The sequence below is a fragment of the Streptomyces sp. NPDC051907 genome, assembly GCF_040681075.1.
In the GTDB taxonomy this organism is placed as follows: domain Bacteria; phylum Actinomycetota; class Actinomycetes; order Streptomycetales; family Streptomycetaceae; genus Streptomyces.
The window spans coordinates 1-56,760 of sequence record NZ_JBFAYB010000003.1 but is presented as its reverse complement, the minus strand read 5'-3'; the positions used below and the strand labels follow the sequence as shown (position 1 = coordinate 56,760).

Annotated in this window: 49 protein-coding genes and 1 tRNA gene (1 of these 50 only partly in view); 31 read left to right on the top strand and 19 right to left on the bottom strand. The window is 72.8% G+C overall.

What is annotated here, in order from left to right; genetic code table 11:
* The 6 genes from AB0M39_RS02825 to AB0M39_RS02800 form a co-directional block, all read left to right on the top strand.
* On the top strand, positions 1-1,030 hold the 3' portion of the coding sequence (locus AB0M39_RS02825; protein WP_365359410.1) for a prenyltransferase/squalene oxidase repeat-containing protein. The gene continues 230 nt to the left of window position 1, outside the view; only the last 1,030 of its 1,260 coding nucleotides appear in the window; its start codon lies off the left edge, out of view; the stop codon is at positions 1,028-1,030.
* Positions 1,030-1,689 (top strand): SCO2322 family protein, encoded by a 660-nt coding sequence (locus AB0M39_RS02820; protein WP_365359408.1) that lies wholly within the window; start codon positions 1,030-1,032, stop codon positions 1,687-1,689. Before AB0M39_RS02825 ends, AB0M39_RS02820 begins: the two co-directional genes overlap by 1 nt.
* 620 nt (positions 1,690-2,309) lie before the next feature.
* Complete coding sequence (locus tag AB0M39_RS02815) at positions 2,310-3,368, top strand: energy-coupling factor transporter transmembrane protein EcfT (RefSeq protein WP_365359754.1); 1,059 nt, start codon at positions 2,310-2,312, stop codon at positions 3,366-3,368.
* Complete coding sequence (locus AB0M39_RS02810; protein ID WP_365359406.1) at positions 3,365-5,053, top strand: ATP-binding cassette domain-containing protein; 1,689 nt, start codon at positions 3,365-3,367, stop codon at positions 5,051-5,053. Before AB0M39_RS02815 ends, AB0M39_RS02810 begins: the two co-directional genes overlap by 4 nt.
* Positions 5,054-5,067: 14 nt before the next feature.
* Entirely contained in the window at positions 5,068-5,910 is an 843-nt protein-coding gene (locus AB0M39_RS02805) for an ECF transporter S component (RefSeq protein WP_365359752.1), read from the top strand.
* Positions 5,911-6,259: 349 nt separating this feature from the next.
* On the top strand, positions 6,260-6,682 hold the full coding sequence (locus tag AB0M39_RS02800) for a transglycosylase SLT domain-containing protein (protein WP_365359404.1): 423 nt from the start codon (positions 6,260-6,262) through the stop codon (positions 6,680-6,682).
* Positions 6,683-6,732: 50 nt separating this feature from the next.
* Here AB0M39_RS02800 and AB0M39_RS02795 read toward each other — a convergent pair whose 3' ends face one another.
* Together AB0M39_RS02795 and AB0M39_RS02790 are read right to left on the bottom strand one after the other, a co-directional pair.
* Entirely contained in the window at positions 6,733-8,067 is a 1,335-nt protein-coding gene (locus AB0M39_RS02795) for an alpha/beta hydrolase (RefSeq protein WP_365359402.1), read from the bottom strand.
* 101 nt (positions 8,068-8,168) lie between these two features.
* The gene (locus AB0M39_RS02790; RefSeq protein ID WP_365359400.1) at positions 8,169-9,338 is read right to left on the bottom strand and encodes a steroid 3-ketoacyl-CoA thiolase; all 1,170 of its coding nucleotides are present in this window, start codon (positions 9,336-9,338) and stop codon (positions 8,169-8,171) included.
* Between the two features lie 389 nt (positions 9,339-9,727).
* Here AB0M39_RS02790 and AB0M39_RS02785 point away from each other — a divergent pair, with 389 nt between their 5' ends.
* The gene (locus AB0M39_RS02785; protein WP_365359398.1) at positions 9,728-10,993 is read left to right on the top strand and encodes a cytochrome P450; all 1,266 of its coding nucleotides are present in this window, start codon (positions 9,728-9,730) and stop codon (positions 10,991-10,993) included.
* A gap of 312 nt (positions 10,994-11,305) precedes the next feature.
* On the opposite strand, the gene AB0M39_RS02780 is transcribed toward AB0M39_RS02785, so the two are convergent.
* A complete protein-coding gene (locus tag AB0M39_RS02780) occupies positions 11,306-13,396 on the bottom strand; it encodes a bifunctional glycosyltransferase 87/phosphatase PAP2 family protein (protein ID WP_365359396.1) in 2,091 nt (696 codons plus the stop codon).
* A gap of 209 nt (positions 13,397-13,605) precedes the next feature.
* Here AB0M39_RS02780 and AB0M39_RS02775 point away from each other — a divergent pair, with 209 nt between their 5' ends.
* Together AB0M39_RS02775 and AB0M39_RS02770 are read left to right on the top strand one after the other, a co-directional pair.
* The gene (locus AB0M39_RS02775; protein ID WP_365359394.1) at positions 13,606-14,694 is read left to right on the top strand and encodes a DUF2330 domain-containing protein; all 1,089 of its coding nucleotides are present in this window, start codon (positions 13,606-13,608) and stop codon (positions 14,692-14,694) included.
* Positions 14,695-14,708: 14 nt separating this feature from the next.
* The gene (locus AB0M39_RS02770; protein WP_365359392.1) at positions 14,709-15,380 is read left to right on the top strand and encodes an O-methyltransferase; all 672 of its coding nucleotides are present in this window, start codon (positions 14,709-14,711) and stop codon (positions 15,378-15,380) included.
* Positions 15,381-15,852: 472 nt separating this feature from the next.
* Here AB0M39_RS02770 and AB0M39_RS02765 read toward each other — a convergent pair whose 3' ends face one another.
* On the bottom strand, positions 15,853-16,563 hold the full coding sequence (locus AB0M39_RS02765) for a hypothetical protein (RefSeq protein WP_365359389.1): 711 nt from the start codon (positions 16,561-16,563) through the stop codon (positions 15,853-15,855).
* Between the two features lie 66 nt (positions 16,564-16,629).
* On the opposite strand from AB0M39_RS02765, the gene AB0M39_RS02760 reads away from it, so the two are divergent.
* Positions 16,630-16,896, top strand: a complete 267-nt coding sequence (locus AB0M39_RS02760) for a hypothetical protein (RefSeq protein ID WP_365359387.1) — start codon at positions 16,630-16,632, stop codon at positions 16,894-16,896.
* A 150-nt stretch (positions 16,897-17,046) separates the two neighbouring features.
* Here the strand turns inward: AB0M39_RS02760 and AB0M39_RS02755 are convergent, their stop codons facing one another.
* Complete coding sequence (locus tag AB0M39_RS02755) at positions 17,047-18,321, bottom strand: glycosyltransferase (RefSeq protein WP_365359385.1); 1,275 nt, start codon at positions 18,319-18,321, stop codon at positions 17,047-17,049.
* A 417-nt stretch (positions 18,322-18,738) separates the two neighbouring features.
* Here AB0M39_RS02755 and AB0M39_RS02750 point away from each other — a divergent pair, with 417 nt between their 5' ends.
* Together AB0M39_RS02750 and AB0M39_RS02745 are read left to right on the top strand one after the other, a co-directional pair.
* The gene (locus AB0M39_RS02750; RefSeq protein WP_365359383.1) at positions 18,739-19,071 is read left to right on the top strand and encodes an antibiotic biosynthesis monooxygenase; all 333 of its coding nucleotides are present in this window, start codon (positions 18,739-18,741) and stop codon (positions 19,069-19,071) included.
* A 66-nt stretch (positions 19,072-19,137) separates the two neighbouring features.
* Positions 19,138-19,635 carry a GNAT family N-acetyltransferase gene (locus AB0M39_RS02745; protein WP_365359381.1) on the top strand — a complete coding sequence of 166 codons (498 nt, stop codon included), beginning with the start codon at positions 19,138-19,140 and terminating at the stop codon, positions 19,633-19,635.
* 42 nt (positions 19,636-19,677) lie between these two features.
* Here the strand turns inward: AB0M39_RS02745 and AB0M39_RS02740 are convergent, their stop codons facing one another.
* Positions 19,678-21,726: an MDR family MFS transporter gene (locus AB0M39_RS02740; protein ID WP_365359379.1), complete on the bottom strand. Its 2,049-nt coding sequence runs from the start codon at positions 21,724-21,726 to the stop codon at positions 19,678-19,680.
* Positions 21,727-21,881: 155 nt separating this feature from the next.
* Here AB0M39_RS02740 and AB0M39_RS02735 point away from each other — a divergent pair, with 155 nt between their 5' ends.
* Both AB0M39_RS02735 and AB0M39_RS02730 read left to right on the top strand, forming a co-directional pair.
* On the top strand, positions 21,882-22,847 hold the full coding sequence (locus AB0M39_RS02735) for a peptidoglycan-binding protein (RefSeq protein ID WP_365359377.1): 966 nt from the start codon (positions 21,882-21,884) through the stop codon (positions 22,845-22,847).
* A 999-nt stretch (positions 22,848-23,846) separates the two neighbouring features.
* The gene (locus AB0M39_RS02730; protein WP_365359375.1) at positions 23,847-24,521 is read left to right on the top strand and encodes an HAD-IA family hydrolase; all 675 of its coding nucleotides are present in this window, start codon (positions 23,847-23,849) and stop codon (positions 24,519-24,521) included.
* An 85-nt stretch (positions 24,522-24,606) separates the two neighbouring features.
* On the opposite strand, the gene AB0M39_RS02725 is transcribed toward AB0M39_RS02730, so the two are convergent.
* Both AB0M39_RS02725 and AB0M39_RS02720 read right to left on the bottom strand, forming a co-directional pair.
* A complete protein-coding gene (locus AB0M39_RS02725) occupies positions 24,607-25,188 on the bottom strand; it encodes a TMEM165/GDT1 family protein (RefSeq protein ID WP_365359373.1) in 582 nt (193 codons plus the stop codon).
* Positions 25,189-25,438: 250 nt separating this feature from the next.
* On the bottom strand, positions 25,439-26,173 hold the full coding sequence (locus AB0M39_RS02720) for an ABC transporter permease (RefSeq protein ID WP_365359371.1): 735 nt from the start codon (positions 26,171-26,173) through the stop codon (positions 25,439-25,441).
* A gap of 165 nt (positions 26,174-26,338) precedes the next feature.
* Between AB0M39_RS02720 and AB0M39_RS02715 the strand changes: the two genes are divergently transcribed.
* The 5 genes from AB0M39_RS02715 (at position 26,339) to AB0M39_RS02695 (ending at position 32,453) form a co-directional block, all read left to right on the top strand.
* The gene (locus AB0M39_RS02715) at positions 26,339-26,992 is read left to right on the top strand and encodes an HNH endonuclease family protein (RefSeq protein WP_365359369.1); all 654 of its coding nucleotides are present in this window, start codon (positions 26,339-26,341) and stop codon (positions 26,990-26,992) included.
* A 205-nt stretch (positions 26,993-27,197) separates the two neighbouring features.
* A complete protein-coding gene (locus AB0M39_RS02710) occupies positions 27,198-28,889 on the top strand; it encodes an alkaline phosphatase D family protein (protein ID WP_365359367.1) in 1,692 nt (563 codons plus the stop codon).
* A 97-nt stretch (positions 28,890-28,986) separates the two neighbouring features.
* Positions 28,987-31,011 (top strand): FAD/NAD(P)-binding protein, encoded by a 2,025-nt coding sequence (locus AB0M39_RS02705; RefSeq protein WP_365359365.1) that lies wholly within the window; start codon positions 28,987-28,989, stop codon positions 31,009-31,011.
* 96 nt (positions 31,012-31,107) lie between these two features.
* Positions 31,108-31,554, top strand: coding sequence for a DoxX family protein (locus AB0M39_RS02700; RefSeq protein WP_365359750.1), 447 nt, complete (start codon positions 31,108-31,110; stop codon positions 31,552-31,554).
* A 260-nt stretch (positions 31,555-31,814) separates the two neighbouring features.
* Entirely contained in the window at positions 31,815-32,453 is a 639-nt protein-coding gene (locus AB0M39_RS02695) for a VTT domain-containing protein (RefSeq protein ID WP_365359363.1), read from the top strand.
* Here the strand turns inward: AB0M39_RS02695 and AB0M39_RS02690 are convergent.
* From AB0M39_RS02690 to AB0M39_RS02670, 5 genes are all read right to left on the bottom strand, one after another.
* Positions 32,413-32,673 carry a DUF2277 domain-containing protein gene (locus AB0M39_RS02690; protein WP_365359361.1) on the bottom strand — a complete coding sequence of 87 codons (261 nt, stop codon included), beginning with the start codon at positions 32,671-32,673 and terminating at the stop codon, positions 32,413-32,415. The two genes, AB0M39_RS02695 and AB0M39_RS02690, sit on opposite strands and share 41 nt — an antisense overlap.
* Positions 32,674-32,698: 25 nt before the next feature.
* Positions 32,699-33,826, bottom strand: a complete 1,128-nt coding sequence (locus tag AB0M39_RS02685) for a hypothetical protein (RefSeq protein WP_365359359.1) — start codon at positions 33,824-33,826, stop codon at positions 32,699-32,701.
* Entirely contained in the window at positions 33,823-35,106 is a 1,284-nt protein-coding gene (locus AB0M39_RS02680) for a CHAT domain-containing protein (RefSeq protein ID WP_365359357.1), read from the bottom strand. Before AB0M39_RS02680 ends, AB0M39_RS02685 begins: the two co-directional genes overlap by 4 nt.
* Before the next feature lie 4 nt (positions 35,107-35,110).
* The gene (locus tag AB0M39_RS02675; protein WP_365359355.1) at positions 35,111-41,236 is read right to left on the bottom strand and encodes a tetratricopeptide repeat protein; all 6,126 of its coding nucleotides are present in this window, start codon (positions 41,234-41,236) and stop codon (positions 35,111-35,113) included.
* Between the two features lie 346 nt (positions 41,237-41,582).
* Positions 41,583-42,023: a hypothetical protein gene (locus tag AB0M39_RS02670; protein WP_365359748.1), complete on the bottom strand. Its 441-nt coding sequence runs from the start codon at positions 42,021-42,023 to the stop codon at positions 41,583-41,585.
* Between the two features lie 424 nt (positions 42,024-42,447).
* On the opposite strand from AB0M39_RS02670, the gene AB0M39_RS02665 reads away from it, so the two are divergent.
* Positions 42,448-42,897 (top strand): DUF6224 family protein, encoded by a 450-nt coding sequence (locus tag AB0M39_RS02665; protein ID WP_365359353.1) that lies wholly within the window; start codon positions 42,448-42,450, stop codon positions 42,895-42,897.
* Between the two features lie 67 nt (positions 42,898-42,964).
* Positions 42,965-43,174, top strand: coding sequence for a hypothetical protein (locus AB0M39_RS02660; protein ID WP_365359351.1), 210 nt, complete (start codon positions 42,965-42,967; stop codon positions 43,172-43,174).
* A 161-nt stretch (positions 43,175-43,335) separates the two neighbouring features.
* Here the strand turns inward: AB0M39_RS02660 and AB0M39_RS02655 are convergent, their stop codons facing one another.
* The 3 genes from AB0M39_RS02655 to AB0M39_RS02645 form a co-directional block, all read right to left on the bottom strand.
* Positions 43,336-45,741, bottom strand: coding sequence for an excinuclease ABC subunit UvrA (locus AB0M39_RS02655; RefSeq protein WP_365359349.1), 2,406 nt, complete (start codon positions 45,739-45,741; stop codon positions 43,336-43,338).
* Between the two features lie 332 nt (positions 45,742-46,073).
* Positions 46,074-46,490 carry a VOC family protein gene (locus AB0M39_RS02650; protein WP_365359347.1) on the bottom strand — a complete coding sequence of 139 codons (417 nt, stop codon included), beginning with the start codon at positions 46,488-46,490 and terminating at the stop codon, positions 46,074-46,076.
* A gap of 10 nt (positions 46,491-46,500) precedes the next feature.
* Positions 46,501-46,920, bottom strand: coding sequence for a helix-turn-helix transcriptional regulator (locus AB0M39_RS02645; protein WP_365359345.1), 420 nt, complete (start codon positions 46,918-46,920; stop codon positions 46,501-46,503).
* Positions 46,921-47,089: 169 nt separating this feature from the next.
* Here AB0M39_RS02645 and AB0M39_RS02640 point away from each other — a divergent pair, with 169 nt between their 5' ends.
* From AB0M39_RS02640 to AB0M39_RS02620, 5 genes are all read left to right on the top strand, one after another.
* Entirely contained in the window at positions 47,090-48,340 is a 1,251-nt protein-coding gene (locus tag AB0M39_RS02640; protein WP_365359746.1) for a helix-turn-helix transcriptional regulator, read from the top strand.
* 56 nt (positions 48,341-48,396) lie between these two features.
* Positions 48,397-48,606, top strand: coding sequence for a hypothetical protein (locus AB0M39_RS02635; protein WP_365359343.1), 210 nt, complete (start codon positions 48,397-48,399; stop codon positions 48,604-48,606).
* A 157-nt stretch (positions 48,607-48,763) separates the two neighbouring features.
* Entirely contained in the window at positions 48,764-49,051 is a 288-nt protein-coding gene (locus tag AB0M39_RS02630) for a hypothetical protein (protein WP_365359341.1), read from the top strand.
* Between the two features lie 66 nt (positions 49,052-49,117).
* Positions 49,118-49,354, top strand: a complete 237-nt coding sequence (locus AB0M39_RS02625; RefSeq protein ID WP_365359339.1) for a hypothetical protein — start codon at positions 49,118-49,120, stop codon at positions 49,352-49,354.
* A 117-nt stretch (positions 49,355-49,471) separates the two neighbouring features.
* Positions 49,472-50,059: an alpha/beta hydrolase gene (locus AB0M39_RS02620; RefSeq protein ID WP_365359337.1), complete on the top strand. Its 588-nt coding sequence runs from the start codon at positions 49,472-49,474 to the stop codon at positions 50,057-50,059.
* Positions 50,060-50,158: 99 nt separating this feature from the next.
* Here AB0M39_RS02620 and AB0M39_RS02615 read toward each other — a convergent pair.
* Positions 50,159-50,233, bottom strand: a tRNA-Val gene (locus AB0M39_RS02615).
* A 210-nt stretch (positions 50,234-50,443) separates the two neighbouring features.
* Between AB0M39_RS02615 and AB0M39_RS02610 the strand changes: the two genes are divergently transcribed.
* The 4 genes from AB0M39_RS02610 (at position 50,444) to AB0M39_RS02595 (ending at position 53,813) form a co-directional block, all read left to right on the top strand.
* Positions 50,444-51,229, top strand: coding sequence for a DUF4097 family beta strand repeat-containing protein (locus AB0M39_RS02610; protein ID WP_365359335.1), 786 nt, complete (start codon positions 50,444-50,446; stop codon positions 51,227-51,229).
* Positions 51,230-51,301: 72 nt separating this feature from the next.
* Positions 51,302-52,669 (top strand): hypothetical protein, encoded by a 1,368-nt coding sequence (locus AB0M39_RS02605; protein WP_365359333.1) that lies wholly within the window; start codon positions 51,302-51,304, stop codon positions 52,667-52,669.
* Positions 52,670-52,892: 223 nt separating this feature from the next.
* On the top strand, positions 52,893-53,486 hold the full coding sequence (locus AB0M39_RS02600) for a DUF4383 domain-containing protein (protein ID WP_365359331.1): 594 nt from the start codon (positions 52,893-52,895) through the stop codon (positions 53,484-53,486).
* Positions 53,487-53,591: 105 nt separating this feature from the next.
* Complete coding sequence (locus AB0M39_RS02595; protein ID WP_365359329.1) at positions 53,592-53,813, top strand: zinc ribbon domain-containing protein; 222 nt, start codon at positions 53,592-53,594, stop codon at positions 53,811-53,813.
* 54 nt (positions 53,814-53,867) lie between these two features.
* Here AB0M39_RS02595 and AB0M39_RS02590 read toward each other — a convergent pair whose 3' ends face one another.
* The gene (locus AB0M39_RS02590) at positions 53,868-54,512 is read right to left on the bottom strand and encodes a response regulator transcription factor (RefSeq protein ID WP_365359327.1); all 645 of its coding nucleotides are present in this window, start codon (positions 54,510-54,512) and stop codon (positions 53,868-53,870) included.
* On the bottom strand, positions 54,503-55,786 hold the full coding sequence (locus AB0M39_RS02585) for a histidine kinase (RefSeq protein WP_365359325.1): 1,284 nt from the start codon (positions 55,784-55,786) through the stop codon (positions 54,503-54,505). Before AB0M39_RS02585 ends, AB0M39_RS02590 begins: the two co-directional genes overlap by 10 nt.
* 110 nt (positions 55,787-55,896) lie before the next feature.
* Here AB0M39_RS02585 and AB0M39_RS02580 point away from each other — a divergent pair, with 110 nt between their 5' ends.
* Positions 55,897-56,559: a DedA family protein gene (locus AB0M39_RS02580; RefSeq protein WP_365359323.1), complete on the top strand. Its 663-nt coding sequence runs from the start codon at positions 55,897-55,899 to the stop codon at positions 56,557-56,559.
* Positions 56,560-56,760 lie beyond the last annotated feature (201 nt).

Below are 56,760 nucleotides of genomic sequence, written 5' to 3'. Positions count from 1 at the left end.
GAAGGCCGTGGACTGGCTGAAGGCCCAGCAGTGCGACGGCGGCGGCTTCTCGTCGTACCGCGCCGACGCGACGAAGGCGTGCGACGCCAAGGTGTCGCTGGACTCCAACGCCTCCGCCGCGGCCGTGCAGGCGCTCGCCGCGCTCGGCGGGCAGGACGCCGCGGTGGACAAGACGGTCGCCTGGCTGAAGTCCGTGCAGAACGAGGACGGCGGCTGGGGCTACAACCCCGGCGGGGCCAGCGACGCCAACTCCACCTCGATCGTGATCGGCGCGCTCGCCGCGGCGGGCGAGAAGCCCGGCGAGCTGAAGTCGAAGGGCGGCAAGACGCCGTACGACTCGCTGCTGACCTTCGCCAAGCCGTGCGGCGGCAAGGACGGCGGGGTTTTCGTGTTCCAGGAGAAGGTGCCCGGCATCGTCGCCGACTCCACCGCCGCCGCGGTGCTCGGCGCGCACGGCAAGGGATTGGTCGTGACCGCCGGCGCGGCCGACCCGAAGGGGACGGCCTGCGAGAAGGCCACGACGATCGAGGGCGCCGCGCACAACGGCGCGGCCTACCTGGCGACGGCGCTCGCCAAGACCGGGCACCTGGTGACGCCTCCGATGCCGGGCGCCGAGGACCCGACCGAGAAGCCGGACTACGGGAACACGGCCGACGCCGTGGTCGCGCTGTCCGCGCAGGGGCTGCCGGACCAGGCGAAGAAGCCGCTCGCGTGGCTGCAGAAGCACTCGCAGGCGTGGGCGAAGGAGCAGGGACCGGCCGCGTACGCGCAGCTGATCCTCGCCGCGCACGCGGCGGGCGCGGACCCGCGCAGCTTCGGCGGCGCCGACCTGGTGGTGGGGCTGAACGCGACCGGCCCGGCGCCGGAGTCGACGCCCGACCCGACGAAGGACAAGCCCGCGGAGAAGGACTCCTCCGACGAGGACTCGGGCTCGGGGGCCGGCGTGTGGTGGATCGTCGGCGCGTTCTTCGCGGCGAGCGTCGGCGCGGGATTCCTGTTCAGCGGCCGCAAGAAGAACCAGCAGAAGTGATGCGCGGGCGACTGACCGCGCTGGTCCTCGCGCTCGGCGTGGCGCTGACCGTGCTGGGCGCGGGACCGGCGCAGGCGGCGGGCTACCGCTACTGGTCGTTCTGGCAGTCCAGCGGCGACGCGTGGACGTACGCCACCGAGGGCCCGGCGACCGCCCGTCCGGCCGACGGCTCGGTCAACGGCTACCGCTTCTCGGTGAGCGAGGACAGCGGGGACGCGGCGCGACCGCGCACGGCCCCCGACTTCGAGGCGATCTGCGGCGGGACCCCGGCGAAGGACGGCACGAAGCGGATCGGCGTGGTGGTCGACCCGGGCACGGCCGCGGACGCGCCCGAGGGCGAGACTCCGCCGGCGCAGCTCTCGCGCTGCGCGCAGGTGGACGAGGACGCGACGAGCGCGGAGGCGCTGGCGGCGGTGGCGAAGCCGCTGCGCTACAACAGCGGGGCGCTGCTGTGCGCGATCTCGGGCTACCCGAAGTCGGGCTGCGGCGAACAGGTCTCGGGCGAGAAGAAGCCGGCGGACGAGCCCTCGGCCACGAAGACGACCGACGCGGCCGACGGCGACGACGGCGGCCCGTCGTTGGGCGTCGTCGCGGGCATCGGAGCGGTCCTGGCACTGGCGGCGGCGGCCGTATGGCAGTCGCGCCGCCGCCGGGGATGACCGGCATGCCCAACGGCCCTGCGGCCCACCCGCCGGACGACCAGCCCCCGTCCCGGGGCGACGACGCGGCGGCGGCGGACGGCCGGGGCCGGGACGGCCGCATGACCGGCGACAGGCTGGCCGGGGGCGGGGGCGCCTCAGCCTCGGGCGACCGGGGCCGGGACGGCCGCACCACCGGCGACACGCCCCACAAGGCCAGCCAGGCCCCGGGCACGACCGGAGACAAGCCGGCCGCGACCGGCGACACCCCCGCCTTGGGCGACCAGGCCCGGGGCACGACCGGCGGCTGCCAGGCCGCAACCAGCGACACCCCGGCGGCGTACGGGCGGGGCCGGGACGACCGCACGACCGGCGACGGCCTGGCCGGGGGCGGGGGCGCCTCGGGCGACCGGGGCCAAGACGGCCACGCGACCGGCGACAGCCTGGCCGCGACCAGCGACACCCCGGCCTCGGGCGACCGGGGCCGGGACGGCCGCACCACCGGCGACGCACACCGCAAGGCCAGCCAAGCCCGAGACACCCGCACCCCCATCACCCCACCCCACAACCCCACCCCCACCACCCCCCTATCCCGCTTCCTCGCCCCCCTCCGCGCGCCCGTTGCCAGTCGGAGCAATGCGTTGCATGCCGGGGCCTGGTGGCTGTGGGCCCTCGGGCTTGCCGCGGCCTCCTCTCGGACCACCAATCCGCTGCTCCTCGGGATGCTCGTCGGCGTCGCGGGGTACGTCGTCGCCGCGCGCCGCACCGACGCGCCGTGGGCTCGGTCCTACGGAGCGTTCGTCAAGCTCGGGCTCGTCGTCATCGGCATCCGCGTCCTCTTCTCCGTCGTGCTCGGCTCCCCCATCCCCGGCACGCACGTCCTGTTCGCCCTCCCCGAGGTCCCGCTGCCCGACTGGGCGCGCGGGGTGCGGATCGGGGGGCGGGTCTCCGGGGAGCAGCTGCTCTTCGCGCTGTACGACGGGATGAAGCTCGCCGCCCTCCTCATCTGCGTGGGCGCGGCCAACGCGCTCGCCAACCCGGCCCGGCTGCTCAAGTCCCTGCCGGCCGCGCTGTACGAGGTGGGCGTCGCCGTCGTCGTGGCGATGACGTTCGCGCCGAACATGGTCGCCGACGTCGTACGCCTGCGCACCGCCCGCCGTCTGCGCGGGCGCCCCACCGGCGGCGTCCGGGCGATCGTCCAGATCGGGCTGCCCGTCCTGGAGGGCGCGCTGGAGCGGTCCGTGGCCGTCGCCGCGTCGATGGACGCCCGCGGCTACGGCCGCACCGCCGACGTCCCGCGCGCCGTGCGCCGCACCACCGCCGCGCTCACCCTCGGCGGTCTCCTCGGCGTGTGCGCCGGGTCGTACGGACTGCTCGCCGCGGACGGCGCGTCCTACGGGCTGCCGCTGCTGGGCGCCGGGCTGCTCGCCGCGACGGCCGGGCTGCGGCTCGGCGGCCGGCGGTCGGTGCGCACCCGCTACCGCCCCGACCGGTGGGGACCGCGCGCCTGGCTGGTGGCCGGGTCCGGCGCGGCGGTCGCGGTGCTGATGATCCGCGCGGGCGTCGCCGACCCCGAGGCCCTGCACCCCGGCGTCGTACCGCCGACCGCGCCGACGCTGCCGCTGTGGCCGGCGGCGGGCATTCTGATCGGCCTGCTGCCCGCGTTCGTGGCGCCCGTACCCAAGGAGTCGACCTCGTGATCCGCTTCGAGAACGTCTCGGTGACCTACGGCGACGCCCCGGCGCCCGCGCTCGACGGCGTCGATCTGACCGTCCCCGAGGGCGAGCTGACGGTTCTCGTCGGCCCGTCCGGGGTCGGCAAGTCGACGCTGCTGAACGCCGTGTCCGGGCTCGTCCCGCACTTCACCGGCGGCACGCTGCGCGGCCGCGTCACCGTGGACGGCCGCGACACGCGTACCCACAAGCCGCGCGAACTCGCCGATCTCGTCGGCACGGTGGGCCAGGACCCGCTCGCCCACTTCGTCACGGACACGGTGGAGGACGAGCTGGCGTACGGGATGGAGTCGCTGGGCCTGGCTCCCGAGGTGATGCGCCGGCGCGTCGAGGAGACGCTGGACCTGCTCGGGATGGCCGAGCTGCGGGACCGGCCGATCGCCACGCTGTCGGGCGGGCAGCAGCAGCGGGTCGCGATCGGCTCGGTGCTCACCCCGCATCCCAAGGTGCTGGTGCTGGACGAGCCGACGTCCGCGCTGGACCCGGCGGCGGCGGAAGAGGTGCTCGCGGTGCTCCAGCGCCTGGTCCACGACCTCGGTACGACGGTGCTGATGGCGGAGCACCGCCTGGAGCGGGTGGTGCAGTACGCGGACCGGGTCGTCCTGCTGCCGGGGCCCGGCGAGGCGCCGGTCGTCGGGGAGCCGGCGGAGATCATGGCGATCTCGCCGGTGCATCCGCCGGTGGTCGGGCTGGGGCGGCTCGCGGGCTGGGACCCGCTGCCGCTGTCGGTGCGCGACGCGCGGCGGAAGGCGGGCGGGCTGCGGGAGCGGCTGGCGGGCGCCTCGCCGGCCCCGGCCCCTGCCCCTTCCCCTGCGCTCGACGAACCGGGGCCCGCGGCCGCTCGTAAGGCCTTCGGGCGCGTCCTCGGCCGCAGGACGGGCTCGGACCAGCCCGCCGCGGCCGCCGCCGTCGCCGAGGTCTCCGCGCTCTCGGTCCGGCGCGGGCGGATCGAGGCCCTCCGCCGCGTCGACCTGGCCGTCTCCCCCGGCGAGACCATCGCGCTCATGGGGCGCAACGGCGCCGGGAAGTCCACCCTCCTCAACACGCTCGTCGGGATGGTCGAGCCGTCATCGGGCAGCGTCCTGGTCGGCGGGCGCGCGCCGGCCCGCACGGACCCCCGGGAGCTGATCCGGCAGGTCGGGCTGGTGCCGCAGGAGCCGCGGGATCTGCTGTACGCGGACACGGTGGCGGTGGAGTGCGCAGCCGCCGACGCGGACGCGGGCGCGGAGTCCGGCGCCTGCCGCGCGCTGGTGAGCGAGCTGCTGCCCGGCGTGGCGGACGAGACGCATCCGCGGGACCTTTCCGAGGGGCAGCGCCTGGCCCTGGCCCTGGCGATCGTCCTCACGGGACGGCCGCCGCTGCTGCTGCTCGACGAGCCGACGCGCGGACTGGACTACGCGGCCAAGGCCCGGCTCGTCTCCGTGCTCAAGGCTCTCGCCGCCGACGGCCACGCCATCGTTCTGGCCACCCATGACGTGGAGCTCGCCGCTGAGCTGGCGCACCGTGTGGTGATCCTCGCCGACGGCGAGATCGTCGCGGACGGCCCGACCCCCGAGGTCGTGGTCTCCTCCCCCGCCTTCGCGCCGCAGGTGGCCAAGATCCTGGCCCCGCAGAAGTGGCTGACCGTCTCCCAGGTCAGGGAGGCGCTGTGAAGCCCGAGAAGCCTGTGACCCCTCAGGGACCTCCGACGAAGCCCGTGAGCGCGCGCCCGCTGCGCCTGGGCCCCCGTTCCGTCGCCGCGCTCGTGCTGGTCTCCGGGATCGGGGTGATCGCCTTCGGCTGGCCGCTGCTCGCGGACGCCGACTCCGGGCTCGCCCACTCCGCCGACGCCCCCTGGCTCTTCGCCGCGCTGCTGCCGCTGCTGGTGGCGGTCGTGGTCGCAACGGTCGCCGACACGGGGATGGACGCGAAGGCGGTGGCGATGCTGGGGGTGCTCGCGGCCGTCGGGGCGGCGCTGCGGCCGCTGGGGGCGGGCACGGCGGGCCTGGAGCCCATGTTCTTCCTGATGGTGCTGAGCGGCCGGGTCCTCGGGCCGGGCTTCGGCTTCGTGCTGGGCGCGGTCACGATGTTCGCGTCCGCCCTGCTGACCGGGGGCGTCGGCCCCTGGATGCCGTTCCAGATGCTGGCGATGGGCTGGTTCACCATGGGCGCGGGGCTGCTGCCGGGACCGGACCGGCTGCGCGGGCGCGCCGAGCTGCTGATGCTCGCGCTGTACGGGGCGGTGGCGGCGTTCGCGTACGGGACGGTCATGAACCTCCAGGGCTGGACGTACATCGGCGGGCTCTCCTCCGGCGTCTCCTTCCACCCCGGCGACCCGGTCCACGAGAACCTGGTGCGCTTCCTCGCCTACTGCACGGCCACCTCGCTGGGCTGGGACCTGGGGCGCGCGGTCCTGACCGTGGTGCTGACGCTGACGGTCGGCTCGACCCTGCTGAAGGCGCTGCGGCGGGCCACGCGGCGGGCCTCCTTCGAGGCGCAGGTCACATTCGAGACTCCCGACGGGCGCTGACAGGTCCTGACAGGGGGTGCTCGCGGGTGAGCCGCCCCACAGGGCCTCAGTCCCGTACGAGCCTTATTAGTACGCCATGGGCGTTATGTCCGAAGTCTCCCTTCGCGGGTGCGACCTGCGGAGACGCCCCCGTCAACCCCCTTGGGCATATCGGGGCACATGCGACCTCGACTAGTAACAAGGGTCGTTGCGACGCCCTGGACGGGTCGGTAGAAAGGTTCTCGTCGCAAGGCGCCGCAGAGCCCGTCAGCTGGGCCGCATCGCGTCACTCAGCGGCCGAATCCCACCCCCGCAGGTGGCTTCGGCGTGCCTGTGAGCGGCCGCCCCGTCCCCGACGTTAGGTCTCCTCTTGTCTCGCACGCTCGTCCGCAGCATCATCGCCCGCCCGAAGTCCGCTCTCGTCGGCTCCGCCCTGGTTCTGGGCGTCGCCGGCACGGTGGTCGGCATGAACCCGGCCACGGCCTCCGCCGCGCCGAGCGCGTCCGGCTCCGCCAAGGCGGTAGCGCAGAAGATGATCGCCGACGACGCGCAGTTCCAGTGCTTCAGCAAGATCGTGTCGCACGAGAGCAACTGGGACCCGAAGGCCTCGAACCCGTCTTCCGGCGCGTACGGCCTGGTCCAGGCGCTGCCGGGCGACAAGATGGCCTCCGCCGGCTCCGACTGGCAGACCAACCCGGCCACCCAGATCGAGTGGGGCCTGGACTACATGGAGGAGCGCTACGGCAGCCCGTGCGGCGCCTGGTCCTCCTGGCAGGCCAAGGGCTGGTACTGAGCCCAACCCCAGCCCAGCCCAGCCCAGCCCCGCCCCGCCCTAGGCGATCCCTACAGCACCCGCCCGTCGTCCCGGTCGAGCGCGTTGAACCAACGCGCGATCTTGGGCGACGCGCTCTTGAAGGCCCCGACGTGGTCGACCGAGCCCTGGTCGAGCACCGGGGCCTTCGTGCCGTTGCGGGCCAGATCGCGGGCGCAGCTGCGGGAGTTGGAGATCGACACGTCGGTGTCCGCGGCCGCGGTGTAGAGCCGCACCGGGGACTTCGGCTTCCAGTCGCAGTTGCCGTCCTGGGCGCGCAGCGCGGCCAGGAGCGCGCCCCGGGGGTGCTTGACCCGCTGGTAGTACGCGGGCGTGAGCAGCTCCTTCAGGGTCCCGGGCAGCGCCTTGGCGATGTCCTCCTCCTGGTGCCGGCCGTCGAAGAGCCGCTCGACCCGGGAGGCGTACGGCGCGCGGAAGGCCTCCGCCGGACTCCGGTACAGCGGGCGGAGCCGGTTCTGCGCGGTGAGGAAGTACGACAGGTAGAAGACGCCGCTCGCGGGGCTGACCCGGCCGTCGAAGAGCGCGGGCAGCTCGGCGTGCTGGAGGTCGTACGGCCCCGAGATCGGCGCGAGCGCCCGCAGCCGAAAGCGCCGGTCGGCGCCGGCGTCCAGGGCCCGGCCGAGCGCCATGGCGACCTGGGCGCCCTGGGAGAAGCCGGTGACGTACACGTCGCCGGTCAGCGGGCGCCCCATCAGCCGGGCCGCCGTCCGCGCGGCGCGCAGCATGTCGACGGAGGCGGTGACGGAGGACGCGGTGTCCATGTACGGGTGCCGGCCGGGGCCCTTGCCGAGGCCGAGGTAGTCGGGGGCGGCGACGGCGCGGCCCGCGGAGGCGTGCAGATAGGGGGCGAGCCGGCCGGGACCGGTGGTGACCGAGGGGGCGTTCGCGCGGTGGGCCATGGTGCCGTGGGTGTCGGAGACGAGGTCGAGCCGGCGGTCGCCGCCGCGGGGCAGCACGAGCAGTCCGGTGGCGTGCGTGGGGCGGCCCTCGGGGGTGATGGTGCGGTAGGCGAGCCGGTAGGCCCGTACGCCGTGCTCGACGGTCCGGGCGTCCATCCCGGCCCGCGAGACGAAGCGGGCGACCTGGGCGCGGTCGAGCACGGCGACGGGCTTGAGGCTCACTAACGCGCCCCGCCCGTATGTCTGTTGGGAGTGCGAGGCGCCGTGCTTCGAGGCCGGCCGCTCCGCCGCGACCGCGGTCGCGGTCGCGGTCGCAGCGGTGGCCGTGGTCGCCGTGGTCACCAGGGCGACCACCGCGGCGGTCGCGCCCGCGAGCCGCCGACGCGCGGTGCCGTGAGCCGAGTCGGCCGTGCCGGAGTGAGTCGAGGTGCTCGTCTGTGAGGTCATGTACTCGAAGGTAGGAAACCGCCGCCCTCTTGGACATACGAGCAGCACCCGGAACAGGGTGCACTCGACGACACCCCCGCCGACTCGCCCCAGCACCCGCCTCAGAGGCGCTGGATGATCGTCCCCGTCGCCAGCGCCCCGCCCGCGCACATCGTGATGAGCGCGAACTCCTTGTCTCTGCGCTCCAGTTCGTGCAGCGCGGTGGTGATCAGCCGCGCGCCCGTCGCGCCCACCGGGTGGCCCAGCGCGATGGCGCCGCCGTTCACATTGACCTTCTCCAGGTCCTGGTCGAAGACCCGCGCCCAGCTCAGCACCACCGACGCGAACGCCTCGTTGACCTCGACCAGGTCGATGTCCCTGAGCGACATGCCCGCCTTGCCCAGCACCGCGCGCGTCGCGTCGATCGGGCCGTCGAGGTGGAAGTGCGGGTCCGCGCCGACCAGCGCCTGGGCGACGATCCGGGCGCGCGGCTTGAGCTTGAGGGCCCGCGCCATGCGCTTGGAGGCCCACATGATCGCGGCGGCTCCGTCGGAGATCTGCGAGGAGTTGCCCGCCGTGTGCACGGCGGTCGGCATGACCGGCTTCAGCGTGGCCAGCGCCTCCATGCTGGTGTCGCGCAGCCCCTCGTCCCGGTCGACGAGGCGCCACATGCCCTGACCCGCGGCCTGCTCCTCCTCGGTGGTGGGCACCTGCACGGCGAACGTCTCGCGTTTGAAGCGCTCCTCGGACCAGGCGGCGGCCGCCCGCTCCTGCGAGAGGAGCCCGAGGGAGTCGACGTTCTCGCGGGTCAGCCCGCGGTTGCGGGCGATGCGCTCGGCGGCCTCGAACTGGTTCGGCAGGTCCACGTTCCACTCGTCGGGGAAGGGCTTGCCGGGGCCGTGCTTGGAGCCGCTGCCCAGCGGTACCCTCGACATGGCCTCGACGCCGCAGCTGATGCCGACGTCGACGACGCCGCCGGCGATCATGTTGGCGACCATGTGGCTGGCCTGCTGCGAGGAGCCGCACTGGCAGTCCACGGTGGTGGCCGCGGTCTCGTACGGCAGTCCCATCGCGAGCCAGGCGTTGCGCGCGGGGTTCATGGACTGCTCGCCGGCGTGGGTGACGGTGCCGCCGACGATCTGCTCGACGCAGTCGGCGTGGATGCCGGTGCGGCCCAGCAGCTCGCGGTAGGTCTCGCCCAGGAGGTAGGCGGGATGGAGGTTGGCGAGCGCGCCCTGGCGCTTGCCGATGGGAGTGCGTACGGCTTCGACGATGACGGGTTCCGCGGCCATGAGCTCGTCCTCTCCTCGCACGGCCGCCGGGCGTCCCGGCGCCTCGCGGCCGACTCTGTCCCTCCGGGGGCGACCCCGGATCCCGGAAGTAGTACGCGTTCTAGTTCTCCACGCAGTCTTATGAGTGCTACCCCCGGTACGCAAGGGTCTTGCACGCCCCCGCTCCAGCGTTCCGCGAGCAACAGGCGCCGCCGCAGGCCTTGCTACTTGTAGAACTCGTTACTACCTTTCGGTCAAATTCTGATGGGTCGTCAGACAAATTGCTCGACCGTGTCCACCCAGCCACCGCCGCGCCCCAGCCGCCACGCCCCGACCCGCCGACCGCCCGCCCGCTCGCCACGCCGTCGCGGCGCCGCGTCGACAGACCCCCGCCAGAACTGGAGTTGACCTTGAAGCTGCCGAAGGACTGCCCCCACCTGCCCGAAGGGTTCGACTTCACCGACCCCGACCTCCTCCAAGACCGCGTCCCGCACCCGGAGTTCGCCCAGATGCGGCAGACCGCCCCGGTCTGGTGGTGCGGCCAGCGGCCCGGGATCGCCGGGTTCCAGGACGAGGGGTACTGGGTCGTCACCCGGCACGCCGACGTCAAGCACGTCTCGACGCACCCCGAGCTCTTCTCCTCCCACACCAATACCGCGGTCATCCGCTTCAACGAGTCGATCAGCCGCGACCAGATCGACGCACAGCGGCTGATCATGCTCAACATGGACCCACCCGAGCACACCCGGGTCCGCCAGATCGTCCAGCGCGGCTTCACCCCCCGCTCGGTCCGCTCCCTGGAGCAGGCGCTGCGCCGCCGCGCCCGCACGATCGTCGAGACCGCCCTGGCGAGCGCCGCGGACGACGGCAGCTTCGACTTCGTCACCCGCGTCGCCGCGGAGCTCCCGCTCCAGGCGATCGCCGAGCTCATCGGGGTGCCGCAGGAGGACCGCGCCAAGATCTTCGACTGGTCCAACAAGATGGCGGCGTACGACGACCCCGAGTACGCGATCACCGAGGAGATCGGGACCGAGGCGGCCATGGAGATCGTCTCGTACGCGATGAACCTCGCCGCCGCCCGCAAGGAGTGTCCCGCCAAGGACATCGTCAGCCAGCTGGTCGCCGCCGAGGACGAGGGCAACCTCTCCAACGACGAGTTCGGCTTCTTCGTGATCCTGCTGGCCGTGGCGGGCAACGAGACCACCCGCAACGCCATCAGCCACGGCATGCACGCCTTCCTCACCCACCCCGACCAGTGGGAGCTCTACAAGCGGGAGCGGCCCGAGACCGCGGCGGAGGAGATCGTGCGCTGGGCCACGCCCGTCGTCTCCTTCCAGCGCACCGCGACGCAGGATCTGGAGCTGGGCGGGCAGCAGATCAAGAAGGGCGACCGGGTGGGGCTGTTCTACTCCTCCGCCAACAACGACCCCGAGGTCTTCGACGCCCCCGAGCGGTTCGACATCGCACGCGACCCCAACCCGCACCTCGGCTTCGGCGGCGGAGGCCCGCACTTCTGCCTCGGCAAGTCCCTCGCGGTCATGGAGATCAACCTGATCTTCAACGCCATCGCCGACACGATGCCCTCGCTCAAGCTCGCCGGGGACCCGCGCCGGCTGCGCTCGGCCTGGCTCAACGGCATCAAGGAACTCCAGGTCAGCGCCGCGGAGGCGGGCTGACCCGGCGAGTCGTGGGAGGCAGGGGCCACCTCGTCCCACGCCCCAGCCCCTGCCTCCCGCAGCACGGCACGGCCGCCCGGCGCGACGCGTTCCGGCCCCCGGGTGGCGGATCCGCCCGGGGAGGCGGATCCTTGACGGAACGCGACGATCCACCCCAGGGGGCGCGGGGACGACCCGTGCCTCTTGGGGCGTCGACATGTCCGGACGCCTCCTGGGGGCGTCGACCGCGGCCGGAGGACACTTGGGCGTCGACCGCGGCCGGACGGCACGTCCGGCCGGCGCCCCTCGGCGCCAGGCCCCGTGCCGCGGGCGCTACTTCGGGGCCGCCCCGACCGGAGCGGACTCGGCCGGCGCCTGCTCGTCCTTCCGCGTCTGGGGCAGCGCGCCCTTCGGCACCTGCAGCTGGCGCCGCCCGGCCAGCAGGTACGTCAGGCCGAAGCCCGCGCCCACCACCGCGGCGCCGCCCACCGCGTCCAGCACCCAGTGGTTGGCGGTCGCCACGATCGCGCAGACCGTGAAGAGCGGGTGGAGCAGGGCGAGCAGCTTCATCCACAGCTTCGGCGCGAGGACCACCACCACCAGCCCGCACCAGAGCGACCAGCCGAAGTGCAGCGAGGGCATCGCCGCGTACTGGTTGGTGACCGCCGTCATCGCCCCGTAGTCCGGGTTGGCGAGGTCCTGCGGGCCGTGCACGGTGTCGACGAAGCCCATGCCGGGCATCAGCCGCGGCGGGGCCAGCGGGTAGAGCCAGAAGCCGAACAGCGCCAGGAGCGTGGCGAAGGCGAGCGAGGAGCGGGCCCAGCGGTAGTCGACGGGACGGCGTACGTACAGGACGCCGAGGATCGCCAGCGGCACCACGAAGTGGAACGAGGTGTAGTAGAAGTCGAAGAAGGCCTCGGCCCACCCCGCCTCCACCACCGCCTGGTTGACCCAGTGCTCGAAATTGATGCCGAGCGCCTGCTCCATGGCGACGATCTGTCGGCCGTGCTCCTCGGCGGCGGCGACGCCGCCGGTCGCGGCGGCCCGGATCTGCGAGTAGATGGAGTAGCCGACCCGGATCACCAGGAGTTCGAGCAGCAGGTTGGGGCGGCTCAGCACGCGCCGCCAGAACGGCAGCAGCGGCACCCGGGCCCAGCGGGCGGGCAGCGGCCGCGCGTACTGGGTGGGGACCGGGCGGCGGAAGTACTCCGAGGTGCGCGGCAGGAACGGCACCGCGCACGCGGCCGCCAGCGCCGCGATCAGCAGGACGTTGTCGCGCACCGGGTTCAGGGCGGCCATGTTCGGCAGCAGCATCTTGCCCGGCAGGGTCATCGTCAGGACTATCAGCACCGGCCAGAGCATGCGGTCGGAGGCGCGCCTGCCGACCCGGCCGACGACGGCGAGTAGCACCCACAGCAGCTGGTGCTGCCAGGCGGTCGGCGAGACGGCGACAGCCACGCAGCCGGTCACGGCGACGGCGAGGAGCAGCTGCCCGTCCTTGGCGTAGCGCACGGCCCGGCGGAGGCCGAAGAAGCAGACGGCGGCCGCGAGGACGACGAAGAGCGCGATCTCCAGGGGCCCGTGCAGGCCGAGGCGGAGCAGCGCGCCGTGCAGCGACTGGTTGGCGAGGCTGTCGGGGCGCGCGCCGAGCCCGGCGCCGGCGACGTGGTGGACCCAGTACGTCCAGGAGTCGCTCGGCAGCGCGGCCCAGGCCAGCGCGGACAGCGCGGCGAAGGTCCCCGCGGAGGCCGCGGCGGCCTGCCTGCGGCCGGTGAGCCAGAGCAGCGGCGCGAAGAGCAGCACGGTGGGCTGGAGGGCCGCGCCGACGCCGATGAGCACGCCGGCCGGTCTCTCTCCGCGTACGGCGAGCGCGCCGAGCAGGACGAGCAGGACCGGGATGATGCTGGTCTGGCCCAGGTGGAAGCTGTTGCGCACGGGCAGCGAGAGCATCAGCAGGCTGATGGCGACCGGGGCGGCCAGCAGCCTGCTGCGGCGCGTGACCGGGCCCGGCAGCGCGCGTGCCACGACGAGGCCGAGGGCGGCGACGAGCAGCAGCGTGGCGAAGGTCCAGGGGACCCCGAGGCTCTGTTCGGCGGAGCGTGCGAGGGGCTTGAGGACGAGGCCTGCGAAGGGGGTGCCGGTGAACTTGTCGGCGTCGTAGAGCGAGCCCGCCACATGCAGGACGCCCCTCTCGCCGATCCAGGTCTCCAGGTCGGTGAGCCGCTCACCGGGCGGCTGTCGCAGCACCGCCGCCGTCTGTCGTACCGCGAGTACGGCCGCGACGAGCCAGAGGGCGATCCTGGCCGCCGCCGTCCTCGAGTCGCTCGTCGCACTCCCGCGCACGCTGTGCTCCGCGTTCGCCACGTCGCGCCGCGCCTCCCCACGTTCTGTGTTGCTGGTCCATAGAGCCTCGCACTGCCCCATGAAGAAGACTCAGGCAACCCCGTCTTCGCCTGACTGTCACCCTGACTTGACCGATTATCTCGCCCCGGCGGCGCCGGAAGAGCAAGATCCGCCGCAACGGAACCACAAGGTCCGTCGACGCCGTCACAGGAGGCATGCGGGGGAACATACAAGAACAGACGCCACGGCACATACCAGGTCAGGCCGGTCGGACGGGGCGCAGGCGCTCGGTGCTGACGGTCGTCCTCGCCCTGGTGGCGCTCCAGCTCGGGTCGTTGATCAGCCCGGCGTACGCATGCGGCTGCGGGGCGATGGTGCCGGGCAGGCAGGCCCAGATGGCCGTGCGGCAGGAGACGTCCGTGGTCGCCTGGAACGGCCGCACCGAGCAGATCGTCATGCGCTTCACGGTGGACGGGAACGCGCCCGAGGCGGCCTGGATCATGCCGGTGCCCAGCAGGGCGGAGGTCGAGCTCGGGGACCGGGCGGTCTTCGACGAGCTGTACGAGGTCACCGCTCCGGTGCACCGCGAGCGCCGCTACTTCTGGCCGCGCTCCCACGACTGGCCCTTCGGCTCGGACTCGGACTCGGCCGCCGACGGCGCCATGCCGGGCGCGCCCGCCCCGGACGCCGCGGCGGGGGTCGGCGTGGTCGGCCGGGAGCGGCTCGGTGACTTCGACGTCGCCAGGTTGACGGCGACGGATCCGGACGCGCTGCGCGAGTGGCTGGAGGAGAACGGCTTCGAGCTGCCGCCGGGGCTGGCGCAGGAGCTTCAGCCGTACGTCGACCAGAAGTGGGAGTACGTGGCCGTGCGGCTGGCGCCCCAGGAGAAGGGCTCGGGCGTGGTGCTGCGGGGCACGCTCGACCCGCTGCGGCTGAGCTTCGCCAGCGACCGGCTGATCTACCCGATGCGGCTGTCGCGCCGGGCGAAGGTGGCGCAGGACCTTCAGCTGTACGTCCTGGCGCCGCACCGGATGGAGCCGCGCGGCTCGATCGGCGGGGACGAGCCCGAGGTGACGTACGCCGGGAAGGTCTCGTCGTACGGCAGGCTGAGCACGCTGACGGGCGGCGGCGCGACCTTCCTGACGGCGCTCGAGCAGAGCTTCCCGGAGCCGGGGCGGATCGACGGGGACCACGAGCTGCGGGCGGCCGACGAGGACGCGACCTTCCAGCGGGTGATCTGGGAGGAGGAGCTGCTGACGGTGGCGGGAGCGCCGGCGTGGCTGCTGACGGTCGGCGGGGCGGCCGCCGCGCTGGCGGCGGCGCTCGTCCTACGGGCCAGGGCGCGGCGGCGCGCACCGGTGCCGTCGCCGGCGCGCTGAAATAGGTTGGCTTCATGACTCAGGAGCAGTGGACCGCGGTAGACCGCTACATCACCGACCTGCTGTGCCCGGACGACCAGGCGCTGAGCTCGGCCCTCGCCGACAGCGAGGCGGCGGGCCTCCCGTCGATCGCGGTGGCCCCGAACCAGGGCAAGCTGCTGCAGCTGCTGGCCCAGCTCCAGGGCGCCCGCACGGTCCTGGAGATCGGCACGCTGGGCGGCTACAGCACGATCTGGCTGGCCAGGGCGCTGCCCAAGGACGGCAGGCTGATCTCCTTGGAGTACCGCCCCGCCCACGCGGAGGTCGCCCGGGCGAACATCGCCCGGGCCGGCCTGGACCGCGTCGTCGAGATCCGCACGGGCGCGGCGCTGGAGACCCTGCCGAAACTCGTCGCCGAGCCGGGCGCGGGCCCCTTCGACCTGGTCTTCATCGACGCGGACAAGGAGAACAACCCGCGCTATGTGGAGTGGGCGCTGAAGCTCACGCGCCCGGGCAGCGTGATCATGGTCGACAACGTGGTGCGGGGCGGCGCCGTCCTGGACGAGCAGAGCGAGCAGAAGGCGATCACGGCGACGAGGGAGATGTTCGAACTGATCGCCAGGGAGCCCCGCCTGAGCGCGACGGCGGTCCAGACGGTGGGCACGAAGGGCCACGACGGCTTCCTGCTGGCGCGGGTGACGTCCTGACGCGTACGAACGCGTGAGGGTGTGCCCCCGCGCGGGGTACGACCGGGACCCGCGCCGGCGGGGCGAGGAGTCGCTCGAAGACGACTTCCCGGGAAGGCGGTTCGCGAGGAAGGACCTCGAGCCTGAGCGAGCCGAGGCTGGACCTGCTCGCCCGCCAAACGCCGAACGCCTGCAATGCCGCCCGGCGCTTCGGGAAACCGGACGGGGAGTCATGAACCGTCTCGGCCGATCCTATTCACCTGGGTGTCGGCTGCGCTCACGGCCCTTTGCACCTGCTCGGGTGATCTTCGCTTACGACACGGGCGAAATGGTAGGGATTCCATCGCTGAGACAGAAAAATGGTTTCTGTCCTATGGCCATGGGTGACATGACACGCCTGCGAAGCGCACTTCATCGAGCGCGTCCAGCGTGGTCACTCCACAACCAGGAGGATTCTGTGAGCAGGAAAACGGTCCGACGCTCCCGCGCGCGATCAGCAACGATGGTTTCTGCTGGCTTCATTGCCATAGCTCTCAATGTCGTCCCGAGCACGGTGGCCGTCGCCGACGCGATCCACAGGTCTGGCACCGACAGCAACGTGGCGCTGCCCGGACCGAACGGCGCCCAGAGCGCCGACCTCGACTTCGGCTTTGGTTTTGACCACGGCCACGAGCACGGCCCCGGCCCCGACCACCACCACGGCCCCGGTCCCGACCACGGACCGAACGGCGAGCCGGGTCCGCAGGGCCCCCAGGGCCCCCAGGGCGCTCAGGGTGCCGACGGAGCGCAGGGCGCTGACGGCGCGCAGGGTGCGGACGGCGCGCAGGGCGCCGACGGAGCCCAGGGCGCGGACGGTGCACAGGGTGCCGACGGCGCGCAGGGCGCCGACGGAGCCCAGGGTGCCGACGGCGCGCAAGGTGCTGACGGAGCCCAGGGCGCGGACGGTGCACAGGGTGCCGACGGCGCGCAGGGCGCGGACGGTGCCCAGGGTGCCGACGGTGCACAGGGCGCGGACGGCGCGCAGGGCGCTGACGGAGCCCAGGGTGCCGACGGCGCGCAAGGTGCTGACGGAGCCCAGGGCGCGGACGGCGCGCAGGGTGCCGACGGCGCGCAGGGCGCTGACGGAGCCCAGGGTGCCGACGGTGCACAGGGCGCTGACGGCGCCCAGGGTGCCGACGGCGCGCAGGGCACCCAGGGCTTCCAAGGTTTCCAGGGCTTCCAGGGCTTCCAGGGCACTCAGGGTGCGCAGGGCACCCAGGGCGCCCAGGGCGTGGTCGCGCTTGACACCTACGTCGCGCAGGACAGCGAGGACTTCGTCCTAGGCGTAGGCGTAACCGCGACTGCCCTGTGCACCGGCAACGACGTTGCGACCGGTGGCGGATTCCAGTCCAGCACCGGCCTCCTCACCGTGAACGTCACCGACAGTCAGCCGGTCTTCACCGGCACCGGCCCGGCCACGGGGTGGCAGGCCAGCGCCACAGCCACCGTCGCCGGCACGTTCACCGCCTTCGCGATCTGCCACGACGTAGAACCGTAATTCCGGTGTGAGCGGTGGCGCGGTACGGCCGTCCGCTTCATCTGGGGCTTCCTGGTCTCGTACCCCTCCCCCCGGTGGGACGACCAGGATCGCGTAAGGCGCGGCGCCCGGCGAGAATGCCATCTCGCCGGGCGCCTCGTGCGTCGATCCCTAGACCAGCAGCGGTCCGCCGCACCGCGGGGTGTCTTCCTTCATCGCGATGAGGTTCGCCACCACGTAGGAGATGTTGTTCTTGGAGTGCCAGTCGGTCGGGAAGTAGGTGACCAGTCGTGACTTCTGGAACCGGGCCTCGATTTCCGGCACGAACGCGCGGTACTGGTTGTCCGTGTAGTACCAGAAGGAGTTCTCGTTGTAGAAGGCGACGTGCGTCGGGTCCTGGTGCGCACCGCGGCCGTCGGAGCTGGGGGTCATGCTCAGGAGCATGCCCCCGGGAGCCAGCAGCCGGTACAGCTCGTTGATGAGCGGCACCTTCGCGGGCACGTGCTCGAGGAAGTCCACCGCCCGCATCAGGCCGACGGAGTTGTCGGGCAGGTCCATCTTCTCGGGCAGCGTCGCGACGATGTCCACGCCCTCCCCCGGATACTGGTCCACGCCCAGGTAGCCGGGCGGCTTCCGGTGGGCTGCGCCGAGGTCCAGTGCGAGCAGACCATGCCGATGGGTCCAGGCGAGGGCGTTGGCCTCGATGTACTTGTCGTACAGGGCGACCGTCTCCCGCTGGATGTGCGCGTTGATCTCCGAATCGCGCTGTGTGTTCGCCTTGTGGATCCGCTGGAGGTACAGGCACGTGGGGATGTGGTGGAAGTCGCCGGCCTGGAAGAGACGGCACATCAGATCCTGGTCGTCCAGGACCGTGCGGGTGGCGTCGTACCCGCCGACCTTCTCGTAGCTCTCCTTGCGGAATGCCCGCACATGGTTGGGCGCGTACCAGATGTAGGAGACGTTGTGCGGGGTCGGAGCCATGGACATGACTTGCAGGAGCTTGCGGCCGTCGACGCTGACGTCCTCGTAGTGCCACCCGTGCTTCTCGTTGAAGCGGGACTCGTCGCGCTTCCCGTCCTCTGTGATCTGGGCGGTGTTGCTGTAGACGAAGACAACGTCGGGGTGCGCGTCGAATGCCTTGCCGAGCTCCGCCAGGCACGCCTTGGCCAGGAGATCGTCGTGGTCGAGTTCCACGAGGATCTCGCCCCGCGCCAGCTCGCAGGCCCTGCGCTTCGCCGCTCCGACCCCGTGGAGCTCGTCCGCGATCTCCACGCGGACACGCTCGTCGGGTCGCTCCGGCCGCCACCGGGCGCCGTTGTTCAGCAGGACGATCCACTCCCAGTCCGGACAGGTCTGGGCCTGCAGGGTCGCCAGGCACTCATCGAGGAAACGGGGTCGGTGGCTGGGAGTGAAGACGGAGAACCTTGGTGTCGCAGTCGACGTCATCTGGAGTTCCCTGCTTGGCTCGATGTCGATGTGGGGGTGGGTGAAGCGCGATGCGGAGTGGGGATTTGACTGGCCTCAGGCGGCTGGCACGGAGAACCTGCGGGCGACGCCGACGTCACTGCTGATCCACCGTCATCTTCACCAAAGTAACGAGCAACTCATATGACGCCACGAATCGTCGGGGAGTGGGGGCGTACAGACCACCCGAATGTACGCATCGCGGGAGTGGCGCAGAAACCGATGCCACAGACTTCGCCCTTTCCCCGTTCCTTTGCGCCTGGAATTCGGAACTCGCCTGCGCATAGTCCCGTCGTCCTGATCGCTCCCTTCGCCGTCCGGGGGTTGTCCCAGACCGACCTCGCTGAGTCCTGCCGGCCCGATGCGAAACGGTCGACGCCATACGAGAGGATGGGCGCCATGAGCATCGTCAAGATCAACGTCCTCACCGTCCCGTCCGAGCAGCGCGAGGTCCTCGAGAAGCGGTTCGCCTCCCGTGCCGGGGCCGTGGAGAACTCCGACGGCTTCGAGTGGTTCGAGCTGCTCCGCCCCGTCGAGGGCACCGACCAGTACCTCGTCTACACGCGCTGGCGCGACGAGGCCTCCTTCCAGGCCTGGATGGAGGGCTCCATGCGCGCCTCCCACGGCGCCGCGAGCGGCGAGGGCGAGGGCGGCGAACGGCCGAAGCCCGCCGCCTCGGGGTCCACGCTGTGGTCGTTCGAGGTCGTCCAGCAGGCCGCTCCCAAGGAGTAGTCCGCCCGCCCGCGCCCCGCGGAAATCGTTGGCCCCGGGGCCGGACGGTCAGGTACAGAAGTCGTCATGAACGGCTGGACCATCGCCCCCGAGGCGTACGACTCCCCCGACGCGGTCGCCCTGCGCCGCGACTACTACGACGAGGTCGCGAGCCGCTACTGGAAGCGGCCCGCGACCTGCGAGGAGATCGACGAGGGGCTCACGGGCGACGGCGTCGAGCGACTCGTGCCGCCCACCGGGCAGTTCCTCGTCGGGCGCCGCGGCGCCGAGCCCGCGGCCTGCGGCGGGGTGCTGATGCTGGACGGCGAACGCGCCGAGCTCACCCGCGTGTTCGTACGGCCCGCCTTCCGCGGCGCGCGGGGCGCCGCGCTGCTGCTCGACGCCCTGGAGGCGGCCGCGCTCGGGCTCGGCGCCCGGCGCATGGTCCTCAACACCCGGCTGGATCTGATCGAGGCCCGCAGGCTGTACGTCCGGCACGGCTACGCCGAGATCCCCGCGTACTGCTCGGGGCCGTACATGGACATCTGGTACGGCAAGGAGCTCGGGCCGCCGAAGGCCGCCTAGACCCGCCTGGACCGAGTGGTCGCGCCTCGTACTCCGGCAGGATCAGACCGAGTGGTCGCGCCGGGGCGGCGGGCTGTACGGCCGCTCGTGGTCCGAGCCGCAGAGCTCCGCGTTCAGCTCCCGCACCAGCTGCACCAGGTCCGTCGGCCGGTCCGGGCCCCACCAGTCGCCCAGCAGCTCCGACAGGGACTCCTCGCGCGCCTTCGCCAGCCGCACCGCCGTCTCCAGGCCGTCGTCGGTCAGGAGCAGGTCCAGGCCCTCGCGGCGGGCCAGGCCCCGCTCCTCGATCTGGCGGGCCGCGTCGAGGACGGCGCGCACCGGGACCGCGGTGGACTCGGCGAGCCGGGCGGGCTCCACCATGCCGTGCCGGCGGATGCGCAGCAGCAGCCAGCTGGCCGCGGGCAGCAGGTCGTACCCCGCCTTCTCGGTGATCTCCTCGTAGATCTCCCGCCGGCCCTCCCGTGAGCCGAGCACCGACAGCGCGCGGGCCACCTCGTCGTGCGAGGAGCGCTCGACCGGGTTGGAGGCCAGCGTCTGGCTGGTGTCGGGGGCGGTGACCGAGCCGCGCAGCTTGTCCTCCTTCAGGAACCAGGACACGAGGAAGGCGACGGCCACGACCGGCGCCGCGTACAGGAACACGTCGGTGATGGCCGTCGCGTAGGCGTCCAGCGCCGAGGGCTGGAGCGTGGAGGGCAGTTCGGCGATGGCGCGCGGGTCGGCGGCGAGCTGGTCCGCGCTTACGTCGGGGGGCGTCGGCTGTCCGGCGAGGGCCTCGGCGAGCTTGTTCTCCAGCTGGTTGGTGAAGACCGTGCCGAAGACGGCGACGCCGAAGGACGCGCCGATGGAGCGGAAGAAGGTCGCGCCGGAGGTGGCGACGCCCAGGTCGGCGTAGCTGACGGAGTTCTGCGCGACCAGCACCAGGACCTGCATGACCAGGCCGAGTCCCGCGCCGAAGACGAAGAAGTACGCGCTCGTCTCCCAGGTGGAGCTGTTCGCCTCCATCCGGTGCAGCAGGAGCAGGCCGATCGCGGTGACCGCGGTGCCGAGGATCGGGAAGACCTTCCAGCGGCCGGTGCGGCTGACGATCTGTCCGGAGCCGGTGGAGGTGAGCAGCATGCCGAGCACCATGGGCAGCATGTGCACTCCGGACATGGTCGGGCTCACACCCTGCACGACCTGGAGGAACGTCGGCAGATAGGTCATCGCCCCGAACATCGCGAAGCCGACGACGAAGCTGATGAACGCGACCAGGCTGAAGGTCCGGATCCGGAAGAGCTTCAGCGGCAGCACGGGCTCGGCCGCGGCCCGCTCGACGTACACGAAGACGACCAGGAGCACCGCGCCGAGCACGGCCAGGCCGATGATCTGCGCCGACGCCCAGTCCCAGGTGGCGCCGCCGAGGGAGGCCACCAGGACCAGGCAGGTGGCGACGGAGGCGATGAGGAAGGTGCCGAGGTAGTCGATGGTGTGGCGGGTCCGGCGCACCGGGATGTGCAGGACGGCGGCGATGACGACCAGCGCCACGACGCCGACGGGCAGATTGACGTAGAAGACCCAGCGCCAGGTGAGGTGCTCGGTGAAGAAGCCGCCGAGGAGCGGGCCGAGGACGCTGGTCGCGCCGAAGACCGCGCCGAACAGACCCTGGTACTTCCCGCGTTCGCGCGGCGAGACGATGTCGCCGACGATCGCCATGGAGAGCACGATCAGTCCGCCGCCGCCCAGGCCCTGGAGCGCGCGGAAGCCGATGAGCTGGGGCATGTTCTGGGCGGCGCCGCAGAGCGCGGAGCCGATCAGGAAGATGACGATGGCGGTCTGGAAGAGCTTCTTGCGGCCGTACTGATCGCCGAGTTTGCCCCACAGCGGGGTGGCGGCCGTCGCGGCCAGCAGATACGCGGTGACCACCCACGACAGATGATCCATGCCGCCCAGCTCGCTGACGATGGTCGGCAGCGCGGTGGCGACGATGGTCTGGTCCAGTGCGGCGAGCAGCAGCCCGAGCAGCAGGGCCCCGATGGCGAAGAGGACGGTCCGCCTGCTCTGCCCCTCGCCCGGGGCCGGGCTCGCCTCCTCCACAGCTGCCTCCCGAGCCATGGGCGACTCCCCTTTGCGCTTGCTGCCGCTGCGCTGTCTTACTCCATCGTGGTGGCTCTGGCCGGTTCTGGCCTGCCGAAAAGAGGCGGGGTCCCGTTGGGTCGCGGGGAGGGCAGTTGCATAATCCTTGGCAATCCAAGGGGAGGGGACCCGCGATGAGCGGACATGCGTGCCCACAGTGCGGTACGCCGCGGGGCAGAGACGGCGGCGCCGGGGCGGGCTGCGACTGCGCCGAGCGCGCCGCGGACGCGGTGCAGGCGGAGAGACGGGCCGAGATGGCGGCGGCGGAGGACTTCAACCCGCTGCGGATACGGCCCTATGTGACGTTGGAGGCGCAGGGGTCGCAGGAGGTGCCGGGGTCGCAGGAGCCGCCGCCCGCGCCGCCGGTGCTGCCCGCGATGACGTCGGCTCCCTCGGAGCGGGAGCTGGACCTGCCGTCGGCGCTGACGACGGTCCCGATCCCGCTCCAGCAGGCGGACCCGGCCTCCCTGGAGGAGCCCGTGACGCTCCAGCGCGGCGAGCCGCCTCGCCGCCGGCGGCCCCTGACCTGGCTGTTCGCGGGCGCCGCGGTGGTCGTGGTGACCGGCACGGCCGCGTTCGCCGGGGGCCTGTTCGCCGGGGACGACGAGCCCGAGCGGGCCCTGCCGGACCGGGCGACGAGCACGCCGAGCCTGAGCGCCGCGCCGGACGCGCCCTCGGCGTCGCCGAGCAAGTCCGCCGGCCCGTCGCGCAGCCCGTCGGCGTCCAAGTCCGCCTCCCGTACGCCGTCGGCGACCCCTACGCCGTCGCGCACGGCCCCGACCACGTCCGCGCCCGCCCCTACGCCGACCACCCCGCCGCCCACGACGCCGCAGCCCACCGCGACGACCTCGCAGCCGCCGACCGCCAAGCCGCCGTCGGGAACCCTGCGCCGCGGCGACAGCGGCCCCGAGGTGGCCGAGCTCCAGGAGCGCCTGGCGGCGGTCTGGGCGTACGGCGGTCCGGTGGACGGCCAGTACAGCCAGAGCGTCGAGGACTCGGTCCGCTGGTACCAGTGGGACCGCGGCGTCAGGGGCGACCCGGAGGGCGTCTACGGCCCTAAGACGCGCCGCGAGCTGGAATGGGAGACGGAGGAGGACTGAGGCGGGGCCCGGGCGGGCGTGCGGGGGGCGCGGGTGGGGGGGACGCGCCACGCCGCGGGACGCGGACGGGGGGACGCTCCACGCCGCGGGACGGGGGCAGGCGGACCGTGAGATGCGGGAAGCGGATCGGCGTACGCGGTACGCAGGACATGGCGCGCGGAGACGCGCCGTCCGCAGGACGCGGGCAGGCGCACGCGGCACGCATACACGGTCCGGCAGGGCGCAGGACGCGGCAGGCGGGCAGGCACGCTGAAAGGCACACGCAGTCCGCAAGACGCGGCAAGGCGGGCTCACGGACAGGTGCCCGCAGGACGCGGAATAGCGCACACGGTCCGTAGGACGCGCCACACGGCACGCAGCCCGCAAGACCCGGGACGCGGGTCGGCGTACGCAGTCCGCAGCACGCGGGAAGCGGCACCGCGTGCTCGGAAAGGCACCCGCGGCACGCGGTCCGCAGCACGCGGAAAGGCGCCCGAGGCAACGCCGTCCGCAGGACACGGCACGCGGACAAGCGCGGTCCGCAGGCCGCGGCAACGCGGGCACACGCAACAGCAGAGCAGGTCGCGGCACGCGGTCCGCAGACGTAGGACGCGGCACACGGAAGGCGCACACGGTCCGCAGGATGCGGCACGCCGTCCGCAGGACACGGCACGCGGGCAGGTGGCACGCCGTCCGCAGGACGCCGCGACACGAGCACGCGCAAAGGCGCAAGCCGTCCGCGGGCCGCCGCACGCCAGCAGGCGCGCACCGTCCGCCGTCCGCAGGACCCCCCGCGCCACGCGCCAGGAACACGCCGGCTGCCGGCCATACCGCAGCCGGCGTTCGTATGCCCGCTCGCGGTCGCCGTCCCGCCGACCCCCCACCCACCCCTTCGCCAAAAGCGATTGGCATCCGCGGCCCGTTTTTTGTATCGTGGGTGAACAAAGTGGTTCCGCCCGTGTTCCCTGACCGGCGGGCGGAACCGCCTTGCTCCCTTCCTCCACGCCCTGGAGTACGCCGATGCAGGCCGCCGTTCCGTCCGTCGTACTGACCGCCCGCGCCCTCCTGCTCGACATGGACGGCACCATCGTCAACTCGGACGCCGTGGTCGAGCGCTGCTGGCGCCGCTGGGCGGTCGAGCACGGGCTGGACCCCGAGGAGGCGCTCAAGGTCGTCCACGGCCGGCAGGGCTACGCCACGATGGCGGCGCTCCTCCCCGACCGCCCGATGGAGCAGAACTACGCCGACAACCGCGTGATGCTCGCCGAGGAGACCGCCGACGTCGAGGGCGTCGTGCCCGTCGCCGGCGCCCCCGCCTTCCTGGCCGCGCTCTCCGGGCTGCCCCACGCCCTGGTCACCTCGGCCGACGCGCCCCTCGCCCGGGCGCGGATGACCGCCGCCCGGCTCCCGATGCCGCCGGTCCAGGTCACCGCCGAGTGCGTCGGCGCGAGCAAACCGGACCCGGAGGGCTTCCTCAAGGGCGCGGCCGAGCTGGGCTTCGCGCCCGAGCAGTGCGTGGCGTTCGAGGACTCCGAGGCGGGCGTCGCCGCGGCCAGGGCGGCCGGCATGCGCGTGGTGGGCGTGGGCCCCCGCGCCAAGGCCCTCGCCCCGGACGCGCACGTCGACGACCTCACCGCCATCGAGGTGGCCGCCGGCCCGAACGGCCTGATCGAGCTCCGGATCACCGCCGCCTAAGGCCCCTGTGAACTCCGCCTGGCCGGGCGACCGCCCCGCTGCCCGGCCAGGCGGCATCCCCTAGCCGACCGCCACGAGCCGACCGCTAGGCGATCGCCTCGTACAGGCTGAACCCCGCCAGCGCCAGCATCAGACACGCGGCGATCTTCGTGATCAGCCGCAGCGGCACGTACTTCATCAGCGTCCGGCCGCCCAGGATCCCGATGCCCGCGACCGCCCACAGCGCCAGCACCGCGCCGAGGCCGACCGACAACGGGTCGTCGTAGCGGGCCGCGAGGTTGGCCGTCATGATCTGGGTCAGATCGCCGAACTCCGCGACCAGGATCAGCATGAAGCCCGCCCCCGAGACCTTCCAGAAGGACTGGTCGGCGGGCGCCTTGACACTCTCCCCGTCGCCGTCGTCCCTCTTCAGCAGCAGCATCAGCGCGCCCGCGAGGAAGAGCAGGCCCACCACCGCCTGCACGAGCCGCTGCGGCAGCAGCGTCAGCACGCTGCCCGCCGCGATGGCGAGCGCGACATGGACGGCGAAGGCGGCGGCGACGCCCACGAAGACGTAGGACGCGCGGTAGCGGGCGCCCAGCATCAGGCCCGCGAGCGCGGTCTTGTCAGGGAGCTCGGCCAGGAAGACGACGCCGAAGGTGATCGCCATGACGGTGAAGCTGATCATGGAATGAGGTTCCTCAATCGGTCGGGGCGCGGCCCTGCCGAGAGATCCTGACGCGCTCCAGGGGTCGCTTCGGCACGGCAGCGCCATCAGGACATGCATGGGCACTGCTGTTGCCGAAGGTCTCGCTGGCGGGCCGCGGTGCGGCCGCCTCCGGGCGCCGGCCGGGCCGAGGCCCAGCAGTATGTCGACGTTCCGGCGAAGAGCTACTCCCCTTCTGCTCCGATCAGGGTACGCGACGCCCCGCGCCCGCTCACTCCCGCCGCAGCCGCCCCCGCGCCACCAGCTCCAGCACGGTCGCGACCGCCACCGCCTGCACCGCCATCAGCGCCACCAGCACGAACAGCTGCACCGCCCCCGCCTCCACGGGCGACGCGCCGCCCAGCAGCATCCCGACGAACGCGCCCGGCAGTGTGACCAGGCCCACGGTCCTGGTCTGGTCGAGGCCGGGCAGCAGCGCGTCGGACGCGGGCGTGCGGGCCACCTCCATCCGCGCGTCGCGCTCCAGCAGCCCGAGCGCCATCCCCGCCTCGACCTCTCCGCGCCGCTGCTCCAGCTCGTCCAGCGCCCGCCGCCCGCCGAGCACGCTCGCGGTGAGCGCGCCGCCGATGAGGATGCCGGTCACGGGGATCAGCGCGATGCCCTTCACCGGCACGAGCCCGGTGAGCAGCAGCGCGGCGACGACGGGGGCGACGCCGGCGGCGATGGGCAGAGCGGCCCACCACCAGGTGCTGTTGGAGGTGATGCGCCGGCCCGCGGTGCGCACGGCGACGGCGTACATCAGCAGCAGGAAGGCGAGCAGCAGCGGGACGGACCGCACGACCCAGCCGATCACCAGCGAGACGGCGGCGAGCTGGACCGCCGCGCGGACGCCGGCGACGGCGATCTCACGCGAGCGCCCCAGGTGGGCGAGGGCGGCCACGGTCGCCGCGAGGGCCAGCAGTACGGCCAGTACGGCCCCGAACGTGATGTTGACCGGCAGCAGCACACGCCAACCCTACGACGCCCGGCGGGAGCTGTTGCTCCGTCAGAACACTTGATCTGACGTGCTCATGTCGTCACCCTGTTACCTGGCGCCCACCCGCCGGAAACCTGGCGCCATCACCATGGCCACGCCCCAATGGCCGAATCCCCCCACATCCAAGGAGTTCGCATGTCTGGTGTCTACGCGCGTCAAAGCCGCCGAATAGCCGTACTCGCCGCCGCCTCCGCCATCGCCGCCACGGGCCTGCTGGCCACCGCACCCGCAGCCCAGGCCTCGCCTCCCACCCCGGTCAGCGCCGCCACCGCCCGCACCTATCTGGGCCAGCTCACCGTGAAGGCGGAGGGCTCGTCCTCCGGCTACAGCCGTGACCTGTTCCCGCACTGGAGCACCCAGTCGGGCGCGTGCAACACCCGAGAGGTCGTACTCAAGCGCGACGGCTCCGGCGTCCAGCAGGACTCCAGCTGCGCGGCCGTCAAGGGCACTTGGTACTCCGAGTACGACGGCGCCACCTGGACGGCCGCCGCCGACGTGGACATCGACCATGTGGTGGCCCTCTCCGAGGCCTGGCGCTCCGGCGCGAACAGCTGGACCACCTCCAAGCGCCAGCAGTTCGCCAACGACCTGACCCGCCCCCAGCTGATCGCCGTCACCGACAACGTCAACCAGGCCAAGGGCGACCTCGACCCGGCGGAGTGGATGCCGTCGCGGACCGCCTACCGCTGTACGTACGCCCGGATGTGGGTGCAGGTGAAGCACCACTGGGGCCTGTCCGTCGACTCGGCCGAGAAGAGCGCGCTCCAGTCCGTGCTGAACGGCTGCTGACACGCTGCCGACCGGCCGCGGGCACGCTGCCGACGGGCCGCTGACCGGCTGCCGACGGACTGCCGACCGGTCGCGGGCTGGGCATCACGGGACCTCGACGGCCAGAAGGCTGAGAATCTCGCGGACGTTCACGCCCGAAGGCGCCGGAACCTGTTCGACCTCCTCCGTCGTTCCGTACCGTACGGGGCGACGGAGGAGGGCACACATGGCCGGGCTGCGCCTGGGACCACTGCTGAGATATGTCGACTGGGACACCGGCGCGAGGGCGACCGTCTGGGTCGAGGCCGACCGCCCGTGCACGGCCGAGGTCCGCTGCGCGGACGGTGCGCGGGGCAGCGCGCACACCTTCCAGATCCACGGCCACCACTATGCGATGGTGCTGGTGACCGGCCTGACGCCCGGCACGGACACGACGTACGAGGTGCTGCTCGACGGCCACCGCGTCTGGCCGCTCGCCGAGTCCAGCCTCCCGCCGAGCGTGATCCGCATGCCCGACGTGCCCTCGGGCGGCGTCGCCGTCTCCTTCGGCTCCTGCCGCTGGGCGGCCGCGCCCTACGGCGAGCACGACCCGGTCGGCCCCGACGCGCTCGACACGCTGGCCGCGAAGCTCGCCGCCGAGCCGGCGGCCGTCCGCCCGGACGTGCTGATCCTGCTGGGCGACCAGGTGTACGCGGACGAGACGTCCAAGGCGACCCGCCGCTGGCTGGCCGCCCGCCGCGATCTGGACGAGCCCCCGGGCGCGCAGGTCGCGGACTACGAGGAGTACACCCGGCTCTACTACGAGTCCTGGCTCGAGCCCAAGGTGCGCTGGCTGCTCTCCACCGTCCCCAGCTGCATGATCTTCGACGACCACGATGTGATCGACGACTGGAACACCAGCGCCGCCTGGCTGGCCGAGATGCGCGAGACCCCGTGGTGGCGGGAGCGGATCCTCAGCGGGCTGATGTCGTACTGGGTCTATCAGCAGCTCGGCAACCTCTCCCCCGAGGAGCTGCGGACCGACGAGCTGTACGCGGCGGTGCGGGGGACGCCCGACGGCACCGACCGGCTCAGACGCTTCGCCTCCGAGGCGGACGCCGACCCGGCCTGTGTGCGCTGGAGCTACCGCCGCGACTTCGGCCGCACCCGGCTGCTGATGGTCGACACGCGCGCCGCCCGCGTCCTGGACGAGCAGGAGCGGGCGATGCTCGACGAGGAGGAGGCGCTGTGGCTGCGCGACGAGGCGCTGGACGAGCCCGCGTCGTACGACCATCTCCTGATCGGCACCTCCCTGCCCTGGCTGCTGCCGCCGCTGGTCCACGACGCCGAGGGGTGGAACGCGGCGATGTGCCGCGGCGAGCGCGGCGCGCGGTGGGCGCGGTTCGGCGAGAAGCTGCGCCGAGCGGCCGACCTGGAGCACTGGGCCGCCTTCCCCTCCTCGTTCGACCGGCTGACGCGGCTGATCGCCCAGGTGGGCGGCGGACAGGACGCGCCGGCGACGGTGTGCGTGCTGTCGGGGGACGTGCACCACGCCTATATCGCGGAGCCCAAGTGGCTCGAGGACGCCGAGCCTCCGCGCGCCCGGGTGCTCCAGCTGACCTGCTCGCCGGTGCACAACTCCATCCCGAAGTCGATACGTCTCGGTTTCCGCTTCGGCTGGAGCCGGGCGGGCCGGCGGCTCGGCCGCGTCTTCGCCCGGCACGCCCGGGCGCCGCGGCCGCCGGTCAGCTGGCGCAAGTCCGGGGGCCCCTGGTTCGGCAACCATCTGATGACGCTGACGCTCCGGGGGCGTTCGGCCTCCCTCCGGCTGGACCAGGCGCGGGCGACAGGATCGCGCCAGAGTCCGGGCGCGCGGCTGGTGACCGTGGACGATCGGGAGTTGACTGCGGACCGTGACGCGCCGCGCGGCGGAGGGTGAGCCTTTCCCCCAAGGGGTTCGACTCTGGGCGCGCCCCCGGCATGATGAGCCGGACGATCCGCTTCCACGCGCCCTACATGCCCCGGGAGTTACCGTTTTGTCCACCGCTTCCCCCCACACCCACGCCCGCACCGTCGCCGTCGTGGGAGCGGGCCCCCGTGGCGCCTCCGTACTGGAACGGCTCTGCGCGTCCCTGCCCGAGCTGGCGCCGGGAGCCGAGCTGACCGTCCACCTGATAGATCCGGCCGCGCCGGGCCCGGGCCGCGTCTGGCGCACCGACCAGTCGGCCGAGCTGCTGATGAACACGGTGGCCTCCCAGGTCACCGCGTTCACGGACGACAGCGTCGACTGCGAGGGCCCGATACGCCCCGGCCCGAGCCTGTACGAGTGGGCGGCCGAGCACACCGACGAGGGCCTCGGCCCCGACGACTACCCGACGCGGGCGTGCTACGGCCGCTATCTGGAGTGGACGTTCCTGCAGACCGTGTGCGGCGCACCGGACACGGTGACGGTCAGGCTGCACCGGGCGCGGGCCGTGCGGCTGGAGGACGACCGCGAGCCGGCCGCCCCGTCGGCCCACCGGCTGAACCTCACCGGCGCACCCCGTCAGACGCTCACGCTCGACGACGGGACCGTCCTCAAGGGGCTCTGCGCGGTGGTCCTCGCACAGGGGCATCTGCCCGTCGTGCCCCGCCAGTCCCACGCGCATCTGGCCGCGTACGCCTCCCGTAGGCACCGGCGGCTGCGCTACTACGCGCCCGCCAACCCCGCGGACCTGGACCTGTCGGCCGTCGAGCCCGGGGAGCCGGCGCTGCTGCGGGGGCTCGGCCTCAACTTCTTCGACCACATGGCCCTGCTGACGACGGGCCGGGGCGGGGAGTTCGCGCGCACCGAGGCCGGGGAGCTCGTCTACCGTCCTTCGGGGCGCGAGCCGCGGCTGTACGCGGGCTCGCGGCGCGGGGTGCCGTACCAGGCGCGCGGCGACAACGAGAAGGGCGCCTCGGGCCGGCACGAGCCGCTCGTGCTGACCCCGCAGGTGATCGCGGGCTTCCGCGAGCGCGCGGACGCGGGCGATCCGCCGGACTTCCTGAGCGAGATATGGCCGCTCGTCGCGAAAGAGGTGGAGACCGTCCACTACGAGGCGCTGCTCGCCGCCTCCGCCGGCGGCGACGCCGTGCGCGATTTTCGGCCACGCTTCCTCGCCGCGCCGCACGGCGGCCCGCAGGAGGCGGCCGTGCTGGACGCGTTCGGGATCGCGGAGGCGGACCGCTGGTCCTGGGACCGCACGTCGCGCCCGCACGCGGGCCGCGCCTTCGACTCCCCCGCCGAGCACCGCGCCTGGCTGCTCGGCCATCTGCGCCGGGACGCCGCCCAGGCGGCCCTGGGGAACGTCGCCGGTCCGCAGAAGGCCGCCCTGGACGTGCTGCGCGACCTGCGCAACGAGCTGCGTCTGATCGTGGACCACGCCGGTCTGTCCGGGGCCTCCCGCCGCGACCATCTCGACCGCTGGTACACGCCGTTGAACGCGTTCCTCTCCATCGGCCCGCCGCGCCGGCGGATCGAGGAGATGACGGCCCTGATCGAGGCGGGCGTGCTGGAGGTGGTCGGCCCGCGTCTGGAGGTCGGGACGGCGGACGGGCTGTTCACCGCCGAGTCGCCCGACGTGCCGGGCTCCGCGGTCACCGCGACGACGCTGATCGAGGCGCGGCTGCCCGAGCCGGACCTCCGGCGGACCTGCGACGAGCTGCTGGGACGGCTGCTGAAGACCGGCCAGTGCCGCCCGCACGCCATCGACGGCTACGAGACCGGCGGCCTGGACGTGACGCCGCGCCCGTACCGTCTGGTCGACCGTCAGGGACGCCCGCATCCGAGGCGGTTCGCCATCGGCGTGCCCACCGAGGGCGTGCACTGGGTGACGGCGGCCGGCGCCAGGCCCGGCGTCGACTCGGTGACTTTGGCGGACGCGGACGCGGTGGCGCGCGCGGCGCTGCTCGCCCTCGACCCCGCCGGACATCTCGACTCCGCCGCGCGTCGGGACGCCGACGCACGCCGGGCCGCCGACCGGGTCCTGGACGCGGAGTCCGCCCTGTACTCCCTGACGGAATCCGTAGTTCCAGCATAATGTTGAACTTGCAAGTATCGATTAGGACTGCCTAGCCTAGGGCCCTCGTCGGTTCACGTCCCCAGCCGAAGGAGTCCCCCCATGGCGAAACTTCCCCTGTCCGCACGCCTCAACGAGGCCCAGCCGTACGCCCTCGGCGCCTTCCGCGTCGTCGTCGGCCTGCTCTTCGCCAGCCACGGCGCCCGGTCCCTCTTCGGCGTCCTGGACGGCGAGAGCATCCCGGCCGGCACCTGGCCCGGCTTCTACGCCGCGGTGATCGAGCTGGTCGGCGGCGCGCTCGTGCTGCTCGGCCTCGGCACCCGCATCGCCTCCTTCATCGCCTCCGGCTCCATGGCGTACGCGTACTTCACGGTCCACCAGCCCGAGTCGCTCTTCCCCGTGCAGAACGGCGGCGAGGGCTCCGCGATGTTCTGCTGGGCCTTCCTGCTGCTGGTCTTCACCGGCCCGGGCGCCTTCGCGCTGGACCGGCTGTTCGCCTCGCGCGGCGGAAGCCGGACCGCCGAGGACGAGCGCAAGGAGCAGGCCACCGCGGTCGCGGCCTGACCTCTTCCGTGCGAATCCGCACGAATCCCTGCACAGCCGTACGAGCACGCCGAAGCGCCCGGACCCGCACGCACCCGTCGTGAGGGTTCGGGCGTTTCGCGTCCGCGCAAGCGCGCCGCACCGGGACGTGAGGAGAACAACATCACCGCCCCCCGGCGATCTCGAGGCGAACCCCGGGCGTACGCTGTACAGCTGTCATGCCGCCCCGGCCGCACCCCTGCGACGTCGCGGCGGTGTAACGGACCTGGGGGAGTCACAACGTGCTCGAGAGTATGGGGTCGCTGACCGGCAGCCCATGGATTTACGCGGTTGTCGCACTATCTGTCCTACTAGACGTCTTTCTCCCGGTACTGCCCAGCGGAGTCCTCGTCATCACCGCCGCGACCGCGGCCGCGGCGGGCTCGACCACCGTCGTCGGCGCGGCCGGGCAGGTGCAGCGCGAGGTCCCCTCGCTGATGATCCTGCTGCTGTGCGCGGCCACCGCCTCCGTGCTGGGAGACCTCGTCGCCTACCGTCTCGCCTGGCGCGGCGGCGATCGCCTGGACCGGGCCATCGCTCGCTCGCGCCGCCTGACCAGAGCGCAGGATCGTCTCGGCACCGCGCTGAGCCGGGGCGGCGGCGCCCTGGTGGTCGTCGCGCGCTTCGCCCCCGCGGGCCGCTCGGTCGTCTCGCTCGGCGCGGGCGCGGCCCACCGCAAGGTGAAGGAGTTCCTGCCCTGGTCGGCCCTGGCCGGCCTGGTGTGGGCGGGCTACAGCGTGGGCCTGGGCTACTTCGGCGGGGCGTGGCTGGGCGCGGGCTGGATCGGCGCGGCGGTCTCGGTGCTCGCGCTGTTCGCGGCGGGGGCCCTGGCCGCCTATGTCATGCGGCGGCCGACGCAGACGGCTGAGCCTGCCGCTTAGCCGCGCCGCCCGCACCGCGCACCTCGAGCCCTTCGAGCAGCGCGCGGGTCGCCTCGGCGATCTCGTCGACGGCCTGCTCGAAGACCTCCCGGTTGTGCGCGGCGGGCGCGCGGAAGCCGGAGACCTTGCGCACGTACTGCAGGGCCGCGGCCCTGATGTCCTCCTCGGTGGCCTCTTCCGGGAGCACGGGCGGACGGAGAGTCTTGATGCTTCGGCACATGACCCCAGTGTCCGTCACCCGCGGGTCATCGGGCCATGGAGGCGAGGCTCAGCAGCAGATGCGCGGACTCGGGGTGCTGGAAGTCCGAGTGCGCGCCCGCGGGGGCGAGGCGGGTGCGCCGGCTGCCGCGGTAGAGCCCGCTGGCGTCCACGTTGACGATGCGGTGGTCCAGCTCGGCCGGCTCGTACGGCGTCTGGACCGGCCGGATCCGGGTGGTGAACTGCGGCACGGGCGCGACGGAGGCCCCCGCGTGGCCGATGCCCGGGGCGCCCTCGGCCCGTAGATGCCAGAAGCCGGTGGCCCGGTCCCAGCGGGAGTGGGTCAGCACGAGCGGGCCGCTCAGCGGCGCGCCGGGCCGGTCCCCGCCCGGGAAGAGCGTGGGGAAGAGCCGGTCGAACGCGTCGCGCGGCGCGGCCATCTGGAAGATCAGCGCGCTGTCGGCGGTGAACGGCCGCCGCGGGTCGGCCTTTGTGCTCCAGCCCAGCACCTGCGGCCCGGCCGGTCGCTCGGCCGACCGCTGCACGGCCTCGCACAGGAAGCGGCCGCCGAAGGAGTGGCCCACCAGATGCAGATACTGGCCGTTGCGGTTGGCCAGCACGGCCGGCGACCTGGGGTCGGCGCGGTGCGCGTCGAGGTAGCCCAGCAGATGCCCCAGGACATAGGGGGCGTGGCCGGTCCCGGGGCTGGACATGGCGTGGGCGCGGTCCCGGATCCTGCGGTAGCCGGCGAGGGTGGGCAGGCTGGAGGACGGCCAGCGCACGGCGACGCACCAGGGCCGGTAGCCCTGGCCGGCGGCGGCCAGCGGGGCGTAGCGCTCCGGGTGGCTCTCGTACAGCGTCCGCGCCTGCTGGACGAGCGCGGCCGCGGTCTTGGCGGCGGTCCCTGGGGCGGTCTGCCAGCCGTGGACGTAGACGTAGATGTCGCTCGCGCGGGCCGGGACGGCCAGATGGCGGGCGAGATGCTCGCCGAGCCGGGCGGTGGGGACGGGCGTGGCGGTGCCGGGGACGAGCAGCCGCCCCTTCTCGTCGAGGTCGACCGCGACGACTCTGGGCGGGGCGACTCTGGGCGGAACGGCGCGGGGCCGGCCGACGCGGGCGGCGCGGACTGCGGGGCGGGCGGGACGGGCGGCGCCCCGCCGGGGTCTGGGGATCACGAGGCGAGCTCCACTCTGCTGTCGATCCCGCAGTGCAGGGAGTACGTGAGAGCCAGCGGGTTGTGGAACTCACGCGCGAAGCGGCGCACCAGCGCCTGGGATATCTCTCCCGCCGTGCTGCCGCCGGCGAGATAGAGGTCGAGGAAGGCGTACGCGTACTCCGTGGCGAAGACCTGGGGAATCTCGATCTGCGGGCCGAGCACGCCGTCGGCGCCCAGGTCGATCAGCGCCTTGCCGAGGTGGTCCAGTTCGGGCGCGGCGGCCGCCTGGCCGGAGTGGCAGGCGTTGAGCAGGACGAACGGACGGAAGCGGGCGTCGTACAGGCCCCGGAAGCGGCGACGGCGACGGCGTACGAGCTCGGCGTCGATCTGGCGGTCGTCGGAGAGCCGGACCGCGAGGTGGGGGCTGGCCGAGCCGTTCTCGACGAAGTGCCCGTGGCACCAGAAGTACATGACGTCCTCGTCGAACACCGCGCCGGAGAGCGCGTCGAGGAAGGTCGCGGACTCGGTGTGCACGGTCAGATGCGACCGCTCCTCCAGGAGCTTGCGCACCTCGGGGGCCCTGGCCACGGTCTCCAGGGTGGAGTCGGTGTTGAGGCTCGCCACGGGGAGCGCGTGGGCGACGCCCGGTCCCTGGACCATCTGGTAGGAGCTGCCGGTCTGCTCCACCTGGTGCCGGTGGCCGAGGAAGGTGTTCCACACGTCCTTCTCGCAGCCGGCGGGCTCCACGGCCAGCATCGGCCACGGCAGGTAGACGTCCGAGTCGAAGCTGACGCGCAGCGGCAGATCGCCGGCGAGGGTGTCGGTGAGGAACGACCGGAACGACCTGAGCTCCAGGCTGTTGCCGTCGAGCAGGCTGTCGAGCAGGTCGCGGCCCTCCTCGGCGAGCTCCTCGGTCAGCCGGCGCGACAGCGCGGAGATGGGGGTCAGATCGGCGGCGTCGGCGAAGGGGAACGTGCCGTCGGACATGCCGTCGGCGTCGGTGAACTGATGGCGTACCAGCAGATCGCGCCAGACCGACCGGAGCCGGGCGGCGGCGCGCAGCACCGCGGTCTCGGTGATCTCCAGCTGGGCGCGGTGCAGCCGGGTCCGCGGGGACCGCTCGTCGGGCCGGAAGGCGGTGATGTGCAGCCGGTCCGTCTGATGGCGCCGCAGCGCGACGACGAGGTCGAGCGGCTCTCGGGTGACGAGGTCGGGCGGGGTGCTGCCGCGCTGGGGCGGCAGGGCGGTGTAGTCGAGCGACGGATTCTGCCGGATCTCGACCGCGAGATCTCTGGACATCGGTTCAGTCCCTTTGAGCTGCTGGTACGTCGACGGTGGCTTCGAGGTCCTGGAGTACGACGCCGTACCGCTGGTCGTACACGGTCAGTCGGATCCGATGGGCTCCTGGCTCGGCGGGAGTGAAGACGAACCCGGCGGGCGCGGCCCCCGGGGTGTACTCGGCGGCTGCGGGCTCGATGACCGCGTCGGAGCGCACCCCGGCGACGAGCAGCAGGGGGATGGCGGGGGCGGGCGGCTGCGGCCCGCCCGGCGGCGGTGTGTCGGGCGCGGTCGTGTCGGGTGTCTCGGGCACGGTCGTCTCGGGCGAATCGGGTGTCTCGGGCGCGGTCGTCTCCGCCGAATCGAGTGTCTCGGGCGTCTCCCGTGCGGGGCGCTGCTCCGGCTCGGCCTTCTCCGGCGCCTCGACGCGCTGCTCCGACGCGGCGTGCTCCACCGGCGCCGCATCGCCGCCCCCGCCCGTGGGCGGCGCCGTCCCGGAGTCCGGGCGGGCCTCCCGGACGGCCGGCTTCTCCAGGCGGACCTCGATGCGCGAGGACCGGCCGACGCGCGCGTCGTCGAGGAGGGAGACTCTCAGCGCCCGGGCCGGGCTCATGCGCTCGAACCTGCGGCGCAGGTCCGCCACTTGGGGGTGGGTCGCGCCGAAGGCGTCCTCCCAGTCGGCCAGCAGCTCCTCGCGGCGGCCGAGCCCCTCGGCGTCCTCCTCGCCCGCGGCCATGCAGGCGACCGCCAGCACCGTGCGGATCTTCAGGGTCTCGGGGTGCGCCGCGCCGAAGACGCGGGCGCGCCCGGTGCACACCGCCCGCAGCAGGGCGACCGCCGTGTGCCAGTCGCCGGCCTCGCCGTACGCGCGGGCCAGGCTCTCGACCGGCGCGGCGAAGCCCCGCAGCTGGTACGGGCGACGGGTCGCGGCGACGACGGCGGCGAGCGAGCCCTGCTCATGGACGCGCACGAGCTCCGCCACCGTGCCGGGCAGGCCCAGTCCGAGCGTGCGGGCGCGGTCGGCGAGGACGGACTCGTACGCCCCGATCGCGCCCTGCGGATCGTCCGCGTGCAGCAGCGCGTGAGCCAGCACCTCGCGGCAGGCGAGCGTATGGGGGCTGTACGGACCCCACCGCCCGGCGCTGTCGGCCACCAGGGACTCGGCGAGGCCGACGGCCGTGCTCGGCGGGCCCGTCTCCGCGCGGACCAGGGCGTGCGCCGCCCTGGCCTCCAGGGTGAAGGGGTGGGCGGCGCCGTGGAGACGGGCGCAGTCGCCGGCGAGTTCCTCCAGCTGGGCGACCGCCCGCCGGTGGTCCTTGGCCATCCGGTAGGCGAGGGCGACGTCCTTGCGGTCGTCCAGGACGTCCAGGTGCTCGGGCCCGTGGATCCGCAGCCGGTCGTCCAGCAGCCCCTCGAAGTCCGCCACCGCCTGCGCGTGCAGCCCCGCCAGCATCCGCGTCCTGGCCAGCGCGGCCCGGCTGTTGAGCGTGGAGTGGTGGTCCGCGCCCAGCACCCGTGCGCGGTCCGCGAGCACCGACAGAAGGTCCTCGACGGCCCCGCGGAAGTCGCCGCGCCAGCGCCGGTCGAGCGCCCGCTCGTGCCGCGTCCACAGCGTGTCCGGGTGGTCCGCTCCCTGCACCCTGACCCGGTCGCGCACCAGCGTCTCGCGCACCTCGAAGGCGCGTGCGTGGTCGCACGCCTCGCGGTAGCTCCGGGCGAGGTCCTCGCGGGCGTTGAGGGCGGACACATGGTCCGGTCCGTCGAGCCGGTCGCGGTCGACGGTCAGCTCGCGGTAGAGCCGGATCGCGCGCTCGTGGTCGCCCGCCTCCCGCAGGGCGAGCGCGAGGTTGGCGCGCGCGACCAGCGCGGCCGGATGGCCGGCGCCCTGCACCCGGGTCCGGTCGGCGAGCAGCGCCTCGAGGCCGGGCACCGCCTTCGCGTGCTCCCCCGCCAACTGCCGTACGTGGTAGAGCTTGTTGCGGCAGGCCAGCGTCTCGGTGTGGTCCGCGCCCCGGATCCGGGCGTTGTCCTCGACGAGCGTCTCGTACAGCTCCGCGGCCCGCTCCAGGTCCCAGGCCCGCTGACAGGCGTACGCGAGCCAGAACCTGGCGTCCAGGGCGTCGGCGTGCTCGGGGCCGTGGATCCGCGTGGTGTCCCGGACGAGGTCCTCGCGCATGGCGACCGCGCGCCGGTCGTCGCCCGCGTCCTGGCAGGCGAACGCCTGGCTCGAGCGGGCGAGGAGCACCGCCCAGTGGTCGGCGCCCTGCACCCGGATCTGGTCGGCGATCAGCGCGTCGAAGTCGGCGATGGCACGCCGGAACTGGCCCGCGGCCCTGCGGGTGCGCGCCAGGCCGCTGCGGCAGCCCAGCGTCTCCGCGTGGTCGTCGCCGTTGACCCGGGCGAAGTCGCGGATCAGCCGCTCGTAGTGGCGCACGGCCTGCCGGTGCCGCCCGGCCCCCGCCAGTGTGTGGGCGAGCCAGTAGCGGGTGTTCAGCGTCTGCGGATGGTCGCCGCCGAAGACCCTCGTACGGTCCTGGACCAGCTCCTCGAACAGCTCGACCGCCCGCGCGTGGGCGTCCGCGTACTGGCATACGTACGCGAGCTGCCAGCGGCTGTTCAGCGTCTGCGGATGGTCCCCGCCGAGCACCCTCGTACGGTCCCCGACCAGCTCCTCGGCCACCCGCATCGCCTGACGGTGCTCCAGCGCGGCCCGGTGCGCGTCGGCCAGCCCCCAGCGTGTGGCGAGCGTGTCCGGATGGTCGGCGCCCAGCAGCCGGGTCCGGTCGGCGAGCAGCGCCTCGAAGCCCGCGACCGCCTCCCGGCACCGGCCCGTCAGCCGCAGTCCGCCGGCGATCGACCCGCGGGTGGTGAGCGTGTCGGGGTGGTCGTGCCCCTGGAGCCGCACCCGGTCGCGGAGCAGCTCCTCGTACAGGTCGAGGGAGCGCTGGTCGTCTCCGGCGTCCCGGCAGGCGTACGCCAGGTTCGCGCGGGCGTGGAGCGTGGAGGGATGCTCGGCGCCCTGCGTCCGGACCCGGTCCGCCAGCAGCGTCTCCAGCTCGGCGACCGCCGTGCGGTAGTCGCCCGCCTCCTGCCGGGTGAAGGCGAGGTTGTTCCGGCTGCCGTACGTCTCGGGATGGTCCGCGCCCCACACCCGTACGTCGTCGGCGATCAGCTCCTCGAAGAGCCGGACGGCCCGCCGTCGGTCGCCCGCCTCGCGGCAGGCGAGCGCCAGCCAGAACCGGGTTCTCAGCGTCTGCTGATGGTCGGCGCCCAGCGCGCTCGCGCGATCGCGGGCGAGCCGCTCGAACAGCGCGATCGCCCGCCGGTGCTCGCCGGCCTCGTTGTAGGTGCGGGCGATGGACCAGCGGGTGTCGAGCGTCTGCGGGTGGTTGCGGCCCTGGATCCGGGAGCGGTCGCGGATCAGCTCGCCGTAGAGCCGGATCGCGCGCCGGTGCTCCCCGGCCTCGCTGTAGGCGTAGGCGAGGTTCTCCCGGGCGACGAGCGTGGACCGGTGCTCGGCGCCCTGCACCCGGGCCCGGTCGGCCAGCAGCGCCTCGAACGCGACGACCGCCGCCGCGTGCTCCCCCGCCGACTGGCGTGAATAGGCCAGGCCGTTGCGGAAGCTCAGCGTCTCGGGGTGGTCCGCGCCCCGCACCCGCACGGCGTCGGCGATCAGCTCCTCGAAGAGCCGGATGGCCCGCCGTCGGTCGCCCGCGTCGCGGCAGGCGACGGCCAGCTCCTCGCGGGTGTCGAGCGTGTCCGGGTGGTCGGGCCCCATCACCCGGCCGTAGTCGGCCGCGAGCTCCTCGAACTCCCGCACGGAGACGGCGAGCTCCCCGGCGGCGCCCCGCGCGTAGGCGAGGTCTCCGCGGCAGCGCAGCACGTCGGGGTGGTCCGCGCCCTGGATCCGGACCCGGTCGGCGAGGACCTCCTCCAGCAGTCCGACGGCCTGCCGGTGCTCGCCCGCGACGCGGTGGGCGTCGGCCAGCCAGCCGCGGCTGGTGAGGGTGTCGGGGTGCTCGGCGCCCAGCACCCGGGCGCGGTCGGCGACGGCCTGCGCGTACAGCTCGATCGCCAGCCGGTGGTCCCCGGCGACCCGGTGGGCGTACGCGAGTCCGTTGCGGCTGCTCAGCGTGTCGGGGTGCTCGGGGCCCAGCACGCGCGTGCAGTCGGCGACCACCCGCTCGTACTCCCGCACGGCGCGCCGGTGCTCCCCGGCGAGCTGGAGCGCGTACGCGAGGCCGCTGCGGCTGCGCAGGGTGTCCGAGTGGTCGGGGCCGAGGACGCGGCCGCGGTCCGCGACGACCGTCTCGAACTCCCGCACCGCACGGCTGCTGTGGCCCGCCTTCCGGTAGGCGTGGGCGAGGCGGTCACGGCTGGCGAGGGTGGAGGGGTGGTCGCCGCCGAACACGCGCATCCGGTCGAGGAAGACGTCGTGGCAGAGGGAGACCGCCTTGGCGGGCTCGCCGGCCTTGCTGTGCAGTTCGGCGAGGAGGTCCCGGCTGTCGAGGGTGTCGGGGTGCTCCACGCCGAGCAGCTCGGTCTGGCCGTGGACCACGGCGTCGAGGAGCGGGATGGCGAGCATCCGCTGGTCGCGTACGACGAGTTCGTCGGCGGCGCGGCGGTAGAGGGAGACGACGTCGGGGTGCGGGCTGCGGGAGGGGCCCGCGGCGGCGAGGGACTGGATGTGCGGGAGGAGGGACTGCAGAAGGCGCTGGGTCTCGGGGCCGGGGGCGGGGGTGGGGGCGGGGCCGGGGGTGGGGCTTGCGGCGGGGTCCTTGGCGGGGTGGCCGCTCGGGCCCGTGAAGCTGCTCCGTGACTCCGTGGAGCTGTCCCGTGGCTCCGGCTCGCCGGAAGCGGCCTCCGACTCCGCTTCGGTCTCCGCTTCCGACTCGGCCCTCGCGCGCAGGGTCTGGGCCATCGCGCGCTCGGCGTCCACGTGCAGCCGACGGGCAGGAGTCGCTCCGCCTCCGCCTGTATCGCCGCTTTCGCCGCCGTCGCCGCCCGCGTCCCCGCTGCCGCGCAGCACCGCCTGGAGCAGCCGGTGGACGGTGACCGTCTGCGGGCCGAGCGTGATCATGTTGTAGTCCGCGAGCAGCCCCAGCGCCGCGTCGACGTCGCCCGGCCGCTGCGACAGCGGGTGCAGTACCTCGCACGGCAGCGCCTCGGGGGCGTACCACGCGAGCACCCGTAAGAGCCGGACGGCGAAGGGGTCGCGCCGCAGGACCGAGGCGAGCGTGGTCTGCCAGATGCGGGCGATGGTCCGGGTGGTGTCCGTGCCGTCGGCCGCCGCGCCGAGCGCGGCGTCCGGGGTCGTGCGCAGCAGGGTCCGGTACGCGGAGAAGGAGGTGCCCGTCTCCCGCAGATACGCGCCCGCCTGTGCCAGCGCCAGCGGCAGCCGCCCCAGGTCGGCGGCGAGCTCGGTCGCGTGCCGCAGCTCGGCGAGCTGAGGGGCCCGCCCGGGCAGCGCGACCCGGCAGAGCAGGTCGGCGGCGGTGTCCGGGGACAGCACGTCGAGCCGGACCAGCTCGGTGCCGGTGTGCCAGCCGGTCGCCCGGCGGCTGGTGACCAGTTGGTGGCCGCGTCCGAAGAGCTTGCCCACGTACGGATTGACGTGGTTGGGATCCTCGGCGTTGTCGTAGACGAGCAGCCAGCCGGTGTGCTCGTGCAGCCAGGCGAGGGCCCACTGGCTCTGCTCCTTCGGCGTGGCGCCGAGCGCCCAGCGCGGGTGCAGGAAGACGGCGAGGTCGGCGAAGGCGGAGCCGATCTGCTCCTCGGTCTCTGCGGTGATCCACCACACCAGGGAGTAGTCGTCGCGCCGCGCCCACGCGTAGTGGAGGGCCAGCGAAGTCTTGCCGACGCCGCCGAGGCCGTGCACGGCCGTGGCCTGGGTGATCACTCCGCCGCCCGCGGTCAGCACGTTCTCGATGGACGCCAGGGCGTGCTTCCGGCCGACGAAGACGTCGGTGGCGGTCGTGGGCAGGTTGTTCATCCCTGCGGGGGCGGAGATCTGCGGAATGCTGGCCAGCGCGTCGGCCGGCACGACGGTCGTGTGCTCCTCGGTGTGCGGATTCCCGCCGCCGTCGGCCGCCGCGGGCATCCGCCGCTCGGCGAACGCCTCCTGCTCCTGAACCCCCGCGTCACGCGGCACACGGAGTTCCTCGGAAAGAATCATGCTTCGGCGCCCCCGATCCCCGCAGCTTCCCCCGACAGCACTGCTGAACCAGTCAACGCGCCCCCGGTGTCCGCCGTTCCAACCGCCCGTCAACGGTAGTGCGCCCAGCACGGATTGTCACTGATCGAAGCACCCGCGCCCCCGCGGGCACCTCCAGCCCCGTGGGGGTCCCCCGGAAGAAGTCTGGGGGAGTTTGAGGCGACACGCGACCGGCGATTTCAGCCCCGTGGGGGTCCCCCCGGACGAAGTCTGGGGGAGATTGAGGCGCGGGGTCCGGGGCGGAGCCCCGCAAGGCCCCGCACATCCCCGCCCCGCAACCCGTCTACGCCGCGTGCCGCGACGCGTCCTTCTTCGGGTGGTCCGTGCAGAGCGCCCAGACGACGAAGACGTCGATGGCGATCGAGATGATCGCCCACACCGGCTGGTACGGCAGCCAGAGGAAGTTGGCGATGATCATGAACGACGCGAGCGTGATGCCCACCACCCGGGCCCAGTCCGCGCCCTTGAGGATGCCCAGGCCGGTGAAGACCAGGAGCACACCGAGGATGAGGTGGATCCAGCCCCAGGCCGTGAGGTCGAACTTGTAGACGTAGTCGCCGAGACGGGCGTAGACGTCGTCCTTGGCTATCGCGGTGATGCCCAGGAGGATGCCGAGGATGCCGTTCACCAGCAGCAGCACGCCGGCGAACATGGTGCCGCCGCTTGCCGCGATCGAGGCGCCGCCTGCGGGCTTGGAATCCCGCGGTGCGCCGGGCGTGCCCATGGCTTGAGTCACGGGAGGCTCCTAGAGTCGAGTGCTCAGGTCGGTCCCCCCGAGCCTCCGCCGGGGTCGCCGGCGCGACCACTTGCCCGCGTCCATTCGGGTGACGCGCCAGGCGGCGTCAGGGGCCAGCCGAGAAACCGGGGTCGGCCGATCGCCGCTGCGCCCCGCCCCCGTAAGGCACCCGGTGCGTTCGAACCGCCATTGGGCACGCAGCACGCCCACGAACGCCGTCGGGCACGCCGCACGCCCTCGCCGCACGCCCAATCGCCCCCTGTGATGCGAGCGCTGGTGGTGCGGCGCCGCGAAGTGCGCCCCCTTGAGCGCTCGTTACCGCAGATCGCGTCCGTTCAGCCGCACGCCCTTCGCCTCGGCTGCCAGACTGTGATCGCTGCGAGCCCCGCCCATCGGAAGGGAATCGGTGCGCATGGACGGCGAGTACACCAAGCCGTACACCACGGACGAAGTGCTGCACGGCATCGCGCTCATCCAGGCCCATCTCGCGGAGGACACCGACGCCATCGCCGCCCTGCACGGAGACGACGAGGATCCGCAGGCGGCGCACGAGATAGCGCGTGCCTTGTTCGCGCTGACGCACATCGTCGTCTACGGAGCGATCATTCCGCAGATGTGGGTCATCAAGAAGGATCTCTCGTACGGCCACACCAGCCATGTGCCCGAGCTCAGCCTCGCCCTGCTCATGGTCGAGCGGATCGAGCACCGCCTGGAGCTCGCCGACGAGCATCCCGTCGTCAACGCGCTGTCCATGGGCGATGTGATGGGGCTGATCGTGCGCTGCGCCGGGACCGACATGGACGACGTCCCGGCCTTCCTGGACACCGTCCGCGAACGGACGCTCCGCTCCATCGAGGCCTGACGGCGGGGCGGCCGACAACGGGCGGCAACGGGCGGCTCAGGCCCGCCGCCGCCGATACAGTCCGGGCATGACCCGGCATCCGGAACGTGCCCCCGAGACCGCGGCGACGACGGGAACCGAGATCACCAGCACGGACTGCCAGCAGTGCGGCACCCAGGTCTACGGGATCGACGGCCGGTACGCCTGTCCGTCCTGCGGGTGGGTGAACCACTGGAGCGAAGGCCACAACTGGCTGCCCACGGAGTCGGAGGCCGCGCAGCCCGCCGAGCGGGCCTGAGCGAGACCGCCCAGCGGGGCGAGCTCCCGCAGCTGAGAGAGCTCGCCCCACGGTAGACGCGGTGTGCGCGGTGTACGCGATGTACGCGATGTACGCGGTGTACGCCGTCGACGCGAAGTGCACGGTGTACGCGGTGTACACGGCGTACGCGACCGCCTCCGTCAGGCGCCGACGTACGCCGCGAGGTGCTCCCCGGTGAGGGTGGAGCGGTCGGCGACCAGCTTCGCGGGCGTGCCCTCGAAGACGACCTTGCCGCCGTCGTGGCCGGCGCCGGGGCCGAGGTCGATGATCCAGTCGGCGTGCGCCATGACCGCCTGGTGGTGCTCGATGACGATCACGGACTTGCCCGAGTCGACGAGCCGGTCGAGCAGCCCGAGCAGCTGCTCGACGTCGGCGAGGTGGAGGCCGGTGGTCGGCTCGTCGAGGACGTACACACCGCCCTTGTCGCCCATGTGAGTGGCCAGCTTGAGGCGCTGCCGCTCGCCGCCGGACAGGGTGGTAAGCGGCTGGCCGAGGGTGAGGTAGCCGAGTCCGACGTCGGCGAGCCGATCGAGGATCTTGTGCGCGGCCGGCGTGGCCGCCTCGCCCCCGCCGAAGAACTCCTCGGCCTCCGTCACCGACATCGCGAGCACCTCGCTGATGTCGCGGCCGCCGAAGCGGTACTCCAGCACCTCCGCCTGGAACCGCTTCCCCTCGCAGTCCTCGCAGGGGGTGGCGACGCCCGCCATCATCGCGAGGTCGGTGTAGATGACCCCGGCGCCGTTGCAGGTGGGGCACGCGCCCTCGGAGTTGGCGCTGAACAGCGCCGGCTTGACGCCGTTGGCCTTCGCGAAGGCCTTGCGGATCGGGTCGAGCAGACCGGTGTACGTCGCCGGGTTGCTCCGCCGCGAGCCGCGGATCGGCGTCTGGTCGACCGACACCACGGCCTCGCCGGCGGCCCCCGACTGGTGTGGCAGTGACCCGTGCACCAGGGAGCTCTTGCCGGAGCCCGCGACACCGGTGATCACGACGAGCGCGCCGAGCGGGATGTCGACGTCGACGTCGCGCAGGTTGTTCGCCGTCGCGCCGCGGATCTCCAGCGCGCCGGAGGGCGTGCGCACCGTCTCCTTGAGGGCGGCCCGGTCGTCGAGATGACGGCCGGTGATCGTGTCGCCGGCCCGCAGCCCCTCGACCGTGCCCTCGAAGCAGACGGTTCCGCCCGCGGTGCCGGCGCCGGGTCCGAGGTCGACGACGTGGTCGGCGATCGCGATCGCCTCGGGCTTGTGCTCCACGACGAGCACCGTGTTGCCCTTGTCGCGCAGCCGCAGCAGCAGGTCGTTCATCCGCTGGATGTCGTGGGGGTGCAGACCGATGGTCGGCTCGTCGAAGACATAGGTGACGTCGGTGAGCGAGGAGCCGAGGTGGCGGATCATCTTGACGCGCTGCGCCTCGCCGCCCGACAGCGAGCCCGCGGGCCGGTCGAGCGAGAGGTAGCCGAGGCCGATCTCCACGAACGAGTCGAGGGTCCGCTGGAGCGCCGCGAGCAGCGGGGCCACCGACGGCTCCTTGAGGCCGCGGACCCATTCGGCGAGGTCCCTGATCTCCATCGCGCAGGCGTCGGCGATGCTGATCCGCTTGATCTTCGACGTACGGGCGCCTTCGCTCAGGCGGGTGCCGTCGCACTCGGGGCAGGTGGTGAAGGTGACCGCCCGCTCCACGAACGCCCGGATGTGCGGCTGCATCGCCTCCTTGTCCTTGGACAGGAAGGACTTCTGGATCTTCGGGATCAGCCCCTCGTAGGTGAGGTTGACGCCGTTGACCTTGACCTTGGTCGGCTCGCGGTAGAGGAAGTCCTGCATCTCCTTCTTGGTGAACCGGCGGATCGGCTTGTTCGGGTCGAGGAACCCCGACTCGGCGTAGATCCCCACGGTCCACACGTTGTCCGACTTCCAGCCGGGGATGGTGAACGCGCCCTCCGCGATGGACTTGGAGTCGTCGTAGAGCTGTGTGAGGTCGATGTCGGAGACCTTGCCCCGGCCCTCGCAGCGTGTGCACATGCCGCCGGTGCGGTTGTAGGTCGCCTTCACGGTCCTGGTCTTGGCGTCGCCGCGTTCGACGGTGATCCCGCCGCTCGCCCGGACCGTGGCGGTGTTGAAGGAGTACGCGCTGGGCGGCCCGATGTGGGGCTTGCCGAGCCGGCTGAAGAGGATGCGCAGCATCGCGTTGGCGTCGGTCGCGGTGCCGACGGTGGAGCGCGGGTCGGCGCCCATCCGCTGCTGGTCGACGGTGATCACCGTGGTCAGACCGTCGAGCACGTCGACCTCGGGGCGGGCGAGCGTCGGCATGAAGCCCTGGACGAAGCTGCTGTACGTCTCGTTGATCAGCCGCTGCGACTCCGCGGCGATGGTGTTGAACACCAGCGAGCTCTTGCCCGAGCCGGAGACGCCGGTGAACACCGTCAGCCGGCGCTTCGGGATCTCGATGCTGACGTCCTTGAGGTTGTTCTCGCGGGCGCCGTGCACGCGGATCAGGTCGTGGCTGTCGGCGGCGTGCGGCGCAGGCGACTGCGTGTCCGTTCTCTTAGCCATGGCTCGTCGTGTCTCCATCTGTGAGGCGGGGGCCGCTTTCGCGGGACCCGTCGGTGTCGCCTGTCGCGATCTGACCAGGTTCGAGCAGCAGTACGGCTGATTCTTGTTCGTCGACGCGATCGCGGCAACGGATTCGCTGCCAGCGGACCGGGCAATTGTTCGGGCCGCTGATCGGGCCGCTGATCGGGCGGCTGAGTGATCTCGTGCTCGGCGGGGCCGTCCGCGCGGCTCGAACCCGTCCGACCGGCCCCGCCCCGGTGGCGCTCGGCTCAAGAGCCAAGGCGGCCAGGCCACTTGGGCCTACGGCGCCGGGTGCGACGGGCCGCCAGGGCTCACTGCTTGCGGGGCTGGGCGAAGCGCAGCATGTTGCCGGCGGGGTCGCGGAAGGCGCAGTCGCGGACGCCGTAAGGCTGGTCGATCGGCTCCTGCAGCACGTCGCCGCCCGCGGCGCGGACGCGCTCGAAGACAGCGTCGCAGTCGTCGGTCCGGAAGATGACGCCGCGCAGCAGGCCCTTCGCCAGCAGTTCCGTCATGGTCTGCCGGTCGGCGGCCGAGGCGTTCGGGTCCGCGAGCGGCGGCTCGAGGACGATCTCCACATCGGGCTGCGACGGCGACCCGACGGTCACCCAGCGCATGCCCTCGAACCCGACGTCGTTGCGCACCTCCAGCCCGAGGACGTCCCGGTAGAAGGCGAGGGCCTTGTCATGGTCGTCGACGGCGATGAAGCACTGCGAAAGGTTGATGTCCATGCGTTTCACGCTACGGGCGGGGGGCTGGTTGTGCTTCTCCATTCCTGACCGGCCGGGTGTGGATCTTGGCGATGCAGGCGGGGACGGCGGCGCCCTCGTCATGGGGGCGGGCCCGGTAGGCGCTCGGGCTCTCGCCGACCAGCTCGGTGAAGCGCGAGCTGAACGACCCCAGCGACGTACAGCCGACCTCGAAGCAGACCTCGGTCACCGTCAGATCGCCCCGCCGCAGCAGCGCCTTGGCCCGCTCGATGCGGCGCGTCATCAGGTAGCTGTACGGCGTCTCTCCGTAGGCGGCCCGGAAGCTGCGGGAGAAGTGCCCCGGCGACATGAGAGCGACACGAGCCAGCGCGGGAACGTCGAGCGGCTCCGCGTACGCGCGGTCCATCAGGTCGCGGGCCCGGCGCAGCCGGACGAGGTCCTCCAAGGTCACACCCCCACCATCGCACGCGCTATGCGTCTACGGCAGGCGTCGCACCGGCCTCCCCCCTTGCGGGCTCGCGGGCAGGGGGGCGCACTCGTGGTTCGTGAGTGGCTCACATGAAAAAGGCCCGCCCCATACCCTGACAGTGACGAGCTGCACACAGTAGAGGGGCATGGCCGTGTCACCTGACGCTACCCCGGATCCGTACGCCGACCCGCTGGTGTTCGGCCAGCGTCTGCAGATCCTCCGCACCCGTAAGGGCATGACCCGCGACCAGCTCGGCGGCCTCATGGGCCTGTCCGGCTCCTGGGTGAAGGGCGTCGAGACCGGCCGGCTGAAGACGCCGAAGCTGGAGGTCGTCCTGCGGCTGGCCGAGCTGCTGCGGGTACGGAACCTCGCGGACCTCACCGGCGACCAGAGCGTGCGCATCGACCTGTTCACCGGCCCCGGACACCCGCGGCTCGCCGCCGTAAAGGCAGCGGTCGACGCGTTTCCGCTCGACCCGAGCACGGAAGCGCCGCCGCTGGCGCACCTGGAGCACCGGCTCGCCCGTGCGTGGGGCGCCCGGCACACCGCGCCGAACCACAGAGAGGTCGTGGGCGCGCTGCTGCCCGACCTGATCCGTGACGCGCAGCTGGCGGTACGGCAGGCGCAGCAGGCCGCGAACGCCCCGGCGGCGCAGGCGATCCTCAGCGAGGTGTACTCGCTCGCCCAGTTCTTCGTCGCGTACCAGCCGGACGCCGCACTGCTGTGGCGGGTCGCCGAACGGGGCATGGTCGCAGCCCAGATGTCCGAGGACCCGCACGCCCTCGGCGTGGCGGCGTGGCTGGCGGCACAAGCCCACCGGGACTCCGGCCACGGCCACTTCGACGCTGCGGACACCGTCAACCTGCAGACCCTCGCCTATCTGGAACCGCTGCTTCCGGATGCCGACGACGAGGTCCTGGCCATCGCCGGGGCGCTCACCTTCGAGGCCGGGTACACCGCCGCCCGCCGCGGAGAGACCGGCGCCGCCTGGCGGTACTGGGACCAGGCGCGCGCCATGGCCGATCGGCTCCCGGCCGGCTACTACCACCCGGTGACGTCGTTCTCCCGGGCCGTCATGGGCGCGCACGCGGTCACGATCGCGGTGGAGTTGCACGCCGGCGGGGAGAGTGTGCGGCAGGCGGCGGCGTCGGATGCCATGACGATCCCGTCCCGGCCCCGGCGGGCACGGCACCGGATCGAGGAGGCGCGCGGCTACCAGCTGGACGGCCAGCCCGATGTCGCGCTGGCGACGCTGGCGCAGGCACACGAGGCGGCGCCCGAGACGGTCCAGTACAACGGGTACGCGAAGAGGATCGTGCTGGAAGAGGCCGAGTCGAAGAGCCCGGGTCGACGTCGCCGTGCGTCGGAGCTCGCGGTGAAGCTGGGCATGCTCGCCGCGTAGCCGAGGGGGCACAATCTGTGTCCATGGTGCCCGGGGCCCGGCCCTACGGTCAGGCCATGGACTCGCAAACCCACCCCTCGGGGGCCTCCGACGCGGGGCTGTCCCAGTGGTGCGACTGGCATGAGGACTGGTCCGGTTCGGCCAGGGAAGTACGGTCGATCGACCGCACCTCGGGCCCGCCCTTCCCGCTGCGGGCGTGCGCCCCGTGCCGCAAGCGGCACGCTCTCGTCGCGGCTGCCGACGCGCTGCAAGGGGCCGCGACATGACGCCGTACACCTCCCCGCGCCGCGTGGCCATCCCCTGCTACTGCTGGGTCAAGAAGCCCGGCACGGATACGCGCTGCAACCGGGAGCCGGGGCACACAGGCCCGCACTCCAACCGCATCTCGCGTGTCGAGTGGCCCAACCGTGGACCGGAGCCGCAATGAGCCGAGCCGTCGTCAAGCTGGCCGACTGGACGCTGAGCGTCGACCGGACCCCCGGCGCGTCCGCCCCCATTTTCGAGCTCGAATGCACCCGTTGCCACGAGGGATCCGGCGCGAGCGACGACAAGGGCGCCCCGGAGGAATGGGCCCTCAGGCACACGGGCCGGCACCCCGACCACCGCGGCTACCGGTCCGTGACGACCGCGTTCTTCCGCGTCCAACCCGCCCCCGGCAACCCGCTCTACGAGACCGGGGCGAGAATGGTTCCGGACACGCCGGTCATATGACCCGTCGGGGTGAAGTCGAGCCGCCGGCTCCGCCGTTGCGGCCCGCCTCGATAGCCTGCGCGCGAGATGACCGAATTCGCAGACGAGGCCCGCACCCGCACAGCGCACCTGCTGCGCATGGCCCGGACCGACGACGAACGCGTCCGCGCCCGCATCGTGCGCTACGCGGCCAGCACCCCGGACCCGCCGCTCATGGGCCCGCACGGCATCCACACGACCGGATGCCCCCTCTGCCGGCACACCATGTGGCTGCAGCGCGACCTATGGGTCTGCTCTTCCTGCGGCCACATGGAAGATCAGTGAACTGCCCGCGCTGCCGCAGGCCCATGCGCGACAGGGTGCCGGGCCGGCGACCGAACGGCAGATCGTCCATCTGACCGGGCGCCAGTCATGCGATCACCTGACTAGTAGCCTGCGGCCATGCCCGACCCCTCCCCTTTCACGGTCCCCACCCGGTTCGACGGTGACCCCGACCGTGTCGCAGTCGTCGCTCCAGGCGTCGGCTACTCGCCCGCCAGGCCGCTGCTGCACTTCGCTCGTGAGGTGCTCCTCCAACACGGCTGGACGGTCCAAGAGCTGTGGTGGCAGGTCCCGGACGACTTCTCGCAGCTCACCGTGGACGACCGGATCGCGTGGGTGGAGCGGCACGTCGCCCAGGCCGTCGACGCCGAGGCAGGGGCCTGTCGCCTTCTCGTCGGCAAGTCTTTGGGCTCGCTCGCCTGCGGCATCGCGGCTGATCGGAACATCGCGGCAGCCTGGCTCACCCCGGTCCTGACCATCGACCATGTGGCCCGTGCTCTCCAGCGAGCCGAAGCGCCGACCCTCCTCATCGGCGGCAGCGCCGACAAGCTGTGGGATGCGCGGGTCGCCGAGTCCCTACGGCACGACGTCCTGGAGGTTCCCTCCGCGGATCACGGTCTGGAGCTCGCGGACGACGCCGCGGGATCCGTTGACGTACTGCGGCACGTCGTCTCACGGCTGGACCGCTTCATCGGCTCTCTCGGCTGAAGACAGGATCGCCCGGACAGTGGCAGCCATAGGACAGGAAAAGCCCCTCGGCCATGATCGACCGAGGGGCTGAGCAGGCTCTCACCTGCTGCTTCCTACTGGTGGGCGCGGACGGTTTCGAACCGCCGACATCTGCTTTGTAAGAGCAGCGCTCTACCCCTGAGCTACGCACCCGTGGATGAGAGAACAGCGTACATGGCCCACTGGGCCGCCCCGCAAACCCGTTCCGAGCCGAGGCCCCGCCGAAGCCGCGCCCGGCGCCCGTCCCCGTCGCGATGCGGGGGTTAGCCCCACCCAGGACACGGTGGCCGACCGCATCGAAGGGGTGGCCCCCCGGCTTCTACGCTGAGGCCGTCAGCTCGACTACCTGGGGGAACGCCCGTCATGGCCGCACTGCGCACCGCCCGTACCGACCGCCTCCGCACGCTTGTCGCCGCCGCGGGGGTCGTCGTCGCCGCCCTCGGGGTCAGCGGGTGCGGGAGCGCCGACGCCGAGGACGCGCCCGTCGAGAACAAGGCGTTTCCGCTGGCCGGGAAGGCGCTCGTCATCGACTCCGACAACTCCCGGCTGGAGCTCGTGGCCGCCGACGTGAAAGAGGTGGAGGTGACCCGGCAGGTCGACGGGTGGGTGTTCTTCGGGGAGGGGCCCGACCCCGTGTGGAAGATGGAGGGCGAGACCCTCACCCTGCGGGTCGAGTGCGACGCCGTCGCCAGCGACTGCGAGTCGCGGCACACCGTGAAGGTGCCGCGCGGGGTCGCGGTGACCGTGAAGGACGACAACGGGAGCGTCACCGCCACCGGGTTCGACACCGATCTCAAGATCCGTTCCGACAACGGCGCGGTGACCGTACGGGACTCCAGCGGGGACCTGGAGCTCGCCAGCGACAACGGGAAGATCGCCACCGAGCGCGTCTCCGCCAAGACCGTGACCGCTGCGTCCGACAACGGGGCCGTCGAGCTCCGGCTCGCCGCGGTGCCGGACCGGGTCGAGAGCGTCAGCGACAACGGGGAGATCGAGATCGAGCTGCCCGCGGCCGGGGCGCCGTACGCCGTCACCGCCAAGAGCGACAACGGGAGCGTGGACGTCGACGTGCCCACCGACAAGAGCAGCGCGCACATCGTCAACGCGCGCAGCGACAACGGCGAAGTCGTGGTGCGAAGCGCGAACTAACCGGCCTGTGTGTTCGTCATTACCTGGTGGGACAATGAACCGGGCAAGGGCGACACGGCACGGGAGAGGGATGTGACGGCGACACACGCGCGGCCGCACGCAAGAGCGAAAGCGAGTGCCGTCCGCGACGTCCTCGCCCTGATGCTGCTGCCGGCGCCGCTCGTCGCCCTGGCGCTCGCGGGCTCGTTCGCCGGCGGGGGCACCCGGCGCTGGTTCGGCGGGCGCGGCGAGAGCCAGCGGGCCGACGCCCAGGCCGCCAAGGACGACGCCGCCGCTGCCTTCTACGAGCTGGACACCGCCCAGCGCGACCTGCGGATCTCGATAGAGACGATCTCGGCCGTCGACAGCTCGCCGGGCGCCCGCCGGGCCGTCGACGACTTCGCCGCTCTGGGGCGCCGGATCGACGAGGTCAGCCATGCGTACATCACCGCCGTCGACGCGCACGATCTCGACCGCGACGACCTCGACGCCTCCGTCGCCTCGCGGGCGCGCGGCGAGCTGACGCGGGCCAAGGACGAGCTCGTACGGGTCAAGGGGGAGCTGGACCGGTTCGCCCAGGGGCTCGGGCCGCTGCTCGACAAGGCGGAGACGCAGCTCGCCCGGCTCGCGCCCGCCGTGGAGCGGGCGCGACAGGCGCTCCTTTCCGCGAGCAATGCTCTCGATTCAGCGCGGGGCTCTGGACTGCGAGCGGACGATCTCGCCGCCCGGCTCGCCGCCCTCGGGCCCGAGCTGACCAAGCTCAACCAAGGCGCGGGCCAGCACGGCGTCGCCGAGACCCTTCAGCGCGCCGACCGCGTGCTGCGCGACGCCGAGGGCGTACGGGCCGAGGCCGAGCGGCTGCCCGAGCGCGCCGCGGAGACCGACAAGCGCCTGGTGTCGCTCCGTACCCGCGCCCAGGCCCTCACCAACCGCGCCGAGTCCGTCGAGCCCGTCCTCAGCGAGCTGCGGCGCCGTTTCTCCGCCGCCTGCTGGCAGGATCTCCAGCCCGTCCCCGAGCAGGCCGCGCTCAGCGTCCGCCAGGCCGAGGAGAAGCTCCGGGAGGCCGGCAAGGCCCGCGACGAGCAGCGGTGGGCGGACGCCACGGCCCTGCTCTCCACCGTGCGCGCGCTGCTCAACGCCACCGACGAGGCCGTCTCCGCCGCCGGCGACCGCCTCCAGCGGCTCAACGCCGTGTCGAAGGACCCGCAGCAGGAGATCGAGCGGACCCGCTTCGCCGTCCGGGACGCCCAGCGCCTCGCCATGACGGGCCGCAGCACCCCCGACCCGCGCCATGCGCGCCCGCTGGACGACTCCGTGGCCCGGCTGGACCGGGCCGTCGCCTCGCTCGAGGGGCGTCACCCCGACTACTGGCACTTCCTCACCGAGGCCGAGGCGGTCCGGCGCACGGCCGCCCGGGTCGTCGAGCAGATCCGCGAGGATCGCGGCGCGGGGCACCACTAGCGGAGCCCCGCGAGCAGCCGAGCCCAGCCCCGCGAGTGGCCGGGCCCCGCGAGGCCCGGCTGCTGAGACCCGCGCCCGCACCCGAGCACTCGGCCGCCCGAGGCCCAGCCCGTACCCGCGCGCCCGGATCGCCCCTTTCGCCCCGGTCTCCCCTGGTTCCCCTCGGGCGAATTCTGGGACTATGGGTGGTACGTAAGCGGAGTAGGTACAAAGGAGGCCGGACATGGCCACACAAGTACTGCATCCCAAGACCCACCGCACCAAGCTCGACGAGCATCTGCCCGTCGACCACCATCTCAGCCGCGTCTACCGCATCGGCGCGGGCCTGATGGGCCTGGTGCTGGTCGCCTTCGGCATCCTCGGCCTGACCGGCAACATCGGCTTCTTCGACCGCCAGGGCGACACGGTCGCGGGACTCAGCACCAACGGCGCACTGAGCGTGCTCTCCATCTGCGTGGGAGCGCTGCTGTTCGTCGGCATGGTCGTCGGCGGCAACTTCGCCTCGACGCTGAACATGGTTCTGGGCGTCGCCTTCATCCTCAGCGGCTTCGTCAACCTCGCCCTGCTGGACTCGAGCTTCAACCCCCTCGCCTTCGAGATCCAGAACGTGCTGTTCAGCTTTGTCGTCGGCGTGATGCTGATGTTCTTCGGCATGTACGGAAGAGTCAGCGCGACGCTGCCCCACGACAATCCGTACTGGAAGACCCGTCACCCCGACGAGGCCGCGCAGGAGGCCGCCCATGAGCGGCGGCCGCTGCAGCCCGGGGCGGGGAGCCCCGAGCAGCGGAGCCTGGAGCAGCAGCCCCCGAGCGGCTGAGGCGCACGGCTCCGGCGGCGACGGCCGCCGCCGTCGGCGTCCGTGCCTCCGCCGGCCCGTGCCGACGGCTGCCGCCGTCCGCGTCCATGCCGCTAACCTGTGCCAATGCCCCGTTACGAATACCGCTGCCGCAGCTGCGACGACACCTTCGAGGTCAGTCGCCCGATGGCCGAGTCCTCCGCGCCCGCCAGCTGCCCCTCCGGACACGAGGACACCGTCAAGCTGCTCTCCGCCGTGGCCGTCGGCGGGACCGCCTCCGCGGGAGCCGCGGCGCCCGCGAGCGGCGGCGGAGGCGGCGGGTGCTGTGGCGGCGGCTGCTGCGGCTAGGCCGGGTCCCGCGGCTGGATCCGGTCCCGCGGCTCGCGCGAATGAGTCCAGGGCTCAGCTGCCGAGATAGCGCAGGACCGCCAGCACCCGGCGGGAGTACCCCGTCGTGCCCGTCAGCTCGAGCTTCTCAAAGATCGCGTTGATGTGCTTCTCGACGGCGCTCTGCGACACGTGCAGCCGGGCCGCGATGGCCGCGTTCGTATGCCCCTGCGCCATCTCGCCGAGCACGTCCCGCTCCCGCGCGGTCAGCCGCGACAGCGGATCGGCGCGCGTGCTGCGGGCGAGGAGCTGCCGTACGACGTCGGGGTCGAAGGCCGCCCGGCCCTGCCCGACCCGCTCCAGCGCGTCGAGGAACTCGTCCACCTGGACCACCCGGTCCTTCAGGAGGTAGCCGACGCCCTCGGAGTCCGAGGTCAGCAGCTCGGTGGCGTACCGCTTCTCGACGTACTGCGACAGCACCAGCACGCCCACCCGCGGCCAGCGGCGGTGGATCTCCAGGGCGGCGCGCAGGCCTTCGTCGGTGTGGGTCGGCGGCATCCGTACGTCCGCGACCACCACGTCCGGCTGCTCGGCCGCGACCGCCGCCACCAGCTGCTCGCCGTCGCCGACCGCCGCCAGCACCTCATGGCCCTCCTCGGCGAGCAGCCGCAGCAGCCCCTCCCGCAGCAGGGTCGAGTCCTCGGCCAGGATTACGCGCACGGCAGCTCCGCAGTGATCACAGTGGGTCCGCCGGCCGGGCTGTGCACCCCGAACCGGCCGTCGAGGGCGGCGACCCTGCTCGCCAGCCCGGTGAGTCCGCCGCCCGCGGGGTCCGCGCCGCCCGTGCCGTCGTCCTCGACGCGCAGGCGCAGCGAATCGCCCGCAGCCCGGCTCAGGGTCACGTCGATGCGGGTGGCCCCCGAGTGCTTGACCACGTTGGTGACGGCTTCCGAGACGACGAAGTACGCGACCGTCTCGACCTGTCTGGTCGGCTCGCCCGCCACCGCGTACGCCAGCCGCACCGGAAGCGGCGTGCGATCGGCGACGGTCTCCAGGGCGGCGCGCAGGCCCGCCTCGTCCAGCACGGTCGGGTAGACGCGCCAGGCCACGTCGCGCAGTTCGGCGAGGGCGCGGCGGCTCTCCTCGTGGGCCTGGAGCAGGAGTTGGTCGGCGCGCTCCGGATCGCGGCTGCGGCGGGCGCGGCCGAGCAGCATGCCGAGGGCGACCAGGCGCTGCTGGACTCCGTCGTGCAAGTCCCGTTCGATGCGGCGGCGTTCGCCGGTGACGGCGTCCATGACCTCGGAGCGGCTGGCGGCCAGCTCCACGATCCGCCGCTCCAGTTCGTCCTGGTGGCTGGGGCCGAGGAGATGGCGCGCCAACTGCCCTTCCAGGACGGCGACTCCGAAGACTCCCTGGACGGCGAGGAAGAGGAGGAAGAGGCCGGCGAGACTGCCGAGAACGACCTCGCCGGGGTGGAGGAGGTCGGTGATCGCCCAGGCGTAGAGGAAGAACGTGCCGTACCCGACGCCGAGGACGATGCAGACCAGGACGACCGCGCCGAGCGCGCCGAGCGGCCAGCGGGCGGCGAGATAGCGCAGGGCGCGGGTGTTCCGGGCCCCGCCGCGGAGGTCGCGGGCGTCGTGGTCGGCGCGGGTTCCGGTGTCGGTGCCGGTGCCGGTGTCGGTGCCGGTGTCGGTGTCGGTGTCGGTGCCGGTGTCGGTGTCGGCGCCGAGGGCGTCGCTGCGGGCGTCGGCGTACGTAGCGGAGATCCGCACCCCCAGGAAGCGGGCGAGCCTGCGCCGTTCGGCGTCCGCGAGGCGGGCGGCGGCCGGGCTCAGCGAGCGCAGCAGGGCGCGCCGGCCGCGCGGCCAGGCCAGCACGAGCAGTAGGGCGAGGCCCGCGCCCAGCGTGAACAGGGCCTCCACGACGGCGGTGAGAGCGCCGAAGGCGAGTCCCGCCGCGTACCGCGTTCCCCGCACGGCCAGTTCCTTCATGATCGGCCACGCTAGCCGCTGGGGCCCGCCCCGCACACTGCGGAAAACCGCAGGACATCGTGCGGCGGCCTTCAGGGTGGCTTCAGCCTCGGTTTCCTAGCGTGGGCGCCATGGACCACGTCACCGCAGGCAGCCCGGCCCGCGCCATGGCCGACAGCAGCGCACCGGGCTGGATCGACAGCCTCATGGACACCCTCGGCGCGCCGGGCGCGGGCATCGCCATCGCCCTGGAGAACCTCTTTCCGCCGCTGCCCAGCGAGGTGATCCTGCCGCTGGCGGGATTCGCCGCCAGCACCGGGCAGATGAACCTGCTCGCCGCGCTGCTGTGGACGACGGCGGGCTCGGTGATCGGCGCGCTCGCGCTGTACGGAGTCGGGGCGCTGCTCGGCCGGGACCGCACCGTCGCCATCGCGGCCCGGCTGCCGCTGGTGAAGGTCGCGGACATCGAACGAACGGAGGCGTGGTTCGCCCGGCACGGCGCGAAGGCGGTGTTCTTCGGGCGGATGATCCCGATCTTCCGCTCGCTGATCTCCGTGCCGGCGGGCGTGGAACGCATGCCGCTGCCCGTGTTCCTGGTGCTGACGGCGCTGGGCAGCGCGATATGGAACACAGCCTTCGTGATGGCCGGTTACGCGCTCGGCGAGAGGTGGGACGAGGTGTCCGGGTACGTCTCCGCCTACTCGAAGGTCGTGCTGATCGCAGCGGTCTTGGCGGTACTGGGCTTCGTGGCGATGCGGGTGCTCAAGCGGGGCACGGGGGTGCGGCGGGGGTGAAGATGGCGCGGGGGCGGTGCCGCCTGGCCTGGCAGGGTGAGCCCGGTGCGGGAGCCCGGCACGGCTGGCCCGGCACGCCTGGCCTGGCGGGGTGAGCCCGGCACGGGGGCCGGCGCGGCTGATCCCAGTGCGGGAGCCTGGCGGCACCTGGCCCGGCGGGCCTGGCCCGGCACGGCTGCCCGGTGCGGGAGGCCCGGCACG

What these genes read in the sequence shown, in the direction of transcription:
- AB0M39_RS02820 (WP_365359408.1), top strand. Translation starts at nt 1,030, where the DNA reads ATGCGCGGGCGACTGACCGCGCTGGTCCTCGCGCTCGGCGTGGCGCTG.
- AB0M39_RS02725 (WP_365359373.1), bottom strand. Translation starts at nt 25,188, where the DNA reads ATGATCAGCTTCACCGTCATGGCGATCACCTTCGGCGTCGTCTTCCTG.
- AB0M39_RS02595 (WP_365359329.1), top strand. Translation starts at nt 53,592, where the DNA reads ATGCCCCGTTACGAATACCGCTGCCGCAGCTGCGACGACACCTTCGAG.
- AB0M39_RS02665 (WP_365359353.1), top strand. Translation starts at nt 42,448, where the DNA reads ATGGACGGCGAGTACACCAAGCCGTACACCACGGACGAAGTGCTGCAC.
- AB0M39_RS02635 (WP_365359343.1), top strand. Translation starts at nt 48,397, where the DNA reads ATGGACTCGCAAACCCACCCCTCGGGGGCCTCCGACGCGGGGCTGTCC.
- AB0M39_RS02740 (WP_365359379.1), bottom strand. Translation starts at nt 21,726, where the DNA reads ATGGCTCGGGAGGCAGCTGTGGAGGAGGCGAGCCCGGCCCCGGGCGAG.
- AB0M39_RS02730 (WP_365359375.1), top strand. Translation starts at nt 23,847, where the DNA reads ATGCAGGCCGCCGTTCCGTCCGTCGTACTGACCGCCCGCGCCCTCCTG.
- AB0M39_RS02625 (WP_365359339.1), top strand. Translation starts at nt 49,118, where the DNA reads ATGACCGAATTCGCAGACGAGGCCCGCACCCGCACAGCGCACCTGCTG.
- AB0M39_RS02585 (WP_365359325.1), bottom strand. Translation starts at nt 55,786, where the DNA reads ATGAAGGAACTGGCCGTGCGGGGAACGCGGTACGCGGCGGGACTCGCC.
- AB0M39_RS02745 (WP_365359381.1), top strand. Translation starts at nt 19,138, where the DNA reads ATGAACGGCTGGACCATCGCCCCCGAGGCGTACGACTCCCCCGACGCG.
- AB0M39_RS02600 (WP_365359331.1), top strand. Translation starts at nt 52,893, where the DNA reads ATGGCCACACAAGTACTGCATCCCAAGACCCACCGCACCAAGCTCGAC.
- AB0M39_RS02795 (WP_365359402.1), bottom strand. Translation starts at nt 8,067, where the DNA reads ATGACCTCACAGACGAGCACCTCGACTCACTCCGGCACGGCCGACTCG.
- AB0M39_RS02660 (WP_365359351.1), top strand. Translation starts at nt 42,965, where the DNA reads ATGACCCGGCATCCGGAACGTGCCCCCGAGACCGCGGCGACGACGGGA.
- AB0M39_RS02750 (WP_365359383.1), top strand. Translation starts at nt 18,739, where the DNA reads ATGAGCATCGTCAAGATCAACGTCCTCACCGTCCCGTCCGAGCAGCGC.
- AB0M39_RS02755 (WP_365359385.1), bottom strand. Translation starts at nt 18,321, where the DNA reads ATGACGTCGACTGCGACACCAAGGTTCTCCGTCTTCACTCCCAGCCAC.
- AB0M39_RS02670 (WP_365359748.1), bottom strand. Translation starts at nt 42,023, where the DNA reads ATGGGCACGCCCGGCGCACCGCGGGATTCCAAGCCCGCAGGCGGCGCC.
- AB0M39_RS02715 (WP_365359369.1), top strand. Translation starts at nt 26,339, where the DNA reads ATGTCTGGTGTCTACGCGCGTCAAAGCCGCCGAATAGCCGTACTCGCC.
- AB0M39_RS02735 (WP_365359377.1), top strand. Translation starts at nt 21,882, where the DNA reads ATGAGCGGACATGCGTGCCCACAGTGCGGTACGCCGCGGGGCAGAGAC.
- AB0M39_RS02790 (WP_365359400.1), bottom strand. Translation starts at nt 9,338, where the DNA reads ATGGCCGCGGAACCCGTCATCGTCGAAGCCGTACGCACTCCCATCGGC.
- AB0M39_RS02620 (WP_365359337.1), top strand. Translation starts at nt 49,472, where the DNA reads ATGCCCGACCCCTCCCCTTTCACGGTCCCCACCCGGTTCGACGGTGAC.
- AB0M39_RS02655 (WP_365359349.1), bottom strand. Translation starts at nt 45,741, where the DNA reads ATGGCTAAGAGAACGGACACGCAGTCGCCTGCGCCGCACGCCGCCGAC.
- AB0M39_RS02710 (WP_365359367.1), top strand. Translation starts at nt 27,198, where the DNA reads ATGGCCGGGCTGCGCCTGGGACCACTGCTGAGATATGTCGACTGGGAC.
- AB0M39_RS02610 (WP_365359335.1), top strand. Translation starts at nt 50,444, where the DNA reads ATGGCCGCACTGCGCACCGCCCGTACCGACCGCCTCCGCACGCTTGTC.
- AB0M39_RS02630 (WP_365359341.1), top strand. Translation starts at nt 48,764, where the DNA reads ATGAGCCGAGCCGTCGTCAAGCTGGCCGACTGGACGCTGAGCGTCGAC.
- AB0M39_RS02580 (WP_365359323.1), top strand. Translation starts at nt 55,897, where the DNA reads ATGGACCACGTCACCGCAGGCAGCCCGGCCCGCGCCATGGCCGACAGC.
- AB0M39_RS02680 (WP_365359357.1), bottom strand. Translation starts at nt 35,106, where the DNA reads ATGTCCAGAGATCTCGCGGTCGAGATCCGGCAGAATCCGTCGCTCGAC.
- AB0M39_RS02690 (WP_365359361.1), bottom strand. Translation starts at nt 32,673, where the DNA reads ATGTGCCGAAGCATCAAGACTCTCCGTCCGCCCGTGCTCCCGGAAGAG.
- AB0M39_RS02770 (WP_365359392.1), top strand. Translation starts at nt 14,709, where the DNA reads ATGACTCAGGAGCAGTGGACCGCGGTAGACCGCTACATCACCGACCTG.
- AB0M39_RS02780 (WP_365359396.1), bottom strand. Translation starts at nt 13,396, where the DNA reads ATGGGGCAGTGCGAGGCTCTATGGACCAGCAACACAGAACGTGGGGAG.
- AB0M39_RS02650 (WP_365359347.1), bottom strand. Translation starts at nt 46,490, where the DNA reads ATGGACATCAACCTTTCGCAGTGCTTCATCGCCGTCGACGACCATGAC.